General features: G+C 57.9%; 43 protein-coding genes and 1 pseudogene (2 of these 44 cut by a window edge). 19 read left to right on the top strand and 25 right to left on the bottom strand.

The window, feature by feature from the left end:
* Window positions 1-1,784 carry the 3' end of an indolepyruvate ferredoxin oxidoreductase family protein gene (locus ABC383_RS15560; protein ID WP_413014994.1) on the top strand. Its footprint begins 1,801 nt before the window's first position, so only the last 1,784 of its 3,585 coding nucleotides appear in the window; its start codon lies off the left edge, out of view; it ends in the stop codon at window positions 1,782-1,784.
* Between the two features lie 86 nt (window positions 1,785-1,870).
* Window positions 1,871-2,032, top strand: a complete 162-nt coding sequence (locus tag ABC383_RS15565; RefSeq protein WP_413014995.1) for a hypothetical protein — start codon at window positions 1,871-1,873, stop codon at window positions 2,030-2,032.
* A gap of 223 nt (window positions 2,033-2,255) precedes the next feature.
* On the opposite strand, the gene ABC383_RS15570 is transcribed toward ABC383_RS15565, so the two are convergent.
* A complete protein-coding gene (locus ABC383_RS15570; RefSeq protein WP_413012297.1) occupies window positions 2,256-3,404 on the bottom strand; it encodes an IS481 family transposase in 1,149 nt (382 codons plus the stop codon).
* 423 nt (window positions 3,405-3,827) lie between these two features.
* On the opposite strand from ABC383_RS15570, the gene ABC383_RS15575 reads away from it, so the two are divergent.
* Window positions 3,828-4,208, top strand: a complete 381-nt coding sequence (locus ABC383_RS15575) for a hypothetical protein (protein ID WP_413014996.1) — start codon at window positions 3,828-3,830, stop codon at window positions 4,206-4,208.
* Here ABC383_RS15575 and ABC383_RS15580 read toward each other — a convergent pair.
* The 3 genes from ABC383_RS15580 to ABC383_RS15590 all read right to left on the bottom strand — a co-directional run bounded on the left by ABC383_RS15580 (window position 4,205) and on the right by ABC383_RS15590 (window position 10,732).
* Entirely contained in the window at window positions 4,205-8,236 is a 4,032-nt protein-coding gene (locus ABC383_RS15580) for a translocation/assembly module TamB domain-containing protein (RefSeq protein ID WP_413014997.1), read from the bottom strand. The genes ABC383_RS15575 and ABC383_RS15580 overlap by 4 nt on opposite strands.
* On the bottom strand, window positions 8,236-9,966 hold the full coding sequence (locus ABC383_RS15585; RefSeq protein ID WP_413016385.1) for an autotransporter assembly complex protein TamA: 1,731 nt from the start codon (window positions 9,964-9,966) through the stop codon (window positions 8,236-8,238). The genes ABC383_RS15580 and ABC383_RS15585 overlap by 1 nt, the downstream gene beginning before the upstream one ends.
* Window positions 9,967-10,327: 361 nt before the next feature.
* The gene (locus tag ABC383_RS15590) at window positions 10,328-10,732 is read right to left on the bottom strand and encodes a hypothetical protein (RefSeq protein WP_413014998.1); all 405 of its coding nucleotides are present in this window, start codon (window positions 10,730-10,732) and stop codon (window positions 10,328-10,330) included.
* A gap of 309 nt (window positions 10,733-11,041) precedes the next feature.
* Between ABC383_RS15590 and ABC383_RS15595 the strand changes: the two genes are divergently transcribed.
* Window positions 11,042-12,838, top strand: a complete 1,797-nt coding sequence (locus tag ABC383_RS15595) for an ABC transporter ATP-binding protein (RefSeq protein ID WP_413014999.1) — start codon at window positions 11,042-11,044, stop codon at window positions 12,836-12,838.
* Here ABC383_RS15595 and ABC383_RS15600 read toward each other — a convergent pair.
* From ABC383_RS15600 to ABC383_RS15610, 3 genes are all read right to left on the bottom strand, one after another.
* Complete coding sequence (locus ABC383_RS15600) at window positions 12,835-13,182, bottom strand: hypothetical protein (RefSeq protein WP_413015000.1); 348 nt, start codon at window positions 13,180-13,182, stop codon at window positions 12,835-12,837. The genes ABC383_RS15595 and ABC383_RS15600 overlap by 4 nt on opposite strands.
* 110 nt (window positions 13,183-13,292) lie before the next feature.
* Complete coding sequence (locus ABC383_RS15605; protein WP_413015001.1) at window positions 13,293-14,945, bottom strand: phosphoethanolamine transferase; 1,653 nt, start codon at window positions 14,943-14,945, stop codon at window positions 13,293-13,295.
* A 37-nt stretch (window positions 14,946-14,982) separates the two neighbouring features.
* A complete protein-coding gene (locus tag ABC383_RS15610) occupies window positions 14,983-16,200 on the bottom strand; it encodes an extracellular catalytic domain type 2 short-chain-length polyhydroxyalkanoate depolymerase (RefSeq protein WP_413015002.1) in 1,218 nt (405 codons plus the stop codon).
* A gap of 179 nt (window positions 16,201-16,379) precedes the next feature.
* Between ABC383_RS15610 and ABC383_RS15615 the strand changes: the two genes are divergently transcribed.
* Window positions 16,380-16,964 (top strand): NnrU family protein, encoded by a 585-nt coding sequence (locus ABC383_RS15615; protein ID WP_413015003.1) that lies wholly within the window; start codon window positions 16,380-16,382, stop codon window positions 16,962-16,964.
* 18 nt (window positions 16,965-16,982) lie between these two features.
* Here ABC383_RS15615 and ABC383_RS15620 read toward each other — a convergent pair whose 3' ends face one another.
* Window positions 16,983-17,195, bottom strand: a complete 213-nt coding sequence (locus ABC383_RS15620) for a hypothetical protein (RefSeq protein ID WP_413015004.1) — start codon at window positions 17,193-17,195, stop codon at window positions 16,983-16,985.
* A gap of 358 nt (window positions 17,196-17,553) precedes the next feature.
* Here ABC383_RS15620 and ABC383_RS15625 point away from each other — a divergent pair, with 358 nt between their 5' ends.
* Window positions 17,554-18,702: a sensor histidine kinase gene (locus ABC383_RS15625; RefSeq protein WP_413015005.1), complete on the top strand. Its 1,149-nt coding sequence runs from the start codon at window positions 17,554-17,556 to the stop codon at window positions 18,700-18,702.
* Between the two features lie 1,259 nt (window positions 18,703-19,961).
* On the opposite strand, the gene ABC383_RS15630 is transcribed toward ABC383_RS15625, so the two are convergent.
* Window positions 19,962-20,204 (bottom strand): hypothetical protein, encoded by a 243-nt coding sequence (locus ABC383_RS15630; RefSeq protein ID WP_413015006.1) that lies wholly within the window; start codon window positions 20,202-20,204, stop codon window positions 19,962-19,964.
* A 54-nt stretch (window positions 20,205-20,258) separates the two neighbouring features.
* On the opposite strand from ABC383_RS15630, the gene ABC383_RS15635 reads away from it, so the two are divergent.
* The 8 genes from ABC383_RS15635 to ABC383_RS15670 all read left to right on the top strand — a co-directional run bounded on the left by ABC383_RS15635 (window position 20,259) and on the right by ABC383_RS15670 (window position 31,822).
* Window positions 20,259-20,678, top strand: coding sequence for a hypothetical protein (locus tag ABC383_RS15635; protein WP_413015007.1), 420 nt, complete (start codon window positions 20,259-20,261; stop codon window positions 20,676-20,678).
* 281 nt (window positions 20,679-20,959) lie between these two features.
* Window positions 20,960-21,958, top strand: a complete 999-nt coding sequence (locus ABC383_RS15640; RefSeq protein ID WP_413015008.1) for a transglutaminase-like domain-containing protein — start codon at window positions 20,960-20,962, stop codon at window positions 21,956-21,958.
* Window positions 21,959-22,175: 217 nt separating this feature from the next.
* A complete protein-coding gene (ftsH, locus tag ABC383_RS15645) occupies window positions 22,176-24,218 on the top strand; it encodes an ATP-dependent zinc metalloprotease FtsH (protein WP_413015009.1) in 2,043 nt (680 codons plus the stop codon).
* Between the two features lie 189 nt (window positions 24,219-24,407).
* Complete coding sequence (locus ABC383_RS15650; RefSeq protein WP_413015010.1) at window positions 24,408-25,475, top strand: chemotaxis protein CheB; 1,068 nt, start codon at window positions 24,408-24,410, stop codon at window positions 25,473-25,475.
* 96 nt (window positions 25,476-25,571) lie between these two features.
* Complete coding sequence (locus ABC383_RS15655) at window positions 25,572-26,372, top strand: TnsA endonuclease N-terminal domain-containing protein (protein WP_413015011.1); 801 nt, start codon at window positions 25,572-25,574, stop codon at window positions 26,370-26,372.
* Window positions 26,373-26,448: 76 nt separating this feature from the next.
* Entirely contained in the window at window positions 26,449-28,581 is a 2,133-nt protein-coding gene (locus tag ABC383_RS15660; RefSeq protein ID WP_413015012.1) for an integrase catalytic domain-containing protein, read from the top strand.
* Complete coding sequence (locus ABC383_RS15665) at window positions 28,578-29,987, top strand: ATP-binding protein (protein ID WP_413015013.1); 1,410 nt, start codon at window positions 28,578-28,580, stop codon at window positions 29,985-29,987. Before ABC383_RS15660 ends, ABC383_RS15665 begins: the two co-directional genes overlap by 4 nt.
* A 23-nt stretch (window positions 29,988-30,010) precedes the next feature.
* Window positions 30,011-31,822 (top strand): TnsD family Tn7-like transposition protein, encoded by a 1,812-nt coding sequence (locus ABC383_RS15670; RefSeq protein ID WP_413015014.1) that lies wholly within the window; start codon window positions 30,011-30,013, stop codon window positions 31,820-31,822.
* A gap of 151 nt (window positions 31,823-31,973) precedes the next feature.
* Here the strand turns inward: ABC383_RS15670 and ABC383_RS15675 are convergent, their stop codons facing one another.
* Both ABC383_RS15675 and ABC383_RS15680 read right to left on the bottom strand, forming a co-directional pair.
* A complete protein-coding gene (locus ABC383_RS15675; RefSeq protein WP_413015015.1) occupies window positions 31,974-33,632 on the bottom strand; it encodes a TniQ family protein in 1,659 nt (552 codons plus the stop codon).
* A gap of 203 nt (window positions 33,633-33,835) precedes the next feature.
* Window positions 33,836-34,084, bottom strand: coding sequence for a helix-turn-helix domain-containing protein (locus ABC383_RS15680; protein WP_413015016.1), 249 nt, complete (start codon window positions 34,082-34,084; stop codon window positions 33,836-33,838).
* A gap of 88 nt (window positions 34,085-34,172) precedes the next feature.
* Here ABC383_RS15680 and ABC383_RS15685 point away from each other — a divergent pair, with 88 nt between their 5' ends.
* Window positions 34,173-35,063: a hypothetical protein gene (locus tag ABC383_RS15685; protein ID WP_413015017.1), complete on the top strand. Its 891-nt coding sequence runs from the start codon at window positions 34,173-34,175 to the stop codon at window positions 35,061-35,063.
* A gap of 926 nt (window positions 35,064-35,989) precedes the next feature.
* Here the strand turns inward: ABC383_RS15685 and ABC383_RS15690 are convergent.
* The 8 genes from ABC383_RS15690 to ABC383_RS15725 all read right to left on the bottom strand — a co-directional run bounded on the left by ABC383_RS15690 (window position 35,990) and on the right by ABC383_RS15725 (window position 44,337).
* The gene (locus ABC383_RS15690; protein WP_413015018.1) at window positions 35,990-36,394 is read right to left on the bottom strand and encodes a hypothetical protein; all 405 of its coding nucleotides are present in this window, start codon (window positions 36,392-36,394) and stop codon (window positions 35,990-35,992) included.
* 734 nt (window positions 36,395-37,128) lie between these two features.
* Window positions 37,129-37,725, bottom strand: coding sequence for an MltR family transcriptional regulator (locus ABC383_RS15695; RefSeq protein WP_413015019.1), 597 nt, complete (start codon window positions 37,723-37,725; stop codon window positions 37,129-37,131).
* Window positions 37,726-38,120: 395 nt separating this feature from the next.
* Window positions 38,121-38,321 carry a hypothetical protein gene (locus ABC383_RS15700; protein WP_413015020.1) on the bottom strand — a complete coding sequence of 67 codons (201 nt, stop codon included), beginning with the start codon at window positions 38,319-38,321 and terminating at the stop codon, window positions 38,121-38,123.
* A 763-nt stretch (window positions 38,322-39,084) separates the two neighbouring features.
* Window positions 39,085-40,959, bottom strand: coding sequence for a hypothetical protein (locus ABC383_RS15705; RefSeq protein WP_413015021.1), 1,875 nt, complete (start codon window positions 40,957-40,959; stop codon window positions 39,085-39,087).
* Window positions 40,950-41,444 (bottom strand): ABC-three component system middle component 2, encoded by a 495-nt coding sequence (locus ABC383_RS15710; RefSeq protein WP_413015022.1) that lies wholly within the window; start codon window positions 41,442-41,444, stop codon window positions 40,950-40,952. The genes ABC383_RS15705 and ABC383_RS15710 overlap by 10 nt, the downstream gene beginning before the upstream one ends.
* Complete coding sequence (locus tag ABC383_RS15715) at window positions 41,441-42,427, bottom strand: ABC-three component system protein (RefSeq protein ID WP_413015023.1); 987 nt, start codon at window positions 42,425-42,427, stop codon at window positions 41,441-41,443. Before ABC383_RS15715 ends, ABC383_RS15710 begins: the two co-directional genes overlap by 4 nt.
* Window positions 42,428-42,791: 364 nt before the next feature.
* The gene (locus ABC383_RS15720) at window positions 42,792-43,997 is read right to left on the bottom strand and encodes a phage exclusion protein Lit family protein (RefSeq protein WP_413015024.1); all 1,206 of its coding nucleotides are present in this window, start codon (window positions 43,995-43,997) and stop codon (window positions 42,792-42,794) included.
* Window positions 43,990-44,337 carry a hypothetical protein gene (locus ABC383_RS15725; protein WP_413015025.1) on the bottom strand — a complete coding sequence of 116 codons (348 nt, stop codon included), beginning with the start codon at window positions 44,335-44,337 and terminating at the stop codon, window positions 43,990-43,992. The genes ABC383_RS15720 and ABC383_RS15725 overlap by 8 nt, the downstream gene beginning before the upstream one ends.
* 679 nt (window positions 44,338-45,016) lie before the next feature.
* On the opposite strand from ABC383_RS15725, the gene ABC383_RS15730 reads away from it, so the two are divergent.
* On the top strand, window positions 45,017-45,556 hold the full coding sequence (locus tag ABC383_RS15730; RefSeq protein ID WP_413015026.1) for a hypothetical protein: 540 nt from the start codon (window positions 45,017-45,019) through the stop codon (window positions 45,554-45,556).
* A 115-nt stretch (window positions 45,557-45,671) separates the two neighbouring features.
* Here the strand turns inward: ABC383_RS15730 and ABC383_RS15735 are convergent, their stop codons facing one another.
* Complete coding sequence (locus ABC383_RS15735; RefSeq protein ID WP_413015027.1) at window positions 45,672-46,286, bottom strand: DedA family protein; 615 nt, start codon at window positions 46,284-46,286, stop codon at window positions 45,672-45,674.
* Between the two features lie 354 nt (window positions 46,287-46,640).
* On the opposite strand from ABC383_RS15735, the gene ABC383_RS15740 reads away from it, so the two are divergent.
* On the top strand, window positions 46,641-47,081 hold the full coding sequence (locus ABC383_RS15740) for a flavodoxin family protein (protein ID WP_413015028.1): 441 nt from the start codon (window positions 46,641-46,643) through the stop codon (window positions 47,079-47,081).
* A 579-nt stretch (window positions 47,082-47,660) separates the two neighbouring features.
* Window positions 47,661-49,925 carry a TonB-dependent receptor gene (locus tag ABC383_RS15745; protein WP_413015029.1) on the top strand — a complete coding sequence of 755 codons (2,265 nt, stop codon included), beginning with the start codon at window positions 47,661-47,663 and terminating at the stop codon, window positions 49,923-49,925.
* Between the two features lie 116 nt (window positions 49,926-50,041).
* On the opposite strand, the gene ABC383_RS15750 is transcribed toward ABC383_RS15745, so the two are convergent.
* From ABC383_RS15750 to ABC383_RS15770, 5 genes are all read right to left on the bottom strand, one after another.
* Window positions 50,042-50,527, bottom strand: coding sequence for a TlpA disulfide reductase family protein (locus ABC383_RS15750; protein WP_413015030.1), 486 nt, complete (start codon window positions 50,525-50,527; stop codon window positions 50,042-50,044).
* A complete protein-coding gene (locus ABC383_RS15755; RefSeq protein ID WP_413015031.1) occupies window positions 50,524-51,765 on the bottom strand; it encodes an exo-alpha-sialidase in 1,242 nt (413 codons plus the stop codon). Before ABC383_RS15755 ends, ABC383_RS15750 begins: the two co-directional genes overlap by 4 nt.
* Window positions 51,766-51,861: 96 nt before the next feature.
* Window positions 51,862-53,943 (bottom strand): TonB-dependent receptor family protein, encoded by a 2,082-nt coding sequence (locus ABC383_RS15760; RefSeq protein WP_413015032.1) that lies wholly within the window; start codon window positions 53,941-53,943, stop codon window positions 51,862-51,864.
* Between the two features lie 274 nt (window positions 53,944-54,217).
* Window positions 54,218-54,688 (bottom strand): DUF2946 domain-containing protein, encoded by a 471-nt coding sequence (locus ABC383_RS15765; protein ID WP_413016386.1) that lies wholly within the window; start codon window positions 54,686-54,688, stop codon window positions 54,218-54,220.
* An 842-nt stretch (window positions 54,689-55,530) separates the two neighbouring features.
* Window positions 55,531-56,310, bottom strand: coding sequence for a metallophosphoesterase (locus ABC383_RS15770; protein ID WP_413015033.1), 780 nt, complete (start codon window positions 56,308-56,310; stop codon window positions 55,531-55,533).
* 1,050 nt (window positions 56,311-57,360) lie between these two features.
* Between ABC383_RS15770 and ABC383_RS15775 the strand changes: the two are divergent.
* Window positions 57,361-57,671 (top strand): annotated as a pseudogene (locus ABC383_RS15775) (IS30 family transposase) (its annotated part continues 564 nt past the right edge of the window); the annotation flags it as partial.

A 57,671-nucleotide genomic window follows, 5' to 3' on the forward strand; every position in this document is an offset into this window, starting at 1 on the left:
CGCCGGGCGTGACGATACGCCATCGCAGCGAACTCGACGCGGTGCAGCGCGAACTGCGCGACAAGCCGGGCGTGTCGGCGATGATCTACGACCAGACCTGCGCCTCGGAGAAGCGCCGGCGCCGGAAACGCAACGAGTATCCGGACCCGGCCAAGCGGGTGGTGATCAACGAGGCGGTCTGCGAGGGCTGCGGCGACTGCAGCGTGCAGTCCAACTGCCTGTCGGTCGAGCCGCTGGAAACCGAGTTCGGCCGCAAGCGCCAGATCAACCAGTCTTCCTGCAACAAGGACTATTCCTGCGTCAACGGCTTCTGCCCGAGCTTCGTGACGGTGGAAGGCGGCAAGCTGAAGAAGCCGAAGAAGGCGGTCGTCGAACCGGCCAAGGCCGCGGCGCCGGCGCAGGACAGCCTGCCTTCCCCGGCGCTGCCGGCCACGCGCGAGCCGTACGGCATTCTGGTGACTGGCATCGGCGGCACCGGCGTGGTGACCGTCGGCCAGATCCTGGCGATGGCGGCGCATGTGGAGGGCAAGGGCTGCTCGGTGCTGGACATGAGCGGCCTGGCGCAGAAGGGCGGGCCGGTGCTGTCGCATGTGCGCCTGGCCGACAGTCCCGACCAGCTGTTCTCGACCCGGGTCGGCACCGGCGCGGCGGACCTGGTGATCGGCTGCGATGAAATCGTCACCGCCGGCCGCGACGCGCTGTCGCGCATGAGCGAGGGCAGGACGCATGCGGTGATCAACGCCACCGGCACGCCGACCGCGGCCTTCGTGCGCAATCCGGACTGGCAATTCCCGGAAGCAGGCGCGCAGCAGGACATACAGCGCGCCTGCGGCGCCGGCCGCGCCGAGTTCGTCGACGCCGGACGCATCGCCACCGCGCTGATGGGCGACTCGATCGCCACCAACCTGTTCATGCTGGGCTATGCCTGGCAGAAGGGCTGGGTGCCGCTGGCGGAGGCATCGATCCTGAAGGCGATCACGCTCAACGGCGTGTCGGTGGACTTCAACACCCAGGCCTTCGTCTGGGGCCGCAGCGCCGCGAACGACCTGGCCTCGGTGGAAAAGCTGGCACGCGCCAGCGCCCCGGCGCAGGTGATCGAGTTCAAGCGTTCCCCGGCGCTGGACGATGTAATAGCGCGTCGCGTGGCCTTCCTGACTGGTTACCAGAATCCCGCCTATGCCCGCCAGTACAGCGACTTCGTGGCGCAGGTGCGGCAGGCCGAAAGCGCGGTAGTGGAAGCCGGCAAGCCTTTGCGGCTGACCGAGACGGTGGCGCGTTACTACTTCAAGCTGATGGCCTACAAGGACGAGTATGAAGTAGCGCGCTTGCATGCCGATCCGGCGTTCACCGCCAAGATCGCCGGGATGTTCGAGGGCGACTACAAGGTGAAATTCCACATGGCGCCGCCGCTGCTGGCCAAACGCGATCACCAGGGTCACCTGGTCAAGCGTGAATTCGGCCCGTGGATGATGGGCGCCTTCCGGCTGCTGTCCCGGCTGCGCGGCCTGCGCGGCAGCGCGCTGGATGTGTTCGGCTATACCGCCGAGCGTCGCACGGAGCGGGCGCTGATTGCACATTACCGCGACACGCTGGCGTCGCTGCTGCCCAGGCTGTCTGCCGCGAACCTGCCGCAGATGATTGCGCTGGCGGCGATTCCGGAGGATATACGGGGTTATGGCCATGTGAAGGAGCGGCACCTGAAGGCAGCGCGGGAGAAGGAAGCGGCGCTGCTGGCGGAGCTGAAGGCGGCACCGCAGGCAGCGGGGGTGCTGCACGCGGCCTGAGGGAAGGGGCGTACTCGGCTTGCGGCGCGGGCTGACGGACTTTGTCGGTTCGGGGTGCGCCGGGCGGTGGGAGGGGGCAGGCAGCGTTGGCAGCGGCAGATGGCTACGCAGTTGCGGTTGCAGTTGCTTTTGAAGTCCGCGTAGCGACAGTTGCCGTTGCTTTTGAAGTGGCCGTTGCAGTTGCTTTTGCCGTTGCCGTTGCCGTTGCCGTTGTTTTTGCCTTTGCCGTTGTAGTGAAATCCCGTTGAGCGCGCCGTGTCAGCGGTACCCGGAGCGGGAAAAGGTGCGGCGTCTGTCTGAGCCAAGCGCAGCTTGGCGAGTTTAGCCGCGCCCCGCTCCGGGTACCGCTGGCACGGGCACCCCGCGTAGCGGGGCGCGATCACCGGGTCGCCTTTTTTTGGTTACTTTTTTTGGCGAAGTGTATAGACCGGGGACATAGGTTACACATGTGCCGGGACATGGGTAACAGATTTAATCGTGCTTTTCGGCATTGCGCAAGTCGATTTGGCCAAATCGCTGATGCGCAAAGTACAGGTCATAAATGCCGTCCTGGCCTGACAGGGCGCGGGCCGCAATACGATGCCTGTGCAAGGCGCTGGAGACGCGAAAGCTGCGCTTGTGGAACTTCACATGCCCGTTCCACCCGACGGTCTCCACCAGGTCTTCCTGCGGATAAACAATCTCTGGCAATCGCTCGGGATAGGCCAGACGGCTTTGCCGGAACCGGGTTACCGGCGTGGCCATGCCGATGGCTTCATGCGGCCGCTCGTTGTTGTAGATCATTCGCCAGCGGTCGAATGCGTTCTGGACCTCCTCAAGGTCAACGAAGTGACGCCCGTGCAGCACATCTGCCTTGAGCGTGCGATGGAAACGTTCGTCCTTGCCATTGGTCTGTGGATGAGCCGGACGACTGTGACTGATGCGAATGCCCAGCTGAATCAACCAGATGGTGAGCTTGGTGATGCCATGCTCGTGCTGCGACGGACTGCCCCATGGAGAACCGTTGTCAGCGTTGATCCGTACTGGCATGCCGTGATGGCGAAAGGCAGTTTCCAGAGCTGCCTGCACAGTGGCAGTGTCCGGGTTCAGGCAAGCCTGCAGGACGATGTTGTAGCGTGAATGATCATCCAGCACGGTCAGTGGATGACACGTGGCCTGGCCGGTCTGGAAATGGCCCTTGAAGTCGATCTGCCAGAGATCATTGGGCTGGGCATGCTCGAAGCGCTGCCAGGCGGTGCTGTTTGCGCTTGCCTTTTCTGAGATCAAGCCATGTCGATGCAGAATCCGGGTAATGGTGCTGGGGGTTGGCACCTGGATGTGACCCTGATTGAGCAGGCTGCGATGAATCTTGCGGCCGCCCCAGGTGGGGTGTTTCAGACGCACCTTCACTACCAGCTCTTCGTTTGCCTGGCTGGTACGCAGTGGCGTATTGCAGGGTCTGCGCGAGCAGTCCTGCAGGCCAGCAGGGCCCTGCGTCATGCTGCGTTCACGCCATTTGTATCCTGTCTTGCGACTGATTCCAAAACGCGTGCATAGGGCACTGAAGTTCACGCCATCCTGCTGCGCTAGCGCCGTAAATTCTTGTCGAAGGGTCATCATGTCAACGTCTTTCCAGGGCATGGTTAGAGAATCCTTTGGCTTGATATGGAATACGCCAAAGTGTTACCCATGTCCCGGCACAGTTGTTACCCATGTCCCCGGTCTATACAGCGAAGCAAAAAAAGTGACCCGGCCGCCGGGACGGATTCCCGGCTTGTCTCCACGGCAGTGCAATCGCCTTGCGTCACCCGGCAAGGCACGGGCAGCACTGTCGGTGTGGTTGTTGACGTTCGTATTGAAACTTCAAACGTCAAAAGCAACTGCTGCTTCGCAGTGACGTCTTTACGCCGGGTGAAGCAAGCCGACTGCACTGTCGTCATGACCAGGCCGGGAGTTCGCCCCGGCGGGCGACCTACTTCTTTTGCTTCGCCAAAAGAAGTAGGCAAGAAAAGGCGACCCGGTGATCGCGCCCTCGCTGCGCGAGGGTCCCCGTGCCGTCGATGCATGGAGCGGGGCGCGGCTAAACTCGCCAAGCTGCGCTTGGCTCAGACAGACGCCGCACCTTTTCCCGCTCCACGCACCGACGTCACGGCGCGCTCAACGGGACTTAAAAGCAACGGCAACTTCAAAAGCAACGGCAACGGCAACGACAACGACAACGACAACGACAACGGCAACGGCCACTTCAAAAGCAGCGGCAACTGTCGCTGCGCGTACTACAACTGCAACGGCCATTTCAAGAGCGACTGCAACCGCAACTGTTTCCGCCCCTCGCCGGGCGCAATGCCCCTGTGGGGGATTACACCCGACCGTCCGCACTCTGGTCACCATGCCGCGTCACCGCCCCCCACCCGCCGTGGCGCTGACAGGCCCGCCGGCCCCTAGCGCCGGCCCCTGATCTCGCCAAACTTGTCGAACCGCCTGGTATACGACAGGTCCAGCCCCGCCACCTGGCCGCCCCGCAGCACCACCGACCAGCTGCGGCTCAACTGGTAGGTCAGCTTCAGCACGCTGGCCGCGCCGGCCAGGCTCTGCTCATAGCCGATGGCCAGCCGCTCGCTGATGTTCTTGCCCAGGCTGACCACCTGCTCGCTGCCCATGCCGTAGGCGCTCTTGCCGAAGGACAGTTCATCCAGGCCGATGCGCTTGGCCACCTTGTCCCCGCCCAGCTTGTTGAGCAGGCCGGTGGCCGCGCTGCGGGCCGCGGTCTGGGCATTGGTGCCGCCGCCGCTGCCGCCGTGGCCAAATACCAGCCAGGACAGCTTTTCCTCGTCGGCCACATTCGGCTCCGATACCAGCTGCACCCGCGGCTGCTGCACCGTGCCGGTGACCTGCACGCCGGCGGCGACTTCCTGGCGGCGCCGCATGGCCAGGATGTTGATGTTGGGATTGGTCAGCGGGCCGGTGAAGTTGAGCAGGCCGCGCTCGATGTCGAGCACCGCGCCGAAGGCTTCGTACTTGCCCTCGGGGATGCGGATGGTGCCGTAAGCCTCCAGCGGCTGGCTGGGGCCGGTGCGCACCGACAGCGCGCCGGCGAGCCGCAGGTCGGCGCCGGAACCCTTGAAGCGGAAGTTCTCGCCCAGGTCCACCTGCACATCGACCACCGGCGAGAACGGGCTGGACGGCTTGTCCGCCGGGCCGGCCCGGCTGCCCTGGGTGCTGGGCTTGGCGCCGTTGCGGTAGACCACCACGTCGTCGTCGAGCTTGGGCGCGCTTTTCTCGGGCAGGTTGAACAGCGCCCGGTCGACCGTGAACTTGCCGGTGGCCTGGAGTTGTCCGCCGACGTTTTCCAGCTTCGCCTGGCCGGACAGGGTGAGCTGCGCCGACGGGTCGGCCAGCAGCTGCAGCTTCTCGGCCACGACCGTGGCGGTGATGTCGGTGCTGGCCTGGTCCAGCGGGATGCGGCCGGTGGCGCGCAGCACGCCGTCGCCGCCGCGGAACACCACCTCGCGCAGCTCGGCGATATTGTTGGCCAGGATGATCCTGGCCACGCCGTCGCGCAGGCGCACGCCCTGGTCGTACAGGGTCAGCGCCAGCTGGCTGCCGTTGATTTCGCCCGACAGCACCGGCGCGCCCAGCGTGCCGCCGGCAGTGATATTGGCCGCCAGCTTGCCGTCCAGCGCGATGCGCGGCCCGGTCAATGCGGCCAGCGCAGACAGCTGCGGCAGCGCGGCATTCACGCGCACCGACAGCGGCGAGTCCGGCCCCACGGTCAGGCGCGCGCCGTCCGGCTGCAGGCCGACCTGGCCCTGCGCGGCGGCGTTGCCGAAGCGGGCGGTGTCGAGCGCGGCATTGAGGCGCAGCGCGGCGCCGGCGAAGTCGCCGCGCAGCTTCAGCTGGCGCAGGCCCAGCGCGGTGCTGCGCGCCGCCGCAGGCAGCTGCAGGTCGCCGCTCTTGCGCTCGACCTGCAGGAAGCCGGAGGCGCTGTCGGCCAGCGTGAAATTCCAGGCCGCGTCCAGCACCAGGTCGGTCTTGACCGGCGGCTCGCTGCCGGAGATTTGCTTCCACAGCGTCAGCATGTGGCCCATGTCGAGTGCGCTGATCGTGCCCTGCGAGCGCAGCGGACCGTCGCTGCTGAAGTCCAGGCTTTCCAGGCTGACCAGCGCCTTTTCGATGTCGATCCTGGTCGCGCCCAGCGTGACCTGGCCGGGGCCGGCGCGCACCGCCAGCGGCTGCTTCATCGAGATGCGCGGCACGCCGCGGTTTTCCAGCGTGCGCACCGTGCCCTCCCAGCCCAGGCCGGCCTTTTCCTGGCGCAGCGCGCCATTGGCGGCCAGCGTCACGGCGGCGGCGCTGCCATTGATGCGGCCGTCGGCCTGCAGCCGGATGGCATGGCTGGCATAGCTGCCGTCGATGTCGCCGTCCAGGCGGTCGAGCTGCACCGCGCCGGCTTTCACGCCCTGGCCATTGATCGCAAGCTTGACCCTGGCATCCGGGTCCTCGCCGGGCACGCCGCGCATGTCGGCGCGGCCCGTGAGCTGGGCAAGCCGGTATTCGCCGAAGGCAAGTTGTTTGGCCTGCAGGTCGGCCTGTACGGTGGGGCGCTGCAAGGTGCCGGCCAGCGTGCCCTGGGCATTGAGCAGGCCGGCCAGGCCAAAGCCCAGCCGCTCCAGCGCCGGCGCATCGATCGTGAACGCCAGTTGCCTGCCAGGCGCGCCGAAGCCGCCCTTGGCGCTGATGCGGTTGCCCGCCACCAGCAGCTGCACATCGGCGGCCGGCACCTGCTGGCCGGCCAGCTGCAGCGTGCCGCCGCCGCTCATGGGCAGCTTGTCATAGCTGCTGTCGCCGATGTCGAAGCGCAGGTTGGCCAGCAGTTCCGGCTGCAGCCTGCCTTCGGCGGTGAAGCGCATGTTGATGTCGGCCTGCGGGATGCGGGCCGGTTTTTTCGTCGCCGCACCCTTGGCCGGCGGCGGCTGCACGGTGGCCAGGAAGGCGGCCGGGTCGAAGCTGGCCAGCGTGCCCTTGAATGAATAGGCGGCGGCCTCGTCCCGTCCCAGGGTGCCGCTGGCCTCGAGCCGCGCGGCGCCGGCGCCGAGGCGGGCGCTGCGCAGTTCGACCTGCTGCGGCGTGATGCTGGCGTCGGCCTGGATCAGGAAGGGCGCGCCTTCCAGTTCCAGCTGCACCTGCTGGTTCTGGCCGGCAAGCGCCACTTTGAGCGGGCCGTTGAGCCGGGTCGGCCGCACTGCGCGGTGCAGCGCATGCAGGTCGAGGTTGCGCGCCTGAAGCGTGAATTCCCCGTTGCCGCCGGCGCGCAGTTCGCCGCCGCCGACCAGCCGCGCGCCGCCCGGCAGCGCCGCTTCCACGCCGGTGAGCTGCTGCGCCTCGGCCGTCAGGCTGGCCTCCGCCTTCAGCGAGACCAGCGGCAGCAGCTGCTGGTCGATGGCGCCGGGCCTGGCATTGGTGATCGTGATCGGCCCGGCGACCCGCAGCTGCGACAGGTCGGGCGCGGTGGTGCCGGCCGCGCCGGCCTGCGCAACCGGCGCGATGTCGGCGTCGATGCGCAGGTCGGCTTCCGGCGCGGCCTCGCTGAACAGGCGCGGGTCCAGGTGCTCGACCGCCACCCTGGCGCGCCGGAACGGAATCGGTGCGAACGGCGTCGCTTCGATCCGCGCCTCGGCGCGCAAGTCGCCGCCGCCGCTGGCCTTGACTGCCACGCCCGGTGTTTCCAGCGTGCCGTCCAGCGTGGTGTCGATGCGGTAGTCATGCTTCTGCCAGGCGCCGTCGAGGCTGGCGCTGCCGTTCAGCGGAAAAGGCGCGTCGCCGGTCAAGTCCAGCGCCGCCTGCGCCGCGCCCCAGGGCGTGCCCAGCTTTTCCAGCGTCAGGCTGTGATGCACCCGGTCGGAGCCGGCACGCAGCAGCAAATCGGTGAGGGTGGTGGTGGTCTCGCCCTGGTGGATCGCCACTTCGCCGATGGCGAGCTTCTGCAGGTCGACCTCCAGCGGCAGATGGATCCTGGCCGGCAGCCTGGCCGGCTCGGACGGTTCCTTCGACGGCTGGAGCGTGACATCGACCTTGCCCAGTTCCAGCGCGGCGATGGTCAGCTTGCGCGGCGACAGCGACAGCTGCCAGCGGCCATGGATGCGGTCGACCCTGACCGAGGTGGTCTGGTTGCCCCAGCGCACATTGCGCAGGTCCAGGCCGTGCGCCAGGCTGCCGCCGACAACGTCGCCCGACAGCGCGCCGGACAGCGCGCGGGTCGCCAGCTTCCAGCTGTTGCGCGCGCCCCAGTCGGTAAACACCAGGCTGTAGACGGCGCCGGCCAGCAGCAGCACCAGCACCAGCAAGCCGATGGCCAGCCGCGCCGGCCAGCGCCGCCTGCGTACGGGCTTGTTCCCCGTGTTGTTGTCCGGGGTTTTGCTGCCCGCCGATGCGGCGGGCGCGGTCTTCTGACCGTCGATCTCGGGCGCCGCCATCAGAACGCCACGCCCAGCGACAGGTGGGGCTGGAAGGTGCGGTTGCGGATGCCGTAGCCGAGATCGACATTCACCGGGCCGACCGGGCTGCGGTAGCGCGCGCCGACGCCCACGCCCTGGAACAGTTCCTTGTCGCCCCAGCTGTCGGTGGCGGTGCCGACGTCGTAGAACAGCGCGCCGCCCCAGGTGGCGTTGAACCAGCGCTGGTATTCCACGCCGGCCACCGCCAGGTAGCGGGTCGGATAGACGGTGCTGCCCTCGACATTGCCGATGCTCTGGAAGTCATAGCCGCGCACCGAGTCGGTGCCGCCGGCGCGAAACAGCAGCGAGGCCGGCACCGCGGCGTTGCCGCCCTTGGAAATGACGGCGCCGAGTTCGCCGCGCACCAGCACCAGGTCGCGCTCGCCCACCGGCCAGTAGCGGCGCAGCTTGCCGTAGGTGCGGAAGAAGGTCTGGTCGGTCAGCAGGCCCTTGAGCGCCACGCCGAATTCCACCGAGGCGATATAGCCGCTGCGCGGAAACAGCGGGTCGTCGACCTTGCGGCGGGTGCGCGCAAAGCCCGCCACCAGCGCCTGGTGGCTGCCCTCTGGCGTGATCACGTTGGCCGGCAGGTCGGCGCCGTCGATCCGGGTCAGCTGGTCGCGGTAGTACTGGACCGTGTAGGCATAGTCGTCGGTGTCGGTGCTGCGGGCGCGGCGCACGCCGGCGCGGCGGCTGCGCAGGTCCACGCCTTCCAGCGTGGTGCGTTCGATCGCGGCATTGACGCTATTGACCCAGGCGCCGCCGTCGGGCGGCATCGCCAGGTCCAGCTTGGCGCTCTGGCGTTTCTGTTCGACCCTGGCCTGGCCGTCGAATACCCATGCGCGGCCGAACACATTGTTGTGGCTGTAGCGGCCCTCGACCCGGGCGCCGGTGTCGGTGGCGTAGCCGACGCCCGAACGGATGCGCTGGGTCGGATATTCGGTGACCTTCACGTCCACCGGGGCCAGCGTGGGATCGGTGGCGTCGCGCGCCACGTCCACCACGATGTTGCTGAAATAGGGCGTGCGCTGCACCGCGCGCTGCAGGGCCAGCAGCCGGCCGGCGTCGTATTCCTCGCCGGGTTTCAGGGGGTTGACGTTGCGGATGATGCTTTCCGGATAGCGCTCGGTGCCGCTGATGCGCAGTTCGCCAAGCGTAAACAGCGGGCCGCTCTGGTAGTCGACGGCCAGTTCGGCCTCCTTGCGGTCAGCGTAGATGGCGGCGTTCGAGCTGGCGATGCTGGCGGCCGGGTAGCGCCGCTCCTGCAGCACCCGCAGGCCGGCTTCCTTGGCATTGGCCCAGTCTTCCTGGCGGAACGGCGCGCCGGTCTTCAGGGGCCATTCGTCCACCACCCGCGCCACCTGCTCCGGCGCCTGCTGGCTGACCGGGCCGCTGACCCGCACGTCGGCTTTGGCGATGCTGGTGCGCGGCCCGGCCTGGACATTGATGCGCACCACCGGCGGCAGGGCGCTGTCGTCGATCTTCACGGTCGACACCGGCGAGAAATAGCCTTCGGTGGCGGCCAGTTCACCGACCTGCTCGGACGCGGTTTCCACCATGAACCTGAGCTGGTCGGCATTGATGTCCTCGCGCTCGCGGTAGCGCATCAGGTCCAGGTGCTGGGTCAGCAATTCGCGCAGGACTTTCGGCGCTTCCAGTTCGACCTTGTAGGCGGCGCTGGCCGGGGCGGCGGCCAGCAGCAGCGCCATGCAGCCGGACCACAGGACAGCGGGTTTCAAAGACAGGCCATGCCGATGCGGCGGGGTGTGCTTCTTCAATCAATCCTCTTGACGATGCGGTCCGGCCGTGGCGGCCTGGTGCGGTGGGGGCGGCGGCGCAAGGCCGGCAACCTATATGGTGTCAGGCGGCAAGGGCGAGTTCAATCTGAAAGCGCTGGATGCCAGGCGGTAATCATGCCTGATTAAAGCAGATAAGGCGCAGCGGGGTTTTGCTTGCAATCAGCGGATGGGGCAAAGTAAATTCCCGTGGGAAAGGTCGGCGCGTCATGGCAATGGATGCCAGGACGCCTGGCGGGACTGGATTGCCAGTTGGCTAATGCCCGGCTGATGTTCAGTTGTAGAGCAGCGGCAGATGCCTGCCCCCGCTTTCCACCACCAGGCCTTCACGGGTTTTCGCCACCAGCACGTGGCCGTGGTCGGGCACTTCAACCACCGCCTTGCCGCAATCGGACAGGGCCATTGCGAGATGCAGGTGGCCATGCAGCAAGTGATAACCAGCGTTGTCCTGAATGATCAGAATGTCGGGCGTCATGTCGTTGTACTCCTGGTGGAAGAACGGACTGGGGCGGCTGAGACTGGTGCGGCGAACGAACAGCATAGACAATTTTATTGACTTCGCAATGCCAGTTCGACCACGGAACGTCGCCGTTCCCAATCCTGGCGGCGTGCCTCGGCGCTGCCGGTCCGGAAACGGCAGCGGCCGGCGCTGCAGCGCATCCACCGGCAGCAGGAACATTTCTGCGCAGTGGTAATCGGGTCCCAGGCCGGTTCGCAGCATCCTATCCAGGCTTTGCTACGCCGGCATGACAGTTCGGCTTCAGCGGCATGACATCGCGCTGCAATGGCCGGTGATGGCGGACCGCAAACTGCGGTGCGGCGCGATCTTGTAATGAAATGTAAGTTCCGTACGGCAATTTAAAGCGGTCATCGGTCTGTCACCGGACGCAGCATCGTGCGATGCCTGTCATGCCTTGTTGCAAGCTGTTACGCCGGCATTTATTTCCCTTGATTAAGATTGCCGCCGTCTTCCTTACCTTTGTCCCACATGCTGCCTCCCAATGTTTCTTCCGCCCCGGCCGGCGCCGGCCTTTACCGCAATCTCTGGCGCCATGCCGCCGGCGCCCGGCTCAAGGTGGTGCTGGTCGGCCTGATGCTGACCGGCGCGGCGCTGCTGGAGCTGGTGTCGCCCTGGCTGGCCGCGCAGGCCATCAATGCGCTGCAAAAGAACGAGAGCGGCGCCCTGCTGCATGCCGGCGGCTATGTCGGCGCCATCCTGGCGGTGTCGCTGCTGGCCTGGGCGCTGCACGGGCCGGGCCGGGTCGGCGAGCGCACGGTCGCGCTGCGAATCCGCCAGCAGTTCACCGACGCGCTGTATGCCAAGCTGATGCGCCTGCCGATGTCCTGGCACGACCGCCATCATTCGGGCGACGTGCAGCAGCGCATCGGGCAGTCCAGCATGGCGCTCTACAACTTCGCCCAGAGCCAGTTCACCTACCTGAAAAGCGCCGTGCATTTCATCGGCGCGGCGGCGGCGCTGGTGCTGTTCTCGCCCTTGCTCGGTTCGCTGGCGCTGCTCGGCTACATCGGCGTGGGCTTCCTGATGCACCGCTTCGACGGCACGCTGATGCGCCTGGCCGCGGCCGAGAACGCCGCCGAGCGCAAGTACCAGGCCAAGATGCTGGACTTCCTGGGCAATGTCTCCACCGTGTTCTCGCTGCGCATGCAGCAGGGTTCCCGCCAGCTGGTGAACCAGCGCCTGGCGGACGTGTTCGTGCCGCTGAAGAAGAGCATCGTGCTGGTGGAAGCCAAATGGTGCGCGGCCGACCTGCTGTCGCTGGTGCTGACCTGGGGCCTGGTGGTGGCGGCCGCCTGGCCAAGCAAGAACAGCGGCGGCGTGGTGCTGCTGGGCAGCGTGTTCCTGGTGCACCAGTATGCGCAGCAGGCGCGCGGCGTGGTGCTGTCGGCGGCGGATAAGTTCCAGTCCTTTGCCCGCACCCGCACCGACGTCGCCAGCGCCGACGCCATCCTGAACGCGGCCGACATGCCGGCCGCCGGCGAGCCGGTGCACGCCGGCTGGCAGAAGCTGGCGGTCAAGGGCCTGTGCTACGAGCATCCGGCGATCAGCGACAATGCCGCCGCCCAGGCGCCGGCCGGCCTGCACCATGTGTCGCTGGCCATCGCCCGCGGCGACCGCGTCGCCCTGATCGGCCACAGCGGTTCCGGCAAGAGCACGCTGATGCGGGTGCTGGCCGGCCACTATGCGCCGACCCAGCAGCATTTCGATGTCGATGGCCAGGCCTATGGCCGCACCCGCCACCTGTCCAGCATCGCCACCCTGATCCCGCAGGAAGCCGATGTGTTCGAGGCCAGCGTGCGGGAAAACATTTCCCTGTCGGGCGCCCACAGCGACGCCGAGATTGCCCGCGTGGTGCATGCCAGCGGCTTCGACGCGGTGATGGCCGACATGGCCATGGGACTGGAGACGCCGATCACCGAGCGCGGCTTCAACCTGTCCGGCGGCCAGCGCCAGCGGCTGTGCCTGGCGCGCGGCCTGCTCGCGGCCTCCTCGTCGTCGCTGATCATGCTCGACGAGCCGACCAGCGCGCTCGACCCGGTGACTGAGGAAACCGTGCTGGGCCGCATCTCGAAAGCCTTCCCGGACGCCTGCGTGATGGCCTCGGTGCACCGCATGAGCCTTTTGCACCACTTCAACAAGGTGGTGCTGATGAATGGCGGCAGGGTGCAGGACGTGGGTACGGTGGAGGAACTGCTGGCGCGCCAGCCGTCGTTCCGGGCGATGATGAAGCAGCCGGGCGCGGCCGACGCTGTGCAGGAGGCCTAATCGAGATTGATGCGCAGGAACAGCATCACGCTACGGTCCGAGCCCAGGCCGTCGCGCGCCCGCGGCAGGTAGGTCATCAGCAGCTTGGGGCCATTGTCGCCGCCGAACGAGGCCAGCGGCAGGGCCACGCGGTAGGGGCCGGTGCGGCTTAGCACGCCCGACTTCTCCATGTCCTGGCGCCAGCTCGATTTCAGGTTCAGGGACAGGCCGCCGCTGGATGCCGCTTCGCGCTGCTCGCGGCGCGCCAGTTCCCAGTTTTCTCCGAGCAGCCTGTCGTTCCAGGCATGGGCAGCCGGCAGCATGCAGGCCAGGATGCAGGCACTTGCGAACTGGACTTTCAGCATGACAATCTCTCCCTGTGCGACATTCGGCTGCTTGGAAAAGTATTGTAAAAATCCTATCGTAATTTGCTTAGCGTTTCGACAAGTATTTTGCAGATTTCTTGTGCGCCGCATCAGTCGCTGACGCGGCAGCCAGCCAGCAGGTCCATGCCGGCGTGGTAATGCCGGTCCCGCGTAGCCATCATGCCCAGCAGGGTGTGGTACAGGTTGTCATGGCTCAAAGGCTGATCGAGCCGGCGCGCCAGGCAGTCGCCGGCAATGCCCATGCGTTTCCGATAGCCGTCCGACATCCAGAGCAGCAGGGGAATGCGCTTTTGTTCCTGCGGCGCCGCCGCATAGGGCGCGCCGTGCAGGAAAACGCCGTCCTCGCCCAGCGATTCGCCGTGGTCGGAGACATACAGCAGCGCACTGTCGAAGCGGTCGGACCGGTTTTCCAGCAGCGCGATCTGGGCTGCCAGGAAGCGGTCGGTATAGACGATGGTGTTGTCATAGGCGTTGCGGATTTCCTCGGCGCTGCAGTCGGCCAGTTCCTGGCGCCGACATGCCGGGCTGAAGCGCTGCGCCGCGGCCGGATAGCGCCGGAAGTAATCCGGCCCGTGGCTGCCCATCTGGTGAAAGCCGAACAGGCTGTCGCGGTCGACTCCGGCCAGCGCCTGTTCCAGCCCGGCCAGCATGGCTTCGTCCAGGCAGGCGGCGGCGTCGCACAGCGCGGCGTCAGGCAGGAACGCCCGGAACGCCACCGTGGGCAGCCGGGCGCTGATGCCGGCGCTGCCCGCATTGTTGGCGCGCCAGGCCACCCGCACGCCAGCCGCGGCCAGCTGCTCCAGCGCGTTCGGCAGGGCGCGCGCGCCGGCCACGGTATAGTCTTCCCGGCCCAGCGGCGAAAACATGCAGGGCAGCGACACGGCAGTGGTGGTGCCGCATGACGTGACGTTGGAAAAATAATGCACCCCCGGCATGCCCGACAGCAGCGGATTAGTCGGCCGGTCATAGCCGCCAAGCTGGAAGCTGGCATGGCGCGCGGTTTCGCCCACCACCAGGAACACCACCAGCGGACGGCTCCCCGGGGCAGGCGGCAGGCGCTGCGGCGGGTCGGCCGGCATGGCTTCGCCGTCGGGCCGCCAGGATGCCAGGTCGGAGGCCACATAGCGCGCCGCGCCCTGCAGCGCCGCCGCCGGCACCAGCAGGTAGGGCGCGGGCGAGCGCAGCAGCGCCTGGAAGCGCGCGGCGAATGCGGTCGTCAGCAGGACCGCCAGCGCCAGGGCGGCGCCGCAGAACAGCAGCCGGTGCCGCAGGTGCTGGCGCAGCGGCAGCGGCGCGATCCGGCTGGAGCCGACCACGAACAGCGGCAGCACGCCCAGCAGCAGCGCATACAGCAGCAGGCGCGGGCCGAGCAGCGCGCCGGCTTCGCCGCGGGTGGCATGCGCCAGGCTGCGCACCATGCCGGCATCCACGGGCAGGCCGTAGCTGTCGGCGGTATAGGCCGCCATGGCGCCGAGCGGGAACAGCATGCCGCTTGCCACATGCATCAGCCGCCGGCCCGGCAGCAGCAGCAGCGCGCCCGAAAAGCCCGCCAGCAGCAGCAGGAACAGGGCCAGCAGGAACGGCAGGTCGGCCGCATTGCCGCGCCAGCACAGGGCGAGCGCCTCGCGCCAGAAGCGCTGGTTCAAGAGCGCCAGGTACATCGCCGACACCAGCAGCGCATACCAGACCGGCGAGGCGAAATGCAGCCGGCACGGCGCCATGGTCAGCCGCACCGGCTTCATCGGCGGCCCTCATGCCGGCCGGGTGCGGCGCGGCGCCTCACGCCGGGCAGCTCCCGTAGGCGTAGTAGCCGGCCGAGGTGCGGCGCACGCTGGTGTAGGCCGCGGTGGAGTAATAGCCCAGGTACTGGTTGGAGTTGGTCGCATACACATTGCCGTTGTAGGCATAGGCGCGGCCGTAATAGACGTGCCAGTAATTGCTGTCGTACCAGGACGCGCAGGCATACGGCGCGGCGGCGTTGCCGCTGGCGACGCGGTCGATCATGGTCTTGACCGCCACCATCTGGCCGCCGCTCTTGGCCGGGAAGTTCACGTCGTCATAGCCCCACCAGTCCCAGCAGCCGTTCGGGTTGGCATAGGTAGCGGCGGCCTGCGGATACAGCACGATCATGTTGTTGGTGTCGGCCCAGCGGTTGTAGCCGGCGTTGGCATAGAACTGGGAACCCACGGTGGCGGCATTCTGCTTGCAGCCATGGAAGGCCACGTGCAGCTTGCACGGCTGGCCGGCGGCGCAGCTGGCCGGCACATAAGCCCAGCCGTCGTTGGCCATGCCGTGGCTGGTGGGGTCGCCGTTGCCCCAGTAGGCGCGCTGGTCGAAGTTGACGAAGCTGCCGGAAAGGGTGCCGGTATTCCTGGCGTTGAGGGTGCCGTAGATCCATTTCAGGATCTCGCCGGCGGCGTCGAAGTTGCAGTTGTTCACGTAGGGCGTGCCGTTGTAGCTGCAGGCATTGCCGCTGCTGTCGGTCGGCACCGCATGCTCGGCCGCCAGGGTGTTCTTGTACGTGATGTTGGCGCTGCCGACATAGTTGCCGTACATCGAGCGCAGGTCGTTCATCACCGGCTGGCGCACGGTGGAGTCGATGGTGCCGGAGAACAGGTAGACGCGCGACGTGGCCAGGTTGGCAGTCGGGTCGATATAGCCATTGCCCGACCAGGTGTTGATGGTCGAGACCAGGTAGGGCAGGTTGCGCGAGCCGGTGTCGGCCATGCAGGGACCGGTGGCGATGCTGACATTGCCCTGCGAGCAGTAGACCGGCCCGCCGGCGATCACGCCCGCGCCCTTCCTGATCGTCTTCGAATAGGCCACATGCATCTGGGCCGCCATGTAGCCGCCCGAGGACAGGCCCGACACCGAGACGTTATCGAAGCTGACGTTGTATTTGGGCAGCGTGACGACCACGGCGAAAGCGTGGCTGCAAAGGACAAGGCCGCCGGCGGCCAGAACGGCGCCAACGGCGTGATTGCGCATGAAGGGCATGGTTGTCTCCGGTATCGTTGTTATTGCATGGCGGTCCGCCATGTCCGGAGGAAGATAAACCCGAAACGGCGGCGCTGCGGCGGCGCCGTTCCGGTTTGTTGAAGAGCCGCAAACCTGGCGCCGCCCACGGTTAGAATGGCGAACGCCAACCCATCCTGCCCGCAAGGGAACCTGCCTCCATGACCATACTGCTGCTCGGCCTCGTCATTTTCCTGGGTGTTCATTCGACCCGCATCGTCGCCGACGGCTGGCGCAGCGCGCAGATTGCGCGCATCGGCCCCGGCCCGTGGAAGCTGGGCTATACGGTGCTGTCCCTGATCGGCTTTTACCTGCTGCTGTGGGGCTATGGCGCAGCCCGGCAGGCGCCGGTGGTGCTGTGGACGCCGCCGGTGGCCATGCGCCATGTCGCCGGCCTGCTCACGCTGATTGCCTTCGTGCTGCTGGCCGCGACCTATGTGCCGCGCAATGGCATCAAGGCCAGGCTGCACCATCCGATGGTGCTGTCGGTCAAAGTCTGGGCCTTTGCCCATCTGCTGGCCAATGGCACGCTGGCCGATGTGCTGCTGTTCGGCAGCTTCCTGGCCTGGTCGGTGCTGTCCTTCAGCGCCGCGCGCGGGCGCGACCGCGCGGCCGGCACCCGCTATCCCGCGGGCACCATGGCCGGCACGCTGGCCACGGTGCTCGTGGGCGGCGCTGCCTGGGCGCTGTTTGCCTTCCGGCTGCACGGCTGGCTGATCGGGGTGCAGCCGTTCCATCAAGGCTGAGCCGGCGCCGGGCCGGCGCTAGGCGCCTTTCTTGTCAGGCTTGGATGCGCCTTCCTCCGGCAGGTCGGCGAGAAAGGAATTGTCGTTGGCGTCGGACTGTATCGCGTCCGGCGGCAACTCGCCGATCAGTTCATCCGGCGTCTGCGCCGGGCTAGCCGCGTCAGTGCCTTTCTGCTGCTGCTGCTTTTGCGTATCGTTCATCATGGCCTCCAGAAATGGTCGGGTTGACATGCTTTCCGTTGCAGGCGTTAGACCCGGCCTGCGGGGGCCGGTTCTGGCTCCGCGCCGCCGGCAGCAGGGAAGCGGGCGCAAGTTCGCGCCTCATGCGGGTCGGACATGTCTTACAGCGGCTTCAGTCTTTGGCCGACTGGCTGCACAGGCCGATTCATATAAGATGCACTCCGTCTCCTCCATTCTTAACGGTATGGATTACGCCCCGCCCGGCATTGCCTGGCGGGGCTTTTTTTATGCCGTCACCGACTGGCGGGAGGCTTTTGACCATAACCAATAGCGTGGCCTGCCGCGCCCGGTTTTCGCAACCGCCTGGAAATACAATCGAGCACGACCACAGCGGTTCAGGACAGCCATCATGACGTTTGCCAGTGACCAGAATCTGCATGACAAGGGGCTTTCGGCAACGGCGCGGCGCATGCTCGCGCTGCGCGACGTGGTTCTTGTCGAATGGGAAAAGCGCCTGCGCTCTACCGTCAGGGAAGCAGCCGGCCTGCCGCATCCCATCCTGATCAATACCTTTCCCAGCCTGTACGACAATATTGCCGAAGCCATCAGCCCCGGCTATCCCAGGGGAAATGCCGCTGCCAGCAACACGGTGGCGTCCGAGCATGGCGGGGAACGCGCGCGGCTGACCGACTACAGCCACCAGGCGGTAATCGCGGAATACCAGCTGCTCAGGTGGACCATACTCGATGTGCTGAGGCAGCACGGCGTGTCGCTCAGTGGCCAGGAATTCCACGACATCAATGCCTCGATCGACGCCTGCATACAGGAGTCGGCCAATGCCTTCGCGCTGGCGCACTCGGCGCTGCGCGAGCGCTTCATCATTACCGTCACCCATGACCTGAGAAATCCGCTGCAGGTCATCAGTTCAGCGGCCGAGCTGCTGCTGCATGCGAAAGACCCGGACAGGGTAGGCATGCTGGCCGAGCGCATCGTCAACAACAGCCAGCGCATGGACCGCATGATCCAGGAATTGCTGGACGCGGCGGTGTTCCAGAGCGGAGAGCGCCGGCGGCTGCACCTGAGCTGCTTCGACATCATGGAAATCGCCAGGGAAGTGTGCGACCAGCTGGCGGAAGTTCACGGTCCGCGCTTCGAGATCGTTGGCGGACCGGTCGAGGGCTGGTGGGACCGGGATGCGCTGAAGCGGGTAATGGAAAATCTTGTCGGCAATGCGCTGAAGTATGGCAAGCCGGAGGCGCCGATCCGCGTGAGGACGGCCAGCCAGCATGGACGCATGCTGCTGACGGTGCATAACGACGGCGAGCCGATTCCGGCCGAACAGCTAGAGACGGTGTTCCAGGTGTTTCGCCGGGCCGAAGCGGCCAAGGAAGGGGTGGAGCGTGGCTGGGGCATAGGGCTGCCCTATGTGCGCAGCGTGGCCGAGAGCCACGGCGGCAGCGTGCAGCTCGACAGCGCCATCGGCAGGGGCACCACGCTTTCCATCGACATCCCGGTCGATGCGCGGCCGTTCCAGGACGCGCCTACGCTGGGCAGCTAGCATGCTTCAACGTGAGCGCCCCGGGCATGGCCGGGTCGCGCCGGCGCGGCGTCGCGGCCGGGGAACGGTGGCCGGCGTGGAATAAGGCCGCCTCGCTTTGCCGCCTTTCTTCCCGGACTTCCCGGCCAACACTTTTCCCGTTGGCATGCCTTCAATGACTGGCTATCAGGCCCAGGTTTATCACGCCTTCGGCAGGCTCGCTGTCGTTTCGCCCTGCCCCGGGGGCGCTGCATGTGCGGCCCGGGTTCACCATCGTCGATCAGGAATCCATGTCAAACCGAGCGCGCCACCATGCAATGCCCATCCCTTCACATTCCGATATTGACGATCTGCCGGAGCGCATCGTCGTGATAGTGTACGAGGGGCAGCGGACCAGGGAACAGTCCGAACAACTGTTTCGCCTTATCGGGGTGTTGAAGGTTGCGAAAGCGGGTGGGGTGGTGGGGGTGGGGCGTTGGGCTTGGTGCCATGGGGGATGGGGCCGCTGGCTAGGGAGGGGGGAGGCAACTGGCGCGGTTGCGGTTGCGGTTGCCGTTGCAGTTGCGGTCGCTTTTGAAGTGGCCGTTGTCGTTGCCGTTGCCGTTGCCGTTGCCGTTGCCGTTGCCGTTGCCGTTGCCGTTGCAGTTAGGGTCCCCGTCTGTGTACCGCCGTGACGGCGATGCCCGGAGCGGGAAAAGGTGCGGCGTCTGTCTGAGCGCCGCGCAGCGGAGCGAGTTTAGCCGCGCCCCGCTCCGGGCATCGACGGCACGGGAACCCCGCGCAGCGGGGCGGCACAGTCGGGGTCGCCTTTTTTGGTTACTTTTTTGGCGAAGCAAAAAAGTGACTCGCCCGCCGGGGCGAACACCCGGCCTGGTCATGACGACAGCGTGATCGTGTTGCTTCACCAGTCGGAAAGACGTCACTGCGAAGCAGCAGTTGCTTTTGACGTTGTCGTTGGCTTTTCAACCGAAGACACGTCAACGTCCACGTCAACGACAACACCGACAGTGCTGCCCGTGCGTTGCCGGGTGACGCAAGGCGGTTGCACTGCCGTGGAGACAAGCCGGGAATCCGTCCCGGCGGCCGGGTCACTTTTTTGCTTCGCCAAAAAAGTAACCAAAAAAGGCGACCCGATGATCGCGCCCCGCTGCGCGGGGTGCCCGTGCCAGCGGTACCCGGAGCGGGGCGCGGCTAAACTCGCCAAGCTAAAGCTTGGCTCAGACAGACGCCGCACCTTTTCCCGCTCCGGGCACCGCTGACACGGCGCGCTCAACGGGATTTCACTGCAACTGCAACGGCCATTGCAAAAGCAAAAGCAACGGCAACGGCAACGGCAACGGCAACGGCAACGGCAGAAGCAACGGCAACGGCAGAAGCAACGGCAACGGCAGAAGCAACGGCAACGGCAGAAGCAACGGCAACGGCAGAAGCAACGGCAACGGCAGAAGCAACGGCAACGGCAGAAGCAACGGCAACGGCAGAAGCAACTGTCGCTGCGCGTGCGTCAAAGACAACGACACCATCGCTGCGGCCGTATCCAGTCCGGGAATCGTCCTGCAAACAGGAGCGCCCGCCACATGTCCGCTTCAAGCGCCTGCCTTGCGAGGCGCACGCGCAAGAGGCCAGGCATCGGCGCAGAACCTGGCGCCACCATTGTTTCAGCAGGAGCAACAGCATCACGTCCTACATGCTATCCCGGGTTCATCCGACTTCATTTTCATGCCGTCTGGATTAACGTACGCACACTGGCCTGCAAACCCGCAGGCATCACATTCACCATGCAAGAGACAACGATGCTTACCGTTCGCGTATCTCCGATGGAAGTCCAGGTGGACGTCCTTATCTACACATTCAACGACATCACGGTAGCCGATGGCTTCGAGGCGTCGGCTCAGGGCCAGGTCCGTACAGTCGCCAGCCCTGAATTTATCGAACGCAAGTGCCTGGCCATCCGCTGCCGGCCGGTAGATTGCGATCATGAAGTGGGCAGGTTCTGAATGACTGATGCGGCGCCTTGCCGTAGGCTGCATCCAGCGCGGCGCCACGGGCCTGATGCAACGCGGCCATGACGGTCGATATGTCGTGTGCGGCCCCTGCCATGCACCGTGGACAGCCCATGCCAGGCCGTTTGCCCTGACCTGCGCCGTTACCACCGGCGTTGCCGCCCGACATGCGCATCCTCCCGCGCTGCCAGCCCCTGCGCCGCCCCCAATGACCCCGCCGGGATCGAAGCGTTGAAGGATTGAAGGATGAAAGAGTCAATGACTGAAGAATCACGATGAAGCGCATCGATTTGCCCGAACTGTTTCCCGGCATGCTGGCGGTGCGCGTGGGCTGCATGCTGGGCTACCGCGTCAGCGCGGCCACGCCTGCGCTGCTGATGATCCAGCCGCGGCTGACGCCAGGCCAGACGATGTTTTCGGAACGCCTCGATATCGGCGCGGGGCTGCAGATGGCGCACTCCGTGGACGCGTACCGCAATCCCGTCATCCGGCTCGTGCTGCCCCCCGGCGTGACCACGATACGGTATGACGCCATCGTCATGGTGCCCGACAGCGCCGACAGTCCGCAGCCTTCAGGCCATGGCGACCACCCTGCGGCGCTGCCGCCGGACGTGCTGCGCCAGACGCTGCCCAGCCGCTATTGCGAGTCCGACAAGCTCTTCGGGATGGCCCGCAACCTGTTCGGGCACCTGCCGCGCGGCCTGCATGCCGCGCAGGCCATCTGCGACTGGACCCACCGCAACCTGCAGTACCGCCATGGATCGGGCGACGCGACGCTGTCGGCCTGCGAGGCGCTGGCCCGCGGTTATGGCGTGTGCCGCGATTTCGCCCACCTGATGATCGCGCTGTGCCGCGCGCTCGACATGCCGGCCCGCTATGTCGCCGGCTACATGCCGCTGTCCGGGCCCGGCGACGCCGGCACGGATATCGGGGTGGACTTTCACGCCTACGTGGAAGTGCATGCCGCCGGCGCCTGGCATGTGTTCGACCCGCGCCATAACCGGCCCCACCTGGGCCGGATCGGCATCGCCCACGGCCTCGATGCCGTCGACGCCGCCTTCGCCACCCTCTATGGCAACGCCGATACCACGGCGTTTGCGGTCTGGGCCTATCCGGTCGATTCGTCCCGGGTGCAGGTGGGCGACCCGGTCTGCCTGCCGTTCCACGGCGCAGCGCAGCCGCAGCCTGATACGCCCTCGCCCCTTCATTTCCGCAATGACGGACCCGGCGCCCATGGATGCCAGGCAGGCATGTCGGCGCTTCCCGCCGAGTGAGCCTTGCCGCACAGGCATGCTGCCGTTGGATGCGGCGCACACGCTGTATGGGGGAGAAAGCGGCAGTCGCGACGACCTGCGCCGTGACGCTCAAGCAGTTCAGGCAGGAAGGAAAAACGCCATCGAGGCTTGCAGGTCGCAAACAGGTTTTGAGTTTCGACAAGACGCCCTGGCCGCGCAGCGGAAACTATAGTCCGGATATCCCGGACGAACAGGCATGAAGCCCGACCAACCCTTTTCCGCATCCCGGCCGACCGGCCCGAAAGGCCCATCAGGCACGCCCGGCAAGCCCGGCGCGCCCGGACAGGGCAAGCTGCCGCCGCGCCGGGCCTGGCTGCTGTTTCTGCTCGTCCTGTTCGGCAACTACCTGGTGATGCGGGTGTTCTTTCCGGATGCCGACGCGCCTGTGACAGTGCCCTATACGGTGTTCAAGGAAGAGGCCGCCAAGGGCAACGTCAAGTCCATCTACAGCCAGGGCGCCAGCATCGAGGGCCGGTTCGGCGCGCCCGTCACCTGGCCGCCGCAGGCCGGCGACGAGGCCGACAAGCGGCCGGGCGCGCTGGTCGAGCCCAAGCCGCGCACCGCGTCCACCTTCACCACCACGCTGCCGGCCTTCGTCGACCAGGGCCTGGAGCAGTTCCTGATCAATAACAAGGTGGAAATCAGCGCGGTGCCGATCCAGAGCGGCAGCGCGTTGGGCACGCTGCTGTTCGGCTTCGGCCCGGCGCTGCTGCTGATCGGCTTCTACGTCTGGCTTTACCGGCGCGCGGCGCAGCAGGGCGGCGGCATCGGCGGCGGCCTGTTCGGCATCGGCAAGAGCAAGGCGCGCCGCTACGACCAGGAACAGGAAGACCGGGTGACCTTCAATGACGTGGCCGGCATCGACGAAGCCGAGAACGAGCTGGTGGAAGTGGTCGACTTCCTGAAGGCGCCGGAGAAATACACCCGCCTGGGCGGCGCCGCGCCCAAGGGCGTGCTGCTGGTGGGCGCGCCCGGCACCGGCAAGACCCTGCTGGCGCGCGCCGTCGCCGGCGAGGCCGGCGTGCCGTTCTTTTCGATGAGCGCGGCCGAGTTCGTGGAAATGATCGTCGGCGTCGGCGCGGCGAGGGTGCGCGACCTGTTCAAGCAGGCACGCGAAAATGCGCCGGCCATCATCTTCATCGACGAGCTGGACTCGATCGGCCGCGCCCGCGGCCAGGTCGCCATCGGCGGCTCCAGCGAACAGGAACAGACGCTGAACCAGATTCTGACCGAGATGGACGGCTTTTCCAGCCGCGAGGGCATCATCGTGCTGGCCGCCACCAACCAGCCCGACGTGCTGGACAAGGCCCTGCTGCGGCCCGGCCGCTTCGACCGGCGGGTGGTGGTCAACCTGCCCGACAAGCGCGGCCGCGAGGCGATCCTGGCGGTGCATACCCGCAAGGTGCCGCTGGCCGCGGACGTGGCGCTGCAGGAGCTGGCGGCCGCCACGCCGGGCCTGTCGGGCGCGGACCTGCGCAACCTGGTCAACGAGGCGGCGCTGCTGGCCGCCCGCCGCGAGCAGAACGAGGTGCGGCACAAGGACTTCATCGATGCGCTGGAAAAGATCGTGCTCGGCCCCGAGCGGCCCATCCTGCTCAGCCAGGCCGACCGCGAGCGCATCGCCTATCACGAGAGCGGCCATGCGATCCTGGGCCTGGTGGTGCCGGGCGCCGACCCGGTGCACCGTGTCACCATCGTGCCGCGCGGCCAGGCGCTGGGCGTGACCTACCAGCGGCCGCAGACCGACCGCTACAACTATCCCGAAGCCTATCTGCGCGCCCGCATCGTCGGCATGCTGGGCGGGCGGGTGGCCGAGGAAATCATCTATGGCAGCCGCACCACCGGCGCGGAAAACGATATCGAGCAGGCCACCGGCCTGGCGCGCAGCATGGTGACCCGCTGGGGCATGAGCGACCGGCTGGGCATGGTGCAGCTGGCGCCGCGCCAGAATCCCTACCTGGGCGGCAGCGTCGGTTTCGGCGGCGAGAAGCCCTTCAGCGACGAGACCGCGCGCATCATCGACCTGGAGGTGCAGCGCATCATCGACGAGAGCCATGCCGAGGCCACGCGCCTGCTGACCCGGCACCGCAAGGCGCTGGATGCGCTGGTGCGGGCCTTGCTGGAACGCGAAACCGTGGACGAGATGGAAATTCTCGACGTCACCGGCCTGGAGCCTGCGCCGCCGCTGGAAGGCGCGCCGGTGCCGCACGCGGCCAGCCAGCATCCGTCGCACGTGTAGCCTGGCGTGGCCAGGGCGGGAAACTAAGGGGATGAGCAGTAATCAAACGGTGTAAGCATCGCTTGCCTGGCCACCCCGGCCATGGCGCGGTGGCAGGCCATGTCTGGTCTCGGCCCTTGTGCCGCGTGCAGACCGGGGCGCAGGCACTTGTGGCGCCTTCCCGGCTGTGTGGCGGAAAAGAAAGCCCTTATGCCAGATCACCATATCGTTGTTGTGGGCGCTTCCGCCGGCGGCGTTGAAAGCCTGCAGGCGCTGGTTTCCTCGCTACCTCCCGACCTCAATGCCGCCATTTTCGTCGTGCTGCACATCTCGCCCAATTATGTCAGCCACCTGCCCGACATCCTGAGCCGGCGAGGTCCGTTTCCGGCCAGGCATCCGGCGGGCCGCGAACTGATCCGGGCCGGCCATATCTATGTCGCGCCGCCGGACCATCACCTGCTGATCGAAGGCGAGCATGTGGTCGCCACCCGCGGACCGAAGGAAAACCGCAATCGCCCGTCGATCGACGCGCTGTTCCGTTCGGCCGCCTACCATTACCGCGACAGGGTGATCGGCATCGTGCTGTCGGGCGCGCTCGACGACGGCACCTCCGGCCTGTGGAATATCAAGCGCATGGGCGGCATCGCGATCACGCAGGATGTGGCCGAGTGCGCATTCGATTCCATGCCCTCCAGCGCGCTGGCACAGGTCGACGTGGATTTTTCTCTTTCGGCGTCCGGGATGGGGCAGCTCCTGGACCGCCTGGTGCAGGAGGCCGCCCAGATGAACAGGAAGGATGCGCCGCAGGTGCAGCGGCAAGGACAACCCGACAGCCCGATAGGTCTTGAAGTGGAGATCGCCATCGGCGATCAGGCGCTGGAAAAGGGCATGGTGGCGGTTGCACCGCCGTCGCCCTTCGCCTGTCCGGAGTGTCACGGCGTGCTGATGGAAATCCGGGAGGGCAAACGCACCCGCTATCGTTGTCATACCGGCCATGCCTATTCCACTAGCGCCCTGTTGTCCGAGCTGATGGACAACGTCGACCAGAGCTACTGGAAAGCGATGCGCGGCCTGGAGGAGGCCGCCATGCTGCTTGGAAGGGCCGGTGAGGAATTGCGCGAATCGAACCGGCATGACGCGGCCGAGCTGTTCCGGCAGGAGTCCGAACGCACCCGCCTGCAGGCTGAGAAGATCCGGGAAATCGTTCTCTCCAGCAAGCGCTACAGCGGCGACAGCCTGGTCGAGAAAGCGGAGCGGAATTCCGGCAATCAGGAGTGATGCCGGCCTGCAGGTCGATCGGACGGCCCCTGCAGGAGGCCTTAAGTGACAAACAATTGGGATAATATCCACATATATAACCTGTTATGCTAGCGCATGGAATGGAGCCGCGATCTAAAGATGTATCCTAGATACTGGCACAATCGCTTAAAGCGCGGATTTGGGCTCGGTGCTGGTGTTGCCTACCATCCTTGGTTGCGAGTCAGAGACGTCCCGTCCATTGGAACCTCTGGAAATCCCAAAGGCATCAAAGTTTCACGCATTTACCATCTGCTATCGACGCCAGAAAGAGTCTTCTTTCATCTGCTTGACCGGCAACCGAATGTTATTGATATCCGTGAGCAGTTTCCTATATTGCATCTGAATGAGACTCAATCCATCTGCAGCGAGTTAGGCATTAGGCACACCCGCCGTGGTCCCTATCCAGAGCCGTTTACGCTTGACTTCTTCGTTACGCGTCAGACACCTTTAGGGGTGGTGTTCCAAGCAAGAAGCATCAAAACACCTGAGCATGCAGCTGACCCAAATGTAAGACTTAGACTTGCCGTTGAGCACATTTGGTGCCAAGCGCACGGCATCGATTGGAAACTGATTGATACAAGTGGGTTTACAGGAAACTTACTATCAACCCTTACCTTCATGCGGGGTTGGTCAGTACAGCGGTATATCCCGAATCCAGAACAAGCTGATGAGTTTGCTAAGGTATTCCATAACATTTACACCAAGAATCTCCCACTGCGAGAAATAGTCGAGTTATGCAGCAAACGCCTTAAGCGTGGTTATGGGCACTGCCTGAATGAATTCCGCTATTGCGCTTGGTCTAATCGTATCGTAGTCGATCTAACTGCAAAATTGACACTTCACCTACCTGTCGTACTTCGTAATGGTCGTTTCTAATAAATTCATTTTGGGGCAGAAGGATGAGCCTCTTAAAGTGGGACTAGTTATTGAAGTAGCACAGGAAGCCTCTCCTATGCTTCTGCGTGTTACTCACGTTTTTACTTATACGATCTACTTAATGCCTGTTTCGACTTCAGATATGGCACGTTACGCCGTCCGTCCACGCGCGTGGCCCTTGTTGAAGGTAAGGCAGAATCTTGATTCTGGTAAATGGCGTATAGGCCGCTTACGATTACCCCAAGAATTTTTAGACCGTCATCCCGTGACTGCAGGACAGGAGGATCCTGTCGAAAGTTCATTCTCAGCAATTAAACCGCTTGTAGAAAAATTTGAAGATGAACGTAATTTAGCTCGGTCCGCATTCAGTGCACTGATCAATCAAAGAGCAGAGGAACTGGATCTCAGCCCTATTTCACTTCGACGGCTGCTGCTTCGTTTTTACTATTTCGGCCGTGACAAGAACGCTTTGATGCCGCTCCGGGCGGGACGCCCGGTTGGACCTCAGCGTCCACCTGCAACTAACGGTATAGAAGGTCGTGATGAAGGCTCATACCAGCCTAAACGTCGTGGCCGGCAACCTATTGAATCGAAGACCTTGGGGCCAAACACTTTTGTTGTAAATGGTGACGACGTTATTGATATGGTCAACTGTTTGGAGACGCTCGCTAATAAAGGCCGCGTAACACAAATTGCAGCACATAAAGAATATATCAAGAGCTATTTCTCCAAGAGGCACCCAGAGATATACGCAAACTATTTGGCGAAGAAGTGTCCCTTGCCGGTCACACTTAGACAGTATCGGGACATTACGAACAGCAATGCAAGACTATCCCGGGATGTTATAAAAAATGTTGCGGGACATGAGCGAAAGATAGCAAAGGGAGCATTGCTAGCGACTGGACCAGGAGAAGTCTACGAGATTGATGCGACAGGCGGCAGAATTTTCGTTGTTGATAGTAAAAATCCGGGCGTCGTACTTGGTACGCCAATCATTTATCTAATGATCGATAGATGGAGCCGATTCATTGTCAGCGTCTACGTCACGCTTCGGCCAGCGTCTTGGGAAGAGATCCGCTTCGTACTGCTGATTGCATTTACATCACGAAAGCGCCGCTTCACAAATCTCGGCGTAAATATTGACGAGGAGCGTTGGCCGCAGGGAAAAGTTTGTGCTCGCTTAGTTCAAGACCGTGGCTCTGAAATGCTTTCTCGCGCTATGCTAGATGCAGCCGTAGATGGCTTGCACATCGAAGCAGAGACACTGCCGCCACTCTGTCCAGACGGAAAAGGAATTATTGAGCGTGTAAATCGCGAGTTAAAGCGTAAGATGGCTCAAAGAGGGATCAAGGGCGTTTTTGCAGAACGTCCTTTAGACCCCAAAACTAAACGTAATTTCAAAGCAGCAAAGTCCGCTGCGGTTTATTCCCTGCGTGAAATATATTGGACTTTGATTGACATTGTTGATGCTCATAACAATAGTCCGCATAGCAATCTCGAAGTTCGGAGTGTTCTTAGAAGAGCACGAATCAGACCAACGCCCCGCGATGCATACCTTTGGGGCCTTAAAAACATTACGGGAATCGACAGTCCTCCGCTAACGGACGCTGACTACCAACGACTGCTTCTAAGCACTGACAAGGCTACCCTCGCAAATGGCAGCATTATGTACCGAGGGCGCAAATACCTTCCGATGAATGCCGCAGCTGAACGGCAAGCACGGCTATCTTCGTCAAGGCGTCGCGAAGTATCTATCAAAGTCGACCGCTCAGATCCAGTCGAACTGTATGCTCCAAACGGCGATGATGATTGGCCCCTATGGCGCGTGAACGCCGCCGGTTTACAAGAGCTTCAGGAGATTACGCAGGAAGAAGAAGATTTTCTAGGGGAAACCTACAGACTCCTTGTAGCGGAGACGAGAAATGATGCGTTCATCGAGGAGCAGAAGAGAACCAGTAAGCCTAAAAGAAAAAAAATCTTACAAGCAACTGAAGTTGCCAACTCCGGGGCAGAAATAATCGCTGCCCGCCGTAAATCCGAATCAACCGCGCTTAAGCAATCTCTTATAGGAAAGGCTAACGTTGAGCAAATAGCGTTGTCTAATGCAGTGGTGACATCTACAACTATGGCACCCGATCTGAGTTGGGAAGAGATCGAGAAACGTGAGCGGCTCGCAATTGTAGAACGGCAAAAAAAGGCGCGGAAATGACCAAGTATATAAGCATCCCAGCCACTTACAGGTCAACTGGTGTTCGACGGTTTGATGGCAATCCTTTCATCGAAGCTCTTCCACCTTTGGAAACTTCTAAAGATGCAATCCTTGATCGTCTCAAAAATTATCCGCCTGTGCCAACAACAGCCGACCTTAAGAAGAGTGAACTCGTCCGATCAGCAGAAGTCGGTTGTATTAACGAAATCGTTTACCCGTTTGCAGAGTATAAGCGGGCGGGAACCAATTTGACGATGAACATTCGTGAATCGTATGTTGCACGCAATCCACTTTCGGTTCAAGACGTTCAACGTCGACACGCAATCGCACTAAACCAATCAGACGTGCTCTTTCCTAGTAATTGGGTCTCCACAGCCAAGGGACAAACCCTGCTCGGTATTAGCGGGAGCGGAAAAACAACATTTGCTACAGCTTTCTCGCTGCCATATCAAGTCGTCATTGAGCATACGGAATATCAAGGTAAGCCGCTAATTTGCCGCCAAATTCCATGGGTCAACATTCGGATGTCACACGATGCGACGTTAAAAAGCTTATGTCTACAGTTCTTCGAGGTCGTTGATCATATTTTGGGCAATACAAACTATCGTCGACAAGCCGAATCCGTACGTATTGTGGCAAGAATGGTTATGCTAATTGCTCAAGTGGCGACAGCCGTATCAGTCGGTGTTATCTTTATTGACGAAATTCAAAATCTGAAAGCTGCTATTGGCAAGAACGCCGTATTTGTTCTTAACCTATTTAGCGAAATTATTGAGAAAGCCGGTGTTACTCTCGTAGTTGCCGGTACTCCGGCTTTGGGCTCTGTTATTGACGAAAATGTTCGCAACCTTCGCAAGCTTAACTCTGGAGGAGAGTCAACCCTTGCTCAAATGAAGTATGGTGACCCGGAATTTAACGCATTCTGTGACACTTATTGGGAGTATCAATACGTAAAAAAACCCGTAGCCCTGAATACCAAAATCCGGGAAGCCTGGCACAATTGCGGCGCTGGTAATCCCGCTTTTACAGCCTTGTCATTTATGTTGGCACAGCGAAATGAAATTGGGGGGCGCGAGGTCATAGACGCTGCAGCGTTCGATCGCGTATCTAAGATAGACATGGCCATCCTCGAACCCGCAATTGCAGCGTTGCGAAGCGGCAAGGGGAGCGAGCTCAAGAAGTTTGATGACCTTCTATTCAAAGAAGGATGTACCTCGCTTCGAAAACTAATTGCTTGGTCCGATGGTGGCGAGACGCCTAGTCAAAATAATGATGAGTTTTCCGAGCTGCAAGAGACTTCCGCAGTAGTGCGTCGAAAAGGTAAAAATAATTCGAGCGAGTCACAGAAGCGGCTTGTTAAAGGGGCCACAATTGCGCTACCAACCGAAGATCCTTTGATTGAGTAAGAGTGCCGGGCTTTGAGGTAATTATGAATGCAAGCTCTTTTCCATATGTGCCTACGCATATCAATGAAGAGCTTTTGTTTTCATGGATATCAAGGCTTCACTTTCTCAATGTGCAAAACAATCCTCGACGGACCTTAGCTGGGCTTTTTGGTTCGCATACCGGGATACCAAGTGCGGATCTTCCCTGCCGCCTTCAAAAATTTGTCGAATGCACCGCACCATGGGGACCATTTGACTCTGTTGATGACGTGGCGAAAACCGCTACCCTTTTCCCTTACTACGGTCTATTTCTCAATTCACAGCGCTATAGAAGTCTTTTTGAAACTATGAGAAACGATCATGGAAACGGATTAAAGCTTTCGCTAGGCTTAGTAGCAAATGGCTTTGGCGCATCAGTAACACTACGCAGCTGCAGAGATTGTGACTCCGAGTGCATCGCGAAAAATGGTTGCACAATACTGCACCGTGTGCATCAATTGCCATATGTATTGGTTTGTCCCATTCATGGCCAGGCACTTTATCAACACTTTCTGCAGAGCCAACAATCGCATCGACAGCGGCTAGTTGTGCCAACGCGAGATCTGTCTGCCCCTTCAATCAACATAGGTAACCGGAGCCTGCATCGAATTGCTAAATTGTCAAACGAGGCCTTGACTATTACAGTGCCTCAACTTTCCGCAACAACACGAAGCCAAGTCTACTTTTGGGGGATAGCGAAACACGGGTTTATTCGAAATGGTCGAACTGACTGGGATGCGCTTGCTAAGGCTGTTAAACAAGAGTATGAGGGATTTGGTGGCTTCCAATGTAAGCATCGCCTTATGTCAACAGAACAATGGCCGATGCGATGGTTATATGATCTCTGTCGTCGCCCAGAGCGCTCTTTACATCCGCTCTGTCATTTGCTTCTCATTGGGTTTTTATTTGGAGATATTCGGAAGTTTTTTTTATGCGCAGAAAATCTAATGGTACCAACTCCGACGATAGATCCAATTGCTGCGGTTCGTAATGAGAAAAAAATTGATGTAGAACTATTAAATTCCTTGTTGACTGATGAGACACTTTCGTGTCGGCAGATTGCAAAGAAGGTTGATGTCTCAACTAATACTGTAGTTATGCAGAGACGAAAAATTGGTGTTCGGATTTCGGAACGCCCAAAAAAATTTAATAAGTTAAAGTTGGAAGAAGTAAAAAAGTTGTTAAGAGAAGGCATTCCTGTAGAAACAGTCGCATCGCAAACGGGATTTTCATTGTCCTCAGTTTATAGAATTCTCGCTTTGCTTCCGGATGTGCAGAAAATTCGCCAAATGCAAACCCGCCAAACGGAGTGCTTGTTACATCGGTCACAATGGCTTGATGCCAGAAGGAAAAGCCCGGAAAAGGGCACAAAGCAACTTAGGGTTATTGCAGGCGGCGCTTATGCGTGGCTTTATCGCCATGATCGAGAATGGCTTTCCGAAAATACTCCTAAGCGTCCAAAAGGTGCACTGTCTTCTTATTCAAAAGTAAATTGGCCGGAGCGGGACCAATTACTAGCGGATGCGGCTGCTGCAGAGGCAGTAAATCTTTCCGCTTCACTTGATGGAAAACGAATCTCAGTAACTGCACTATTGCGTGCAACAGGTTTCGAAGCAAATGCATGCCGAAATCTTAACCGACTTCCAGCCCTCGCACGTGCGATAGCGGAGCTTGCCGAGAGTGATGCAGCTTTCTATGAGCGTAGGCGAACTGTCGCGCACAATGAGCTTTTAGTGCAAGGAGATGAAGCGCCTGCAGAATGGCGCATTCAACGGGTATCCCGACTCCGAAAAAGAGACAAGGGTGTTAAGAATTGAATATTGAAAGCTAGAGCAATCTGTACATGGAACCAGTTGTTAAGGCGTAGTTGTAATATTCCAGGTTTTAACTTTCTTGCCATATCCATCATGCATGATTTATGCAAGACAGCATTAAATAACTTCCAAATTTTTTGACACGGCAAATAGGTTATTTTGCTATGGAAGCATAGTCCTTTGACCGATTTTCTATAACTGATGTACAAAATTTCATAGTCGTTGGGTTAATTAGAAGTCCCCCTTTTTTCAACACGCTTAGAGGTGTTAAATCAAGGCCTTTTTGGATGCATTCTGCTATTGTCCAGTTAATCACTCTGAATAAAAATTCTTGAGGCAACTCTGGCACGAGGGCACGGATTTCTTTGTTGCGTTGAGCAAACGCAGTGAGCGTTTTATTTGGCATTCTTAAACGCTTTGCTGCCTCCGATACGGTCCATTTTTTCGGCCGCCCAACCTCCGCATGGTGTTTCGCTTTCGCGATAGCCAAAGACTCTATAATCGTGGTTGCTCGATCCAGCTGTTGAGTGCGTGTCGAATCCTTCGAATTTAGCCACTTCCGGTCACGTGTGTAGGCCCGCGCGCGAGCCGCTTGCCTAGCTAGTCTTGCGCCGTTGCCTAAAATCAGCGTTCGATCTTGCATAATACTTGGCGGCTCATCCCACCGGCTCACGGTGCGGTGACCTCCTTCATGCATCCAATCGTAAAGCCATGGCCTTGCATTTAGATAAAGCATCCAGTAGACGAACGGCCGTTTCGCTTTTAAGTCGCCTCGGTCATGCCCATCGGTTGTAAATTCTTGAGCGAACTGTTGCGCCTCTGAAATGCTCGTTGGCCGAAAGCAGCTCTTTGGACCTCGAGCTCCCTGTGGCACCAGCCTTGCAGTTGGTGGTAAGGATTTTTGAGCGGCAACTAGGTTTTTTGCTTCATCGAAGTCTATTCCACAGCCAGCAAGGATTGCTATCACCAAATGCGGTGCCAGCTGAGAAATGGAGAATTTTCGTACTCGCGATTCATACTTAATTCCTTGAGCGCCGGGGCGCCGACATAGCCAGTCGAGCCCTTCTATCCCGTATGAATCAATTAAAATACTTCGAATACTTTGGCCTATAGATAATTTCCTATCAGCTACTGCTTGGCTGACTGCATAAGGTGATAAATAAAGTAGTTCAAGTTCTCCAGGCAAAGCATAAAGCGCGTTATGCGAAAATTTGGCAAGAGCGTACCAACCTTTATTTGCGGTTTCACGCTTGATGTTTGAGATCACTTCTTTTCCACATACGCATTGTATTGGCATAAGCGTCGGCTCGTTCGATGAGCATAATGGCCGTCCACATGTGCAGCTGTCCTGCAACATCAGCTTGTGATGGGGACAGGCTCTGCTTCGAAGCTGATGCGTGCGATGAAAATAAGGAAAACCAACAGTTCGTAAATCGGCCTCGATACATGCAGGACAAACCCTCAACATAGGTGGTGAGAGCCGCGGCTTACTATGTTTTAACTGGCGATTCAGTTCAAGCCCTACTGATGCGGGCCGAAACGTATCCCAATAAGCTTTCGTTGTAAAGGTGCTAACAAATGAATCGTGTTCTATTCTTAGCATTGATGCTAATGCTCGCACGTAGTGTGCGCTGTTCAAAGGGTCGGCAACCGAAGATTTTGCATTGACATTCAGGCTAAGTGTACGAGCAAAATTTGCGAACGACGGTTCAGCGTTGAGAATAACAAAGCGTGAAAGCCAGCTACCCATGAGTTCATCGGGAAATGCTATAGGGAAGTAAGGTATTGCCGGCACAGCAATATTTGCTTGCAATTTTAACTAATCTCCCGAGGGAAAGATTTACTGAGTCCGATCACATAAATTGCTGGCCAATCGGATTCGCGCCAGATGTCAGCCCATTCCTCTAACTTGGTGTTACCAACACCAAGTGATACTGGGATGACTGCCCTAGGTTTCAACAGTTCCGCTTATAAGCGAACCACTACTGATGAGCGCAGTTGCAGTCCATGCGTATTTCAGAGGTCTCGGGGTTCGTTCGATATATTGACAAGTGAGATACTCAATTCCGATCCAAGAGCAGCCGCGATGCGGTGCAGAATCTGTATCGAAGGGTTTGCAACGCCACGCTCCAACTGCGAAACGTAAGTACGATCAACCTCAGCGGCATGCGCCAGTGCCTCTTGGGATAGACCGATTTTAGCGCGTGCCGTTTTGATGTCTTCAGCCAATCGGTCTTTTACTTGGCAGAAACTTTTTCTTTTCATCCAACAAGGATGGTCGAAAAGTGACTGGCAATCCACGGAATATAATCTACAATGCTCGAATCAGTATTGGTAGTCCACTATTCACACTATGAATCGAATCAACTGGCGCTTCGCTGTACTCCCCGATTTAGGCGAATCTGCAGCACCGCGTGTCTTGAGTAGCGATGCACTGATCAATATGATCACAGTTCACCGGCCCAATATTGCTAAGCCCACAATACTTTCAGTGATCAACGATTTAGTAGCGATTTCGGCAATTCGTCAGATCTCTGCGGACTTGTTTCTTAATCAGCGCTGTGATCCTCCGGCTCTTCCCGCTGAAGCAGCCAATCATATTCGTAAAGACGCTGTTCTATCGCTGCAGTCCGCGCTATATGAAGGTGGCGTAATACATCATCGACAAGACAGCTTTACTGCCGTATTGCCAGCCACCCATCTAAAAGTCTGGGACAAAGAATTTATTTATCTTGGGCAAAGTACTTTTGAGTTCCATATTCTTCCCTCCGATTATTTTCCGCCGATACTGGGAGATCGCGAAGACGTGATGGATAAGACAAAACCATACCCATGTTTTACTTGCGAAAAGGCACTACTCGATTGGCTTTTCTTGGAAAAATCTCGCAATGCTGACCTACCAAAGGTGAACCATTTTGACCTTAAAAAACTTAATATGGAACGCTTGTTTGAACTTTCGGCAAGAATGAACCTGCGTTATTTGCTTGAGCGATTTCTAAGCCAACGAATAGAAAAAATTTCTTCAATTAGCGTAGCTGAAGCAGTGCCAACGCCCGGTACAATCCGTACAAACATCGCGCGGATCCCGAGGATATTAAATTCCCTTCGTGAAATATGGGAACACAACCCTGAACTGAGTTTTTGCGAAATTTTGACTGAAATATGTCCTAGAGAGTCTACTGAAAATTTCCCAAAATTAGAAGACGCTGAGTGGGAAGATGGTCTTGCTGCATTCCGACGGTGAACTACTAATGGTGCCTGCAATCATTTGGTAAGCCATGAACTACTTTTTAAAGGGGAAAACAGAGACGTGATTTTGGAAATGAGGTTTAATGTTTTCCCCATACTAAAGCTGAGTTCCGCAGATTGCTCCCATGTGCGGCAATTAAATACGCGGAAGCCCGTATTGCCCAGCTGCTCTTTTGAAAAAAGAAGAGGCCGAAAGCTTTTGCTCAAAGCATCAACGGATAGTCATTAGCGAGGGTAAACCAAATTTCAAGTTATGGTTTTTGACCTCTTGAGCCATTTACTGGGCATTATGCCGCTGGGCGCCACAATCCGCGTTGAAAAAGGTACGCGAGCAGCGTGATGTAGCCTTGAATTCTCATCTCCAGAGCGTATGGGATGCCAATATGCAGATCTATGGCTGAAAAGGTCAGTCTGATAACAGCTGCGATGGGAAGAGGCAGCTGTGTAGCGCGCTGTACGGTCAAACGGCTCATGCAGCGATGTGACTCGCGTGGCGTTGTGCGCGTCAAGTCAGTTCAAACCACAATCGGCGACAAAGCGACAGCGTTACCACTTTACCGACTAAATCGGCAGCTTAAGACGCAGCTGCCGAATTAGCTCTAAATCAGAGATCTTTACGTAAGTCTCGACTTAGCAGAAGGATACGTCGCCTTTGTGACCGACATCTTCCCCTGGCGCATAGCAGGTTGCCAGGTGAACATATCAAGGCAGACAGACTTTGTTCTGGATGCATTGGAAAAGGCGCTGTAAGTCCGGCAGTCGGAGCGGGTGGCACCTTGATCCACCTATCCAGCGGGGTTAATGTTCGTCCATCGTCTTGTCAAATGCGTGATGACCAAACAGCATCCTGTCTCCCTTATTATTTTCTTGTAGTGGTTTTCAGTTTGGCGCGTCAAGCATACAGGCTAGAGAGCCAAAATCTTACTGGTATCTATCACCATGCGGGATAGTAACAGGGTGAGCGCACTGGGCAATCTCATAGACCTTTTTGACCAGAGGGTCGTCCAATTTCGTCCACTGGGCCATTCCGATATTCGCCAGATCTCCGGTAATTTCCACCTGACGTGTAAAGCTTGCAACAGAATAATTTACCTCACCTTTTATCGAGCAAGACAATCTGATGTTACAAAAGCGGTCACCCTTCGAGAAACTTGATTCGGTTATAAGAATCTCGTACACAACCACCGAGCTCAACTGCGGCGAATCTGTCTCGATCTTGAAGAAGCCCAGCCGCTTGAGGTAGGGCACAAGCTCCAACACCCATTGATTGGTGTCGGTCTTTAGGAAATGCTTGAAAAGTTCGTCAGTGTTTATTACTCGCGCCATGTTTTACTCCTAAGTTAGGCCAAAGTTTTTCCGAAGAAACTTGCATTTGTATAACGTCGGTTGCAGTTGGTTACTTTAGCAATGTCGACACAAAAAGATTGAACTGTCGATTTCAAAAATGCTGGAAAAAAATGGCACGAAATAGGTTGAGCTGGTGCTGGTAGACGACTGGCCACAAGACGCAATTGAACAAGCGCTGCCCTACAGCGTCTATGAAGTCGCGGCTAACCAAGGCAAATCGGGGCTTCGTTTTTGATCGCCGGGTTGTATTTTCGTTGTCGACTAATGAATGATGAGATGCTAGGGCTGTTCTCGATTGCTTGTTTTAAAATTAGCTAGATTGCCGCTTCGAGATGGATGGCGGCGAAATATATAAAGAATACGCATCCGGGAAGTTGACGTTGGCCAAGCCGGAACTGGCTAATTGTCTGCGGGCGCTGCGTGCCGGTGACATCTTGACCGTATAGAGCCTGAGCCGGCTGAGTCGGCTGCTGGTAATCCTGACTCCAGCGCTATTCGCCTCCAAAACCTCATCCCGTCTACGGATATTGCCACGTGTGAGTACCCAGTTTCATCTTCTTTTCCGTCAGTTCTCATCATGTCCGAGAAGCATATGAGAACGTCGCCAGCGCGTACCCGCTCGCTTTTAAGAATTTTCAACGTCATTTGGTTATTTTTTAAGAAAAATACGTTTCAGCTCCCTGCTGCCCGAAGCGGTTCATTTGAATGATAGATTAAGCATCGCCGTTACTTTTTTCCTGAAGCTTTTTCGCCAGTTCTTGAACCGCCTGTTCAGCCTGTAAGCGACCCGCCTCTTTTTCCTTTGCGGTCGGACGGTCATCAGGCTTCGTTGGTGGAGCTTCGGACTTCAAACCTGTCGCCTGTAGTATTGCCAGAATTCTGCTGACAGCTGCGGTGAAATGGCCTCTCGGCCTGTTTGCACGATCATGATACGAGAACTGAAGGTTTCTGCACCGGTCCGCAATGGACTGATCTTCGAAGGATATGGGTTCTGCATGGTGAGCGAAGTCATTCCGAATTCCACGAATTGTGTCTAGATCAGCGCGACACTCCTTTGAAATTTTGCCCAGATAAAAGGCGAGTTTAATCCTGGCCGAAAACGAAGACAGCGGTGCGGTGCCCTCAAACAGATCCTTCTCGATTCGTTTGTCCGCGACAAGAGAAAGATAGAGAAGATCAGAAAGTGCTTTATCAAGGTATGCGGCTGCAAACAAGGCGCAACCCCGATCGGACTCTTTGGTCAGAGTCTGCCTGAACGCCATGAACTCCGAGCGTTGCTTTTCTAAAAATTGCTCAACTGTTGTGGTCATGATCAATGTCTAACGTCTAAATTAAAAGATCGCTGCAGGCAATCCACAGCAGTGGTTTGTTGGCTGAGGTCCATTATCGTTCTGCTCCAGTGAGCAGCAGTATTGGTCAGAACTTCACAAGCACAAGAGGTTGTGATTGTGAATCATGCCGAACTGGCGGAAAATCAAGGATCAGCTGGACGAGCGGGCGGCGGAGTACCTGCGGTAGCCTCTATAGGGGAACATCGTGAAGTCATTTGCGGGTGGTCGCGGTCGGCGATGTCCGTCCGCAGCCAACCGTAGCTGGAATCGGTTGCTTCAGAATGGGCTTTGTTCAGTCACTTCTTCTCTTAGCGCCATGACAGAAACCTCTGCCTGCCGAAAAAAGCATTGACTACTTATTTATGAAATGAGTCTTACTCTTTCTCACCGGGAAGAACTCTAATACGCAAGTGATCTACTGTATCAGCAAGGGGTTCGTAGTGTGGTCGGTCGTTGCAATCCGGTAAGAAGGGAAGGTCAGAAAACCGTTCAGCCAGTGTATTTTTGTTAGAAACAAGTTGCTTCTCTACCAGTTTGTCGCCACTCGGTTTCTTATGACGTTTGTCTGTTGACATGATCGCTCCAAAATTGATTGGGTACACAAATCATACGCTTGCGCGCGCCATCATGCCGTCATCAATGCTCGACGGATCTGTCGTGTATAGCTGCTAAGGTATCAGCAGGACTTTTCTAGTGTCATAACAAACTTCCGAGGGCTGCGTCCCTACGATACCCGCCTGCTGCTCAATTACCATGGTTTATGGTAATTACCTAAAATCGAATAATTCATGGTAAAGGAGTAGGCACTTCAATTAGTAATCGCTTCAACTTGACCTAACAAAAAGTGTCAGATCAAGTATGTCGCAGTTCGACCTGAAGATGTCCCATTATTCTTGGGTATAGCCGTATGTAACTCAGTTTCTGTAGCTGAGCCACTTAACCTTTACTGGAAGGGTCTCCTCAGGGAGAAGGGTATTGCCTCCCTCATCGGAGAGTGACTGTGACCCTGGAATAACTGAAACTTGGGTGCTAAACCCTGTTGTAGCCCCGCAACTGCGGTTAAACATAACCGCCTTGAGCTTGCCCGAAGGGGAGAGAACTGTTTGAGATGTTTCGTTTTCACACAGGCCACAACCAGACAAGATCATCGATAGGGCAAGCAGGATAAAACATGTTCGCGCCTTTCTCATATAGTGAATGCTGAAAAAGTAGCCCAATTTCTTGCGCAATGATCGCTCTTGACCGGCTGTCGTCGTAGCTGGAACGAAGAAAATTGCCCCAAACCAGAAATTTGAGACGGGGTAAAAATTAGCCGCGTCGCAGTGCCGCCTATGGGCGCTACTCGAAATCGTCGAACTCGGTTCCGTCACTCGCCGGCGCTGGAGGCGGGGCGACCACCGTTTTGGATGGATAGAACCCTTGCCGTCCGTGGGTGTGGTCGTCGGTAAACTCGATGGCGTTCAAAGCACGAGCTGTAGCCGGGTCCACCGCCTCATTTTCAAGAACAATGATCTGGCCAGGGCCTTCGAAGCGCGACAGCCAGCCATAGAAGCTTGCGTTCACCGTGGCTGTTGGAATGTCTCGATCCATGTTGTCTGCTGACTCTTTTTGGGCGTAGGCCTTCAGCGGCGAATCTAACACGACCACGCCTAAGTGGGGATGCCCCTCCTTCAGTGCGTGCTGCATCAACGCGATGGTCATGGCGGAAAGGAACAGGCCGCGCTTGCCCGCGCCATAACTGAGACGCCGACGACCGTCAATGACCAAGTCGCAGGCAGCCGGGTCGACGTATACCGATTTGATGGACATGAACCCCCAGTCGTTGAGCATCTGTCGCGCGATCGCTCCGACCTCATCGCCGTGCGACCCCACGTTGCGAACGAGGACTGTCCTTTTCTGCTTCGTTTCCTGCTCGAGACGGGCGATCTCCCCTTTCAGCCGATCGATTTCGTCGAAGGCGTCTATCCATGACGAGAACCGCGTGTGGGATTCGGCAAGCTCGCGTGGGTCCGCATCAAATTCCTGCCCCGCGGCCCGTAGGACAAACGTTTCCTGCTCTTCCAATGCCTTAAGCGACGCCGTCAACCGTTGCACATCGGCGGTAGCAGTTGCGATGCGAGCCTCCTCATGGGCCACGGATGGCTGCAGGCCTCGCCGAAGTTCACGGATTTTCTCGGCCTCAGCGGCAATGGCATCTCGGTACTTTTTTGGCGCTCTAGGTTTCAGATCGCTGGGATCCAAGTGGTGCTCAACCGGCGTGCCGCAGAGTGGGCAGGTCGTCTCTTCTAACGCTTGGAAGAAGGCGATGCCCTCGTCCGTGGCTCCGAGTCGGGCAAGGTCGCTTAAATACTTCATGTCCAGCAACGTGAAACGCTCGCAGATCGCCGTGGCGCTTGCGAGCTGTGTCAATGCACTAGCGAGAGCACCCCCTTCCGCGGCGATTTGCTGTCGCAGTTCCTTCAGAACTGACGAGCGCGCTTGGAGTTGCGTCGTCAACATGTCAAGACGTTCGTCGACCCGTGCCAAGGCAGCGACAGTTGATGCGCGACCTGTGCCAGCTGGAATAAGGCCCTGCAAGCGCGCCAATTCCGATTCGGCGACCGCCAACTTACCTTTGGCTTGCTCTTTGAAAGAACTGCTCTTGTAGAGCTCCACCGCGGAGTCGTCGAGCCCGCTGAGGAACAGCGAGTAGGAAGAGACGCGCTTGTCCGAACCATGACCTTTGCCCTTGGTCGCGTCTCTTGAAATCATTCCGGGCTGGGAAAGCAGCGCCCAATGCCTCAGGTCGTCACCCGTGATGGCACCCTTCTCACTTCTTGTGCGAAGCACTTTCTTGCCTTCTGCTCCAGACAGTTTGACGAGCAACTCACCAAGCTCCTGCGCGACATCTTCGAGCGGGTTCGGCGCACCGGCCACGACCCAAATATCGTCCCGCCGTACCAGCACGCGCGCGGCACCGCCGGCCATTGCCTTGAGCACAAGGTACTCGTGCTCATCGTTCAGGAAGGCAAGCTCAAGCAAGTCATAGCCTTCTGACTCTGGAAACTGCTCTAGTGTTCCTGTCCCGCCCAACAGGAACCATATGCAGTCCCAGATGTGCGACTTGCCTGTATCGCTGGGACCGTGAATGAGGGTGCGATGTCCGTCGAATGACGCCACGGCCGGCACCAGGCCAGGACCGCTTACCCGCAAGTGTTTCAGCGTTATTGCCATTGACCCCTCCGTAGGCTGGTACCTTCAAATTCGGCACCCCACAGGTATCCTTGCTTGGCGAATCGTTCGGTCATGTCTCGCGAGCTGAGCGTGGCGAAGGTCACGGCCGCCCATCGACACCGATCTTCTAGTTCACGCAAGTAGGGTGACGTTAGCGCGCCGACCATGCTCCTGGCGCTATCGCCGGCAAAATAGGTTATGCCGGTCTCGTCCATGGCAACGGCGACGAGGCCGCGGGTACTCATCAGGTAGAGGCCCTGGGCGATGAGGTCGCGGCGGCTCAGGTACTCGCTGCCGCGGTAGGGCACCGGGGTGTGCAGGCTGGGGGGGCCGCCGAGATCGTTGGAATACACGATGGCGTAGTCGAGAAGAACGAGTTTCTGGAGGTCAGCGCCGGCTGGCTGCAAGGAGTTGAGCAGGTAAACCATCCGAACGCCCAGTTCATACGGCGAGTTGAAGGCGGCGGTGGGCTTGGATTTTTTCATTTGACCCACTTGAGCCTACCCCCGTTGACGAGGTGATGGCAGGTGCCAGGAAGGTCACCTCCACGAAGCTGGGGCGACAAGCGGCTCTCCTGTACTTGCAATGTCGACGCCTTGTCTACGGCTGCGTCGACACGGTCCATCCCCGTTTTGAGACGGAGTTGGGCGACCGTAGGGCGGATGCCCGCGTAAACCATATCTAGCAGTCGTTCAAACTCCTGCTCGTGTGGGTAGATGTCACGGCTGAAGCGCTGCAAACCCTCAGCGCAATAGAAGGTCTGCCGCTGTGCAGTGAGGTGTTCCTCATAATCGCTGCCAGGCACGTTGACCCGGGTCACGGGCGACGCCTTGTGCTCGGTGTAAGCGCGAAGAAGCTCGTCGAGATATTTGTCTTCGTGTCCAGCGGGCTGGACAGGCATAGGGTCATCATCGCCGCGTTTGGGCACGATGCCGAACAGGTCGTGGTGGGCATCCCTGTCGAGCGAGTGCCAGACCAACAGGTCGTGAGCAGCGCACTCGGTGAAGCGGCCGAAATCGAAATCGTCGATGGCAGTTTGAACGTCTTGCGTCAGCTCGTTCGCTCTGCCTTTCATGCCCGTGTGCTCATTCTTCCATGCATCGAGGAACTTTGCCTTAAAAGCTGCGGCACCTGAGGCCATCATGTTGTGGAGATCATTGCCGACTGCCCGCGGACAGCAGAAATAATAGTAACTCGGGCGGGGGTAAGTTCTTAAGGCCAATTGCTTGAAGAATTTCGCCATCTCCGGAAAGGCATTGCTGGGTGTCAGCCCTTGAGCGTAGTGCTTGGCTTGGTAAAGGTCCCAGCCGTCACGTACCAACTCCTTGCCAAACCGAGCTTCAATATCTCGGCCCCCGTCACCAGCCCCGCCTAGGCGCTTGACGACCGCATAATGGTGCCCGCCGGGAAGATCGCGCTTTCGCGCGGCAGCCAGGATCAAGTCTTCCCATTGGTCGGGATTCAGCAAAAGGATTTGCGACGACGGCTGGATGACGCCGCCCTTGGTTACGAGCTGGGTTTTCCGTGGTTTGTGGGTTGTGACTGGTTTTGGGGGCATATATCTGGAATATTTTCTGGCGCGGGATTTTCAGTGATCGCGTAGCGACGTATGTAGAGGGGTAGTCGGAAATCCAGTCACCTTTCCGATAACTAAGTAGATTGTCGCGCTTACACTATCTCCACAGTTTACTTCTAGTAATTGGGTCCAAAGCGCAACGGAACGAAAAACCGGGTTAAAGGCTCTCTTGAACCTAACCAGAAGAACAGCGCTGGCGGCCGGACGTCCAAACTGCAGTGAAAGCGGACGAAACTCTAAAATAGAAATGCCACGATCATTTGCTGACGCTCATATTTTTTAGCAGCACTTCATAATGGTTGAATGGCGAAGATTTGTCTAAATCAGCAATGAGCTGACCTTGGCACGCAACAATGGCCAAATGAGATTCTGCAGTTAAATCGCTAAAGAGCCCTTCAGCCCCTTTTAAAACGCCCCATTGCAACATTGAATGCCTCAGTCCGTGCAATCGGAGGCTCAGTTCATTCTCACTTGCTAAAAGCACTTGCCCTAATTCCTTAATGTCAAACATCGCACCTTGATTCGCATTAACAGTATCTGATATGACAACTACTGTACGTACTAAATGAAACAAGCGAAAAAGCTGGAGGCAAACGATAGGGCCAGTGTAATAATCGAGTATAGGAGTTTTGTTTATTTGAGTATGTCTAATTAACATACTCGTCGCGATTTTATCTGCATGTAGCTCTTCGGCTGTTGTTCTTTGCAGCTCAGAAAAATCATGTTCTAGCAAGTGCGCCAACTCATGATATAAAAGGTAGGATTCAATGGCGGTAAAAATTTTTCCAAACTTCACAAATCCACTTTTAGGATCATTGAGGTGGTCAATAAAATTGTGGAATTTTAACGGTGGCGGCTGATACTTGACAAAATAAATAGCGACTTGCAGGAAATCGTTCACCGCCTCTAACACTTTAGGATCACCACTTCGCAGTGAAGCTTCAATATCAGCGCCGCCCATAATATTTGAGTTTACGAAGTTAGTAGTGCGCGGAAGGCAGGTGCCTATTTTTGCCAAAGAATAATTGAGCCAAGCATATGACTTAGCCAAGCCGACAAATGCTGTAGAGATTATGATATAGCGAAATCCATTATTATATATACTTTCTGCTGCTGCATTGCCGCAGGGTAGAAAGCGGACCGCAATATTCGAAAATTTATCTCTCGAAGGATGTTTTTTTGGGTTGCTAGCTAGCATGGATACAACCCATAGCTGGTACATAGCTTCGAGGGGATTTTGAAAATTTTCAAAATCCAGCATCCATTCATAGCAATATTTCTTATAAAAATCTTTATTCTTATTTCGATGTTTTGCAATTTTGGATTTGACGAATTTTTTTGTTTCTTTTTTTACATCAAAAAGTTCTCCTTCAACAGTGTTTTGATGAATAAATTTATATGACTGGGTTTCTAAAGCTATGCTTAAAGAATCAAAGTTTTTTAAAATTGCCGGCCTATTCATCCGACTTTTTACTCCACTCAGTAGCACAAAGTGTTGAAACCCCTTCTTTAGCCAACAGCACGCAAAATGTTACGGGCGAAATGCCAGTAATTGCGCCAGAAACACAATCAACTAGAGCCGCAACCAACAGCACTTTATCCCCACGGCTGAATGATTCATGAACAGCATCCGATAGGCAGATTTTATCATGAAGTTTTTCTCTAAGATTTTCGTATATTTCTTTCCCCCGTTTGATAAGGTCGCCAGGAGACGCACCTTTAGAGAGGCCCGTTGCTAATTCAGCATAAAGCTCTTCAAAACTAAGATTTAATTTTTCGTGGATATTGTTCGTATTATTCATAAATTGGTAAATTGGTAAATTGGTAAATTGGAAAATTGGAAAATTAAATTGAGAGAAAAAAAGGAATGCAAATAAAATTATAAACTCAGTCTGCGTTCGATTAGACGGTTCGCACCATAATTTTAGAGTTCGGTTATGCAGATAAGGTAAAAAGACCCTCAACTCTTCACATAAAGTCTTTGCTGCACAGCGCGGCACTCGGCATTGTGGCCATTGGCAACGATTTAGAAGGATAAGAAAACCGCCTTAAGTTCAATGATAACAACCTCTAGTAAAACTATACCTTAAAATCGATGGCCTTTCACTGTTTTGGGGGTAAGTGACATCTTATCGATCTATGTTATACAACATGGTTTATTAGTTGCTTTTCATCTTCCGCCGAGATTAGAAGAAGGTCGGCTATCGGGTCGTGAACTAGTCATTCAGCGACAAATCTCCAATGTGTGGTCATAGCTAGCTGTCGTCGTAGCCCGAACGGAAAATTTCGACCCAATTCGGCCATTCATGGCTCACTGACTGAAAGTCCGGAATGTGATGCACAGCGCACGTTTTATTTGCTCAATTTAATGAACAAATAATGTGTGAAGACATCTTGTGCCAATTACGGTCTGCATCTTCGCAGACAAATGGGGCAACGGCGTGCGATCATGAACATTATTGAGCGGGTACTGGATAGGACATGAAAAGATTTCTTTACAGCATACTACTGCTATTGTTGGCGCACTTTGGATTTCTAGACAGCTTAGCTGCGGCTCAACTGACCGATGCCGAGAACGCGAAAACCGTGGCAAAACGAGATTATGTATCGGCCCAAGCGAAAATTCTTCAAGACTACAAGCATGCTACCGACGAATGTTCGAAACGGACCGGACCAGCCGAGAAGGAATGCAAAATCCAGGCTCTGGCAACGCGTGATGCCGCAGAAGAAGATGCCAAGGTTGCCGTTGACCGGCCTGGTTATACCGTCCCTTTGCCGGATCACGACCGCAAGAAAGCATCCGACGACGCTCGGGCAAGAGCAAAGGAAGACTACAAAGTTGCGCTTGCCAAAGTGATGCACGCTGATCGTTCAGCGAATATGGAGTGCTCAAAGCTGGATGGGCAGGACCGCAAAACCTGCGCTACCGAGGTAGCGACAAGAACGGCCAACGCGAAACGGCATGCCGAATACAATTACGGCCGCGATATTGAACGAGCCAAAGCAATGAAGGTGCCATAGCCACGTATTATCGGAATAACTTCCAAGGACATGGCCGGGACTATTGCCATTTATACTTTATCCCACTTCAACATTCCAAGTCATGCTGTCCTTGCTTCGTGAACGACTGTGTGGTCTAAGACTCTGCATGCGGCTTTTCTGAGCGGTATGTCACTACGCGGTACACATACAAAGTAACAATGATTCCGACAATCGTTTTTGACACAGGATCCACATATTTTGCGACCAATTGATATTCAGCCTGTAGCAAATAACCGGCAGCGGCAAGTAATCCCGTCCATATCAGTGATCCTGCTGTCGAATAGAGTAAATACTTAATCATCGACATCTTCGCGATTCCAGCGGGTACCGAAATTAGAGTACGGATGGCTGGAACCAGTCGACCAAAGAAAACTGCCTTCCGGCCGTGTTTTTGGAAGGTATCCAGGGCTTTCTCGATATCATCGGGCCCGACGGTAATCCAGCGACCATGTCGGCTCGCGACGTTCTTAAGCCGTTCTTTTCCGTAGAGGCGGCCGGCGTAATACCACGGCAATGTCCCAACTACGGAGCCTGCTACGCCTGCAACGAGCACAGCAACAATATTTAGCTCACCACGAGCGGCGGCGAATCCAGCCATAGGCATGATCATTTCAGAGGGAATGGGCGGGAAAATGTTTTCCAGAGCCATCAAGGCAAATACGCCGGAGTAGCCGCTCTGGGACAAAAACTGTACGATATGTTCGAACATAATTGTCATACCTAAATAAAGGGGATTTGAAACAGAGTAAACGTCCTAAATCTTTACGTCATGCTTATCCGCATGGAAATGCCTGATGGCTGCCTCAAAGTTAATTTAGAAACAATGTTTCAGCGAAGAATTGGATAATTGCCAAGTGTCATCTAGCGGATGTGTTCGCCGCTGCAACGGGACTGAGAACGGACTTTCACTTTGAAATGAGGAATGGTCGCCCCTTGGCCGGCTATCGTCCTAACTAGAGTATTTTTCCCCTTACGGACGGCCAGGAACTCGCTTTATCCATGAGCCGCCTCCTGAGGGTGATTAAGTTAAACGCATGTCTTCAGAACGGCGAGAAAAGATTCTATGAAGGCATTACTTGTCTATGGATCAACTTGGGGCAATACAGCCAAAGTTGTGCAGCGAGTGCCGCCACTCTTGTCGTTTCCAGTCGACATTGTCAATATTCGAACGTTGACCGGCGACAGCACCTTCGCCCAGTATGACTTATTACTTTTCTTCGCCTCGACTACAGGGGATCAAGAGTTGCAGGAGGATATGGAGCAATTCTTCGTACGGCAGACGCGAAATCTTTATGGCAAGCCCTATGCAGTGTGTGAACTGGGCAATTACTTCGGTTATGACGATTTTGATCTCGGCGCAGAACAAATTCTCAGGCATCTTCTTTGCCAAGCAGGAGGGAAGGAACTGATTCCTCCCTTCTGCATGGACAGCTTTCCTTACAAGGACTGGAATAACCTCGCGAGATGGTGCGTTCACTTGAATCAAGCCGCCAGCGAGTTGTGATGAAAGGTCTTATCGTATCCCAACGGGATTTCATCTACACCGGCTTCCTACCCGGCCAGCCGGCATCAATAGTCCAATCCATTAGTCTCCGCCGCAGTCGCTTCTTTCCCGTTCTGGGTAGTGAAGTAACTTATGCTGCGTTCTTGCTGGCATTTTAGTTGGTTCCCCCATAAACAGTAGAAATGAAAGTATTCCAGTGCCTTATACGGCACAGATTGACGACTGCTTAATGCCAAAAAGTGGTCATCCACTTTATTGGGCATAAGGACTGGTCATGGCCGACTGCCGTCTCAGCCGGAACGGGGAAAACCGACCCTTAGCCGTCCATTTACGGAATGTATTAAATGTCTGCTGAACCACCGATAGCGGACCAGCACGGAAGCGCCTAGTTGTCCGACCGTTGGTCAGGATAGCGATCGAGTGGCGGCTACTCCACGCGCACTCCATGCTGAGGCTGTAAAAGTTAATGTTCTCGCTGGTATAGTCCTTGCACATAGGAGGCGGCAAAAGATGCATGCTTGCAATTGCTATTTGCATGCCCTATGCACAAAAAATACAAAACTAGGAGAGAGACTGTCGATGGAAAATCTACCCCCATTACGCCAAGCGGCCTTGTTGACTGCGTTGGCAGGTATCTTTGTGCACTCTGGTGCGGCCCACGCCGAGGAGAACCCTGCCGAGGCCCTGGAACTCCCCACTGTCGAAGTCATAGGTACCTCGATGCTGCCTGGCCTGGGCACACCGATACAAAATGTGCCAGCGAATGTTCAAATAATGAACAGTCGCAATATCGAGCAGCAGCGCCAACTGACTTTGGCAGACCATCTGGAGCAGAATGCTGGCAGCGTGACTGTCAATGCGGCTCAGGGTAATCCCTACCAACCCGACGTAAGTTTCCGTGGCTTCACCGCCTCGCCGCTGCTGGGTGTACCGCAGGGCTTGTCGGTATTCCAGGACGGTGTGCGCATTAACGAACCATTCGGCGACACCGTCAACTGGGACCTGCTGCCGCAGTCAGCCATCGCCAACATACAGCTCATTCCAGGTTCTAATCCGGCATTTGGCCTCAACACACTGGGCGGCGCGCTGGCTGTCTATACCAAGAGCGGCAGCGCCTACCCAGGCGGCGCGGTGCAGTTATCGACAGGTTCCTTCGGCCGCCGCGCAGTCGAGTTCGAGCAGGGCGGCAAAAGCGGCAACTTCGATTACTTTGTAACCGGCAACGTCGCTCGCGACCATGGCTGGGCCGAGCACAACGGCAGCCGCATCCAGCAGTTTTTCGGCAAGGTGGGCTACCAGACCCGCGATACCGACCTTGACGTCAGCCTGACGGCCGCTGACAACCGCTTAGAGGGTACCCAGACTCTTCCCAAGTCGTTTGCGGACAATATCCGGCAAGCCTATACCTATCCCGACCGGAACGAGAACAAGTTGATGTTCCTAACCGCCAAGGGTAGTCGCTTTCTGAATGACGATGTGCTGCTTGGCGGCAACCTTTACTATCGCAATTACCGCAACCGTAACGTGTCGAGTAACGTCAACGACGAATTCGGCCAGGTGGAAGACGGCATTATCAACACCACCCAAGCTCACAACGACCGCTCCGCCATTCGCCAGCACAGCTACGGTGGCGGATTGCAATTGACCATTTCTGGTCAGTTGGCCGGCATGAAAAACCAGTTCGTCGCCGGCGGCACTGTCGATATCGGCCGTGCGCGCTTCACTCAGGAAAACCAGTCCGCCGCCTTTACTGAAAACCGGGGTGCGATCGGCATTGGCGACTTTGATCTCGACACCGATGCCAGAACCCGTAACCGCTATTACAGCCTGTTCCTGTCCGATGTGCTGTCGCTAACCGACCGCTGGGCGCTGACTCTGTCAGGCCGCTACAACCTCGCCCGCGTGTCAATTCGCGATCAAACTGGCGACGCGCCAGAACTGGATGGTAGCCACCGCTTTTCCCGGTTCAATCCAGCGGTCGGCTTGAACTTCAATCCGAACCCGAATTTCACGACCTATGCTACCTACAATGAAGGCATGCGGGCACCGACGCCAATCGAACTCACCTGCGCAGACCCTGAGGCCCCATGCAAGCTGCCTAACAGCTTCCTGGCGGATCCGCCGCTGAAGAAGGTGGTCGCCAGAACACTTGAGTTGGGCGCTCGCGGCAAGCGTGGCGAAGGTTTGTCGTGGAATGCGGCGATCTACCGCACTGAGCTTGAGGACGATATCCAGTTTATTGCCAGCACTGGCGTCGCTACCAATGCCGGCTACTTCCAAAATGTCGGACGCACACGGCGGCAGGGCTTGGAGTTGGGCGTAACAGGAAAATGGGGACCGCTGTCTTTAGGTGCACATTACGGCTTTATCGACGCCACCTACCGAACCGGGTTTGCCGAGAACAGTCCGGTGAACACCAGTGCAGATGAGAACGGCACGATCCAGGTGCGGCGCGGCGACCGTGTGCCTGGCATTCCACGTCACAGCGTCAAACTCAGGCTGGATTATGCGGTCACGCCGCAATGGGCAGTCGGGGCAAATGTCGTTTATGCAGCAAGTGTGTATGCGCGTGGGGACGAGAACAATAGTGATGCCAATGGCAAAGTACCGGGGTATGCCGTAGTCAATCTCGATACGCGTTATACCGTCAAAAAGGGATGGGAAGTGTTTGCCCGCATCAACAACCTGTTCGACCGGGAATACGCCAACCTGGGCGTACTAGGGTTGAATGCCTTTACTGGGCCCGGCCGGACGTTTGATGGTACCAATGTCGTAGGCGAACAGTTCCGTGGTTATGGTGCTCCACGCGGGATTTGGATGGGGCTCCGCTATTCGTGGCTCTAACTGCTGTAGAGGGGGGCGTGAAAGCTGCATTCGGAATGTAAACAGTCTTTCACGCTTGCCTCGACAACGTCGGTTTCTGGCCGCCAGCGTCTTTTACAAGCCCAGAGATGCCCGGTCTACTTCCCAAGCATTTCGGCTGCTATCTCTGGCGTGATCAATCCCGAGTAGGCGTGCATCTTGCCGTCGCTCCTGATCCAATAAGTGCGCGGCATCTCGCCTCGCCATTTGGGATCAACGTCATAGCGAAGGCGCTCCGCCGGCACAGTTCCAAACGCCCAGCTGTTGGCGGTAAGACCGTGTCGCGACAGCTTTTTCCTGATCAGTTGCGCAGCCTCGTGATCGTCAGCGCGATCGGTTGCAATGGTAACGACTTCCAGACCCTTGCTTCGCTTTGCATCTGCCAGCGCATCGAAGCTCGGTTCGCAATAGTCGCATGTGAGCGACCATAGCATTACCACCAGCGGCTTGCCTTTCCCGGCGGCGACGATGCGTCCGAAGCTGCCTGGTTCCAAGGCCTGGATTTTATCTTCCGCAGCGGCAGGCGCGCCCCTGATGCAAACAGACAGCGCAAGTAACAGCGGTAGCAGGAGCCGCTTCTTCATGCCTTGCCCCTCCCGACCGGAACGACGCGGATGCCCTCCTTCTGCGTGCGCCAGACCAGTACGAGACCGGTGGGCGCCGTCGCCAGGTACGGCTTGTCGGATTCGCCTTCGGTACGGGCCAGTTCGCTCTCCTTCCAGGTGTTACCGCCATCCTCGGAGATGCGGGAAACAATAGCTGTCGATTGACCGTCGAACTGCTTCCAGACAATCGCAACCTGCTTTCCCTGCGCGGCAACATCCGCGTGGGACGCTTGGGCAGAGCCAAGCGGAACTGGCTTCGATATCGTTCCATCGGTCTTTGCCGCTGCATACTGCACGCCGCCGCCGTCCCCCTCCTTGCCGTTGAACCAGACCTGGTGGCGCGTGCCGTCAGCAGTGTAAGCCAATGAGGGGCCGTGGTGCGGGCAGGCATCGATGCGCCAGTCGTCGAACGTGACCCGCACGGGCGCCGGCATGACGCCGTCGGGCTGGAGTTCGGCCAGCGCATGGTCGCGTATGTTGGGCGCGAAGACATGACGCCACAAGGCCACCGGCTTGTCCTGCAGGTTCAGCGCCAGGCCTATCCGGCAGCATTCGCAGGAGTGGTCGGAAATCTTGTAGTCGCCCTTGAACGTTGCGCCCTGATCGCTTGAGACGGCGTAGTACACCCCCGAACCCGCATAGCGTTCCTGCCGCTTTTTCGCCTTTTCGGCGTCGCGGCTGTCAATCCATGCGATATAGATGCGTCCGTCCCGGTCGACCACGATCGATTCGAAGCTATGCACGATGAAGTCGCGATTCGCATGCACGGTCACTGGCGCCGAAAAGGTTTGTCCACCGTCCGTGGACCGGACAAACCGGATATCGCCGATATGCGGCATGGCAACGGTGCTGGTGTAGGTGATATAGATTTCATCCTTGTTGCCGAAGGCAATGTGCGGTCGCGCCTCCCCCCTTGCCGCAATGGGTTCGGGCGCTTTCTGGATGCGCCGGGGAGCGGTCCAGGTTTTCCCCATATCTTCGGAGCTGCGCAGCGCGACATACTGGTCGCGACCTTCGGTTTCCTTGCTGACCGCCCACAGGCGGCCGTTACGGTCGAAGGCCGCAGCGGTCCCGAGGTCCTGGGAAGCGCTTGCCGTTCCCGATCCATGCCCATGCCCTTCATGCCCCTGGGCCGGTGCAGCCGGTGAAGCGGCAGTCAGTGCCACAGCCGCAAGGATGGCAGTGGTAAAGATTCTAAAATTTTGCAGGGTATTCATACATGTCTGCTCCATGGGTTTAGCGGTGTGCTGAAGTCGGCTCCCTGTAAAGCCGTGCCACCGCCTAGCGGCACGGCTTGAACCGACGATCCTTCGTCAATAGCTGATCTCAATCCCGGCATAGACAGCCCGGCCGTCACCGGGATAGAACTGCCTGCTGTCGGTGCCGCGCGCATCGGCGATCACGCCCGTCGTAGCAGCGTATACCTTGTCGGTCAGGTTGCGCGCGTCAACGAACCACGCCACATTCCTGGTCACGCGCTGGCCGATCTTGAAGCCATATACCGCATAGCCGCCGGCCTTCAATGTATTAGCATGGTCAACATTGGCCGATGAGGCGATGCGCACGTTCGGCCCGACATAAAAGCCGTTGTCCAGCCTGTAGAGCAGTTCGCCTGTCGCAAAATGGCGCGGCACGCCGGCAAGACGGTTGTTGCCGAACACGCGGTCGTCGTCGAACCGGAAATCGTTGAGCTGATAGGCGGCGCGGGCCGTCCACTGGCGGCCGATACTAGCTTCCATTCCGGCTTCAATGCCCTGATGAATCGTCTTGCTCGCGTTGGTCGTGCCGAGTGGATTCCCGTTGGCGCCGTTCAGCGCCAGCAGTTCATCCTTTACCTGTGCCCGGTAGAGCGAGAGGTCCCAGCGCATCGTCCCCCATGCCTGCCGTACATTGCCGCGCGTTCCAATCTCCGCAGTAGTTGCGTGCTGGGCTGACACGGGCGTGACGTTGGGCCCGCCGGCCAGCTCGCCGAAGGTCGGCGGTTCATAGCTTCCGCTGACATTGCCGTACACCTGGATATCGGGAGACAGTTCCTGGCGCACGCCTACCTTGGGCGAAACGCGCCGGTAGGTACGGTCGACGCTGTTGTCGCCGTCGGCCAGAAAACGGTCTTCCAAGCGGCGCTTCGCCGTCACCGCCTGCGCCCCGACGACCAATGCCGTTGAAGGAAAGACGTAGTATTGGTTTTCGGCAAACAGCGAATAGTTGCTCGAGCGCTGCGCGGACTGTCCCGTCCGCGCTCCCGCTTGGCCGCCAATGTTGCGGAACCGGTCGTCGTCGAGGTCGCCTTTCAGCAGGATCGTGCCCACGACAAATTGGTTCCTGTTGCCGAACAGTCGACGGTCGCTGACGTAGCGGGCGGAAAGCCCGTAATCATTCGAGTCCTGCTTCAGCACCTGGAAAATGGGGTGGAACAGCGATTTGTAGGAATAGAACCCGCCGATCTCCACCCGCTGCTCAGGCCCTATCCGGTAAGTCGTCCTGTTGGCCAGGCGGACCAGGTCGAAATCCCGATGCTGGTCGCCAGTCACGGCGGCGGGGTCAGCCTTGCGCGGCGACGCCGCCATCTCGGCCCTTGTCAGCGCGCCGGGCAGTTCTGAGTCGCTCTTAACGGCATTGAGGAAGAATCGGGTTTCGAGCGCATCGGTCATCTTCCAGCCCAGGTTTCCTGAAATCCGCTGCGTGTCCTGCCTGGAGTGATCGCGGAATCCTTTCTGAAAGTATTCGGAGCCAGACAGGTACCAGTCGACCGATTCGCCACGGCCCGAGGCTGCCACCTGCGCACGCTTGTAGCCGAAGCTGCCCAGCTCGACACGGGCAGCTGCCGGGGGAGCGGCCAACCCAGTGGGACTGACGAAATTAACGGCGCCACCAAGCGTCGTCGAACCAAACTGCAGTGCATTGGCGCCCCGGTACACTTCAACGTAGCGGGCTGAAAGCGGCTCCACGGCCTGGAAGTCGAAGCTGCCATCGGCAAGATTGAGCGGGATGCCATCCTGCAGCAGCTGGATGCCGCGCCCATGGAAAGTGCGTTGCAGGCCGGAACCGCGAATCGACAGGCGCGCTTCCTCCGAGCCGAATCGCGATGCGGCGAACACGCCAGGAGAAAATTGCAGCGCGTCCGGCAGCGTCGAGGCCCGGCCTTCCTTGTATTGCTCAGCATCGACAATATTGGCGCCGCCCGGCGTAGTGGCGATGCGCCTTTTCGCGGCGTCGATGGACTCCAGCGTCGGGCTCGAGTAGGGCTCCGATGTGACCGTTACCTGGGGAAGCGCTTGTTCCTGGGCAAAGGCACTCGATGCATACAGCGCCCACATGACTGGCATGAGGCAAGCCTGGAAGGCGACGGCTTGCCGAGGTTGATTGACTTGGGATGGCTTGTTGAGAGAGCGCATTACAGACTTTCGTAAAATTTCTTTGACTGCTTGAACGCACTGCACCGCGGGGCCTTGATCAACCAGATTCTTGAACTGGCACGCGCCGCTGGGCACTGCCTGTGAATGCACAGGCAGTGGTGCTGGCACGTCGCCTGCTGCCAAGCCGATCACTTGGCCAGACGAGCGGGCAAGCAGCGCCTAAAGGCAACATGCCTGGCACACGCAATAAGCAATACGTTCAAACGATGAATGCCTGCCCGATGTCAGCCAGGGCAGGACGGATCGGAAAGCGTCAGGAAATGGCGGGGGGAGCGCGCGGCTGCGCACTTGTCCATGCGAAAAGGGGATGGGGTGACAGATAGAACAGCGCGGGGCAAAGCGTGACGCTCATGCCCATCTGGTTCGCAAGGAAAATGACAGGTGCCAAACCGAAGGAACCTGCATGTGTAAAGCAAAAGGGGCAGTGCTCGAAATGCCAGTTGCCTCCCGCTTCATGGCCCGCGTGGGAAGTGTTTTTGAGCGCGGCATCCCGAGATAAATGCTCGCCATGCTCAAAAGCGTGGGCGGACAGGCCCAAACTCCTTTCGCTTGCTTCTTTCAATGACTGATGTGCCTCATCGCCAATCTCGTCACAATGCGCATGCATGCTGACTTCGGCCAGCCTGAACGCATTGATTCCATGCGATACCGCGGGCGCGAGCGATGCCAGGAGAACGGCAAAGCAGGCCATCCAGGCAGCCATGGAACGACGATAATGACTCATACCCAAGGAGTTTGATTCCTAAAAATCCGTTTTCTTTATATATCGATACTAGAGGTCAATACTTCACCAAGGCTGTTATTGCATCCTTGACAAGGAAGTAGTTTAACATGGGGTCCGCTCATAGACTGAGTCGACAAACTGCATTCAGCGAACATCTGCTTTTCTCCAATTTAACCGGCCTTATCGTGTCTTGGGCTCAACGCCAGCTTCTAATGTTTTGGGCTCGAAATGCAATAACGCCTGCTGCTCCGCCCTGCATGTCTGCTAAGTGTGAGGAAGGAGTCGGCCGCATTTATGGACGAAAAGACCGGTATTGGCCGGCTCCTGCCGTTCGTTGGCAGCTATCACTGGCTGGCTGGCTGGCTGGCTGGCCGGTCGCACGTCACGACGCTAGTCTGGCTTTAAACTGCCCCACGTTTTTCAAGCGCTTATGCTTCAAACGTAATCTCTTTCCGGCGTGCATACCACGTTGTTGATCTCGGTCTGATAGCAGCCAATCGAGGTAGATAGATTGACCGGCCATTTCAATATGGCATCCAGCCTGTATCGCCATTCGATCAGCTATCCTGGAACGCCGCAATGCCAATGAGCACCAAGGACGAAGGCTTCGGCAACTGATTAACGAACCAATGGTGCGCTGCTCGAGCAGGTTGCAAATTGGCCAATTGTGTGTCGACGTTGATTAGCATGGAGCCTGACTGCCAACCACCATTCCATATCTCTCCATAGACCTGCTGGACTTGTCCTTCCAAGAAACTGGGCTGAAACAACCCGAAATGCTCAAAATGACCTCCCAAAGCGTTTCCTGAACGCCAGCGCCGCGCCGACATCGATCAAACTCATTACACTTCAATGATGAGGGTAGGGTCAAAATCCGCATTCTCTGCGACTCCGTCTTCGAGTGGATAACCGCAGGGGTTGCAGATGACGCGACCACGCCCGATCTGGTAATCAAAGCTTTTATGCATATGACCATGCACGTATAAATCACACATTTCCACCAAATCATCAAGATTGGAAGCGAAAGCCGCCGACACTGGATCTGCTGCATACTCCTCGGCAACGCTTAGCATTGACGGCGCCATATGGCTGATTACGACGGTAGCCCGAGCAATAGTCGGCTGTTCGAGCCGGCTCCTTAGCCATGCTTTGTGTTGTGCATGCAGGCGCGCTGTGTCCGCTGGATGCAATTTGCGGAAGTCAGTTTTACGCCTGATACATTGATAATCGCTCATCGCTTCCCGTGCATCAATCATGGCACCCCACCGCTTGTTCTCACCGAATAAACAGAAATCGGTCCACAGCGTGCAACCAAGGAACCGCACATTATCGATCACGATTTCATCGCAATTCAGAAAATGAACGTTCATGTGCTGCAGGGTCGCTTGCTTGATTTCCGCTTCAGCATCTTCCAGGGTCATACCATACGCTTCGTGATTTCCGGCTACATAGAGAACTGGAAGACCCGTAAATGTTTTAGCAGCCCATTCGACAGCACGACCGCCTGTGTCGATGTCACCCGCCAAGATTACGATATCAGGCGGGCTCAGCAACGAATTAATGCGGAGCGGTTTTTTGCGCCACAGTTCTCGATGCAGATCTGATAAAACCAAGCAGCGCATTTTAGCTCCTTGTCTTATGCTACTTCCAACTGTTCGTGGTTATTCCTTAAACCAATATACTATTTGAATTCACCTGCTAACAAAAAATGTTCAAGAACTGAGTTTTATCTTTGAAGCAATGAGGCAACCGAAAGCAAGCGTACTTCGTTGCAACCTAATGCGGTTTCTTGATTGAAAGCTGTGTACGCCCGCTTATGGTCAAGCTGTACACATTTCTGCTTGGTATTGGCTGAAATTTTCCCGAGGGAGAACTGCCGCTTTTCGCCCTGAGTCACTCTTCAAGCAGTATTTACGGTTTCTGCAGTTGAGCCGACCAACGGAGACGCATCCTTTTTGAGGGCATTGAGATATAAAGCTTCATCGTATGGCATGCGCGTATTCCAGGATTTATAGAGAAGCCGTATCCATTTGAACGCCAAAGCACGAATGGCCACGCTATGGAAGCATCCCTTTGTGCACTGTTATTAGCAAAAATGCGTTGGCGTAGGAAAAGCGTGAGATTATTGATCCAGCCGATTGAGAATATCTGTCCCTAGCAAAGCTAATGAAAGTATTAGCATTACGTTTACACTTGCTATAGATCATGGACGAAATAGTTGGAAAAACGACGAGGTCGACGTCAAAGCTCTCAAAAATTCCGACTTTATGAAGTGCATGCGAAATGTTGTCAGAGGTCTTATTTAATTATAGGAAACTTTATGGCCTACGTTCTTATTATTATCACGTACCTTGGGGGAGCCTCTTGGGGACCTATGGTTTCATCCCAAGAATTCTCCTCTTATACGACCTGTAAAGAGGCTGGGAACAAAGCCATTGAAATGGTCAATCACCTTAATGGAAGCAACCTTTCAAGAGGTACTGCCAATCGCCAAATAATGACCTACGACTGCGTCAAAAAGTGACTGTTTAGCTGTTTCGTCGTTTTAGATGATCCATTGGCAGGACAGCCTCAAATATGAAGTACAACACCTTTTTTTGCAGGGTGTGCCCATCCAGAAACCGACCACTTACCAGCAGTTTCAGCCTGAGGACCGAATTACCATTGCCACTATGAGGCAGTGTGGCTTCAGTGTGCGGGCCATTGCCCGTACTCTGAAGCGAGCGCCATCGACCATTGCACGCGAGATGGCCCGAAACGCCAGTGCCGGGCAGCGCTATGGTTCCCACCATGCGCAATTGCGGACGGTCGCTTGCCGGTGCAATGCCCGCGGTAACGGCAAACTGGATGGGCAACCCGTGTGCTGGGGCGTGGTGCATACCATGCTGGACTGGAAGTGATAGCTGCAGCAGATATCGGCTATCCCTATACGGGTCTTTCCTCACCAACGCGAGTTCCATGCGTCCCACGAAACGATCTATAC

Source organism: Noviherbaspirillum phoenicis, from assembly GCF_047237965.1.
Taxonomy (GTDB): Bacteria; Pseudomonadota; Gammaproteobacteria; order Burkholderiales; family Burkholderiaceae_D; genus Noviherbaspirillum_A.

Coding starts and splice junctions, on each gene's coding strand:
- ABC383_RS15570 (WP_413012297.1), bottom strand. CDS start 3,404: ATGCCCTGGAAAGACGTTGACATGATGACCCTTCGACAAGAATTTACG.
- ABC383_RS15575 (WP_413014996.1), top strand. CDS start 3,828: ATGGAGCGGGGCGCGGCTAAACTCGCCAAGCTGCGCTTGGCTCAGACA.
- ABC383_RS15580 (WP_413014997.1), bottom strand. CDS start 8,236: ATGGCGGCGCCCGAGATCGACGGTCAGAAGACCGCGCCCGCCGCATCG.
- ABC383_RS15585 (WP_413016385.1), bottom strand. CDS start 9,966: ATGGCGCTGCTGCTGGCCGCCGCCCCGGCCAGCGCCGCCTACAAGGTC.
- ABC383_RS15590 (WP_413014998.1), bottom strand. CDS start 10,732: ATGTTCCTGCTGCCGGTGGATGCGCTGCAGCGCCGGCCGCTGCCGTTT.
- ABC383_RS15595 (WP_413014999.1), top strand. CDS start 11,042: ATGCTGCCTCCCAATGTTTCTTCCGCCCCGGCCGGCGCCGGCCTTTAC.
- ABC383_RS15600 (WP_413015000.1), bottom strand. CDS start 13,182: ATGCTGAAAGTCCAGTTCGCAAGTGCCTGCATCCTGGCCTGCATGCTG.
- ABC383_RS15605 (WP_413015001.1), bottom strand. CDS start 14,945: ATGAAGCCGGTGCGGCTGACCATGGCGCCGTGCCGGCTGCATTTCGCC.
- ABC383_RS15610 (WP_413015002.1), bottom strand. CDS start 16,200: ATGCCCTTCATGCGCAATCACGCCGTTGGCGCCGTTCTGGCCGCCGGC.
- ABC383_RS15615 (WP_413015003.1), top strand. CDS start 16,380: ATGACCATACTGCTGCTCGGCCTCGTCATTTTCCTGGGTGTTCATTCG.
- ABC383_RS15620 (WP_413015004.1), bottom strand. CDS start 17,195: ATGTCAACCCGACCATTTCTGGAGGCCATGATGAACGATACGCAAAAG.
- ABC383_RS15625 (WP_413015005.1), top strand. CDS start 17,554: ATGACGTTTGCCAGTGACCAGAATCTGCATGACAAGGGGCTTTCGGCA.
- ABC383_RS15630 (WP_413015006.1), bottom strand. CDS start 20,204: ATGGTGTCGTTGTCTTTGACGCACGCGCAGCGACAGTTGCTTCTGCCG.
- ABC383_RS15635 (WP_413015007.1), top strand. CDS start 20,259: ATGTCCGCTTCAAGCGCCTGCCTTGCGAGGCGCACGCGCAAGAGGCCA.
- ABC383_RS15640 (WP_413015008.1), top strand. CDS start 20,960: ATGAAGCGCATCGATTTGCCCGAACTGTTTCCCGGCATGCTGGCGGTG.
- ftsH (WP_413015009.1), top strand. CDS start 22,176: ATGAAGCCCGACCAACCCTTTTCCGCATCCCGGCCGACCGGCCCGAAA.
- ABC383_RS15650 (WP_413015010.1), top strand. CDS start 24,408: ATGCCAGATCACCATATCGTTGTTGTGGGCGCTTCCGCCGGCGGCGTT.
- ABC383_RS15655 (WP_413015011.1), top strand. CDS start 25,572: ATGGAATGGAGCCGCGATCTAAAGATGTATCCTAGATACTGGCACAAT.
- ABC383_RS15660 (WP_413015012.1), top strand. CDS start 26,449: ATGCTTCTGCGTGTTACTCACGTTTTTACTTATACGATCTACTTAATG.
- ABC383_RS15665 (WP_413015013.1), top strand. CDS start 28,578: ATGACCAAGTATATAAGCATCCCAGCCACTTACAGGTCAACTGGTGTT.
- ABC383_RS15670 (WP_413015014.1), top strand. CDS start 30,011: ATGAATGCAAGCTCTTTTCCATATGTGCCTACGCATATCAATGAAGAG.
- ABC383_RS15680 (WP_413015016.1), bottom strand. CDS start 34,084: ATGAAAAGAAAAAGTTTCTGCCAAGTAAAAGACCGATTGGCTGAAGAC.
- ABC383_RS15685 (WP_413015017.1), top strand. CDS start 34,173: ATGAATCGAATCAACTGGCGCTTCGCTGTACTCCCCGATTTAGGCGAA.
- ABC383_RS15690 (WP_413015018.1), bottom strand. CDS start 36,394: ATGGCGCGAGTAATAAACACTGACGAACTTTTCAAGCATTTCCTAAAG.
- ABC383_RS15695 (WP_413015019.1), bottom strand. CDS start 37,725: ATGACCACAACAGTTGAGCAATTTTTAGAAAAGCAACGCTCGGAGTTC.
- ABC383_RS15700 (WP_413015020.1), bottom strand. CDS start 38,321: ATGTCAACAGACAAACGTCATAAGAAACCGAGTGGCGACAAACTGGTA.
- ABC383_RS15705 (WP_413015021.1), bottom strand. CDS start 40,959: ATGGCAATAACGCTGAAACACTTGCGGGTAAGCGGTCCTGGCCTGGTG.
- ABC383_RS15710 (WP_413015022.1), bottom strand. CDS start 41,444: ATGAAAAAATCCAAGCCCACCGCCGCCTTCAACTCGCCGTATGAACTG.
- ABC383_RS15720 (WP_413015024.1), bottom strand. CDS start 43,997: ATGAATAGGCCGGCAATTTTAAAAAACTTTGATTCTTTAAGCATAGCT.
- ABC383_RS15725 (WP_413015025.1), bottom strand. CDS start 44,337: ATGAATAATACGAACAATATCCACGAAAAATTAAATCTTAGTTTTGAA.
- ABC383_RS15730 (WP_413015026.1), top strand. CDS start 45,017: ATGAAAAGATTTCTTTACAGCATACTACTGCTATTGTTGGCGCACTTT.
- ABC383_RS15735 (WP_413015027.1), bottom strand. CDS start 46,286: ATGTTCGAACATATCGTACAGTTTTTGTCCCAGAGCGGCTACTCCGGC.
- ABC383_RS15740 (WP_413015028.1), top strand. CDS start 46,641: ATGAAGGCATTACTTGTCTATGGATCAACTTGGGGCAATACAGCCAAA.
- ABC383_RS15745 (WP_413015029.1), top strand. CDS start 47,661: ATGGAAAATCTACCCCCATTACGCCAAGCGGCCTTGTTGACTGCGTTG.
- ABC383_RS15750 (WP_413015030.1), bottom strand. CDS start 50,527: ATGAAGAAGCGGCTCCTGCTACCGCTGTTACTTGCGCTGTCTGTTTGC.
- ABC383_RS15755 (WP_413015031.1), bottom strand. CDS start 51,765: ATGAATACCCTGCAAAATTTTAGAATCTTTACCACTGCCATCCTTGCG.
- ABC383_RS15760 (WP_413015032.1), bottom strand. CDS start 53,943: ATGCGCTCTCTCAACAAGCCATCCCAAGTCAATCAACCTCGGCAAGCC.
- ABC383_RS15765 (WP_413016386.1), bottom strand. CDS start 54,688: ATGAGTCATTATCGTCGTTCCATGGCTGCCTGGATGGCCTGCTTTGCC.
- ABC383_RS15770 (WP_413015033.1), bottom strand. CDS start 56,310: ATGCGCTGCTTGGTTTTATCAGATCTGCATCGAGAACTGTGGCGCAAA.